Annotated in this window: 55 protein-coding genes and 1 tRNA gene (1 of these 56 cut by a window edge); 23 read left to right on the top strand and 33 right to left on the bottom strand. The window is 69.0% G+C overall.

The window, feature by feature from the left end; genetic code table 11:
• Together NO345_RS14845 and NO345_RS14840 are read right to left on the bottom strand one after the other, a co-directional pair.
• On the bottom strand, positions 1 to 447 hold the 5' portion of the coding sequence (locus NO345_RS14845; protein WP_256300446.1) for an METTL5 family protein. The gene continues 186 nt to the left of window position 1, outside the view; only the first 447 of its 633 coding nucleotides appear in the window; the start codon lies at positions 445 to 447; the stop codon falls past the left edge of the window.
• Positions 448 to 457: 10 nt separating this feature from the next.
• Positions 458 to 859, bottom strand: coding sequence for a DUF7961 family protein (locus NO345_RS14840; RefSeq protein ID WP_256300444.1), 402 nt, complete (start codon positions 857 to 859; stop codon positions 458 to 460).
• Between the two features lie 134 nt (positions 860 to 993).
• Between NO345_RS14840 and NO345_RS14835 the strand changes: the two genes are divergently transcribed.
• Positions 994 to 1,626 carry a TFIIB-type zinc ribbon-containing protein gene (locus NO345_RS14835; RefSeq protein ID WP_256300442.1) on the top strand — a complete coding sequence of 211 codons (633 nt, stop codon included), beginning with the start codon at positions 994 to 996 and terminating at the stop codon, positions 1,624 to 1,626.
• A gap of 93 nt (positions 1,627 to 1,719) precedes the next feature.
• Here NO345_RS14835 and NO345_RS14830 read toward each other — a convergent pair whose 3' ends face one another.
• The 12 genes from NO345_RS14830 to NO345_RS14775 all read right to left on the bottom strand — a co-directional run bounded on the left by NO345_RS14830 (position 1,720) and on the right by NO345_RS14775 (position 13,693).
• On the bottom strand, positions 1,720 to 2,751 hold the full coding sequence (locus NO345_RS14830) for a disk-shape morphogenesis protein volactin (protein ID WP_256300440.1): 1,032 nt from the start codon (positions 2,749 to 2,751) through the stop codon (positions 1,720 to 1,722).
• 101 nt (positions 2,752 to 2,852) lie between these two features.
• The gene (locus NO345_RS14825; RefSeq protein ID WP_256300438.1) at positions 2,853 to 3,821 is read right to left on the bottom strand and encodes a cell division protein CdpA domain-containing protein; all 969 of its coding nucleotides are present in this window, start codon (positions 3,819 to 3,821) and stop codon (positions 2,853 to 2,855) included.
• Positions 3,822 to 3,951: 130 nt separating this feature from the next.
• The gene (locus tag NO345_RS14820) at positions 3,952 to 4,488 is read right to left on the bottom strand and encodes a multiprotein bridging factor aMBF1 (protein WP_256300436.1); all 537 of its coding nucleotides are present in this window, start codon (positions 4,486 to 4,488) and stop codon (positions 3,952 to 3,954) included.
• A gap of 42 nt (positions 4,489 to 4,530) precedes the next feature.
• Positions 4,531 to 5,163, bottom strand: coding sequence for a CDP-alcohol phosphatidyltransferase family protein (locus NO345_RS14815; RefSeq protein WP_256300434.1), 633 nt, complete (start codon positions 5,161 to 5,163; stop codon positions 4,531 to 4,533).
• Positions 5,160 to 5,699, bottom strand: a complete 540-nt coding sequence (locus tag NO345_RS14810; RefSeq protein WP_256300432.1) for an adenylate kinase family protein — start codon at positions 5,697 to 5,699, stop codon at positions 5,160 to 5,162. Before NO345_RS14810 ends, NO345_RS14815 begins: the two co-directional genes overlap by 4 nt.
• Entirely contained in the window at positions 5,696 to 6,784 is a 1,089-nt protein-coding gene (gene hisC, locus NO345_RS14805) for a histidinol-phosphate transaminase (RefSeq protein ID WP_256300430.1), read from the bottom strand. Before hisC ends, NO345_RS14810 begins: the two co-directional genes overlap by 4 nt.
• Positions 6,785 to 6,819: 35 nt before the next feature.
• Positions 6,820 to 8,127, bottom strand: coding sequence for a GTPase HflX (hflX, locus tag NO345_RS14800; RefSeq protein ID WP_256300428.1), 1,308 nt, complete (start codon positions 8,125 to 8,127; stop codon positions 6,820 to 6,822).
• Positions 8,128 to 8,511: 384 nt separating this feature from the next.
• Positions 8,512 to 9,483 (bottom strand): halocyanin domain-containing protein, encoded by a 972-nt coding sequence (locus tag NO345_RS14795; protein ID WP_256300426.1) that lies wholly within the window; start codon positions 9,481 to 9,483, stop codon positions 8,512 to 8,514.
• A gap of 4 nt (positions 9,484 to 9,487) precedes the next feature.
• Positions 9,488 to 10,591, bottom strand: coding sequence for a multicopper oxidase domain-containing protein (locus tag NO345_RS14790; RefSeq protein WP_438266772.1), 1,104 nt, complete (start codon positions 10,589 to 10,591; stop codon positions 9,488 to 9,490).
• 183 nt (positions 10,592 to 10,774) lie between these two features.
• Positions 10,775 to 12,400, bottom strand: coding sequence for a GMC family oxidoreductase (locus NO345_RS14785; protein ID WP_256300422.1), 1,626 nt, complete (start codon positions 12,398 to 12,400; stop codon positions 10,775 to 10,777).
• A complete protein-coding gene (locus NO345_RS14780) occupies positions 12,397 to 12,927 on the bottom strand; it encodes a gluconate 2-dehydrogenase subunit 3 family protein (RefSeq protein WP_256300421.1) in 531 nt (176 codons plus the stop codon). Before NO345_RS14780 ends, NO345_RS14785 begins: the two co-directional genes overlap by 4 nt.
• 28 nt (positions 12,928 to 12,955) lie before the next feature.
• Positions 12,956 to 13,693, bottom strand: a complete 738-nt coding sequence (locus NO345_RS14775; RefSeq protein WP_256300420.1) for a fumarylacetoacetate hydrolase family protein — start codon at positions 13,691 to 13,693, stop codon at positions 12,956 to 12,958.
• A gap of 123 nt (positions 13,694 to 13,816) precedes the next feature.
• On the opposite strand from NO345_RS14775, the gene NO345_RS14770 reads away from it, so the two are divergent.
• A tRNA-Glu gene (locus tag NO345_RS14770) sits at positions 13,817 to 13,891 on the top strand.
• A 127-nt stretch (positions 13,892 to 14,018) separates the two neighbouring features.
• Here NO345_RS14770 and NO345_RS14765 read toward each other — a convergent pair.
• Positions 14,019 to 14,864, bottom strand: coding sequence for an alpha/beta fold hydrolase (locus tag NO345_RS14765; RefSeq protein WP_256300419.1), 846 nt, complete (start codon positions 14,862 to 14,864; stop codon positions 14,019 to 14,021).
• A 149-nt stretch (positions 14,865 to 15,013) separates the two neighbouring features.
• Between NO345_RS14765 and NO345_RS14760 the strand changes: the two genes are divergently transcribed.
• Positions 15,014 to 15,544 (top strand): 50S ribosomal protein L16, encoded by a 531-nt coding sequence (locus tag NO345_RS14760; RefSeq protein ID WP_256298369.1) that lies wholly within the window; start codon positions 15,014 to 15,016, stop codon positions 15,542 to 15,544.
• Positions 15,545 to 15,563: 19 nt separating this feature from the next.
• On the opposite strand, the gene NO345_RS14755 is transcribed toward NO345_RS14760, so the two are convergent.
• Positions 15,564 to 16,202, bottom strand: coding sequence for a DUF7344 domain-containing protein (locus tag NO345_RS14755; RefSeq protein ID WP_256300418.1), 639 nt, complete (start codon positions 16,200 to 16,202; stop codon positions 15,564 to 15,566).
• Positions 16,203 to 16,451: 249 nt separating this feature from the next.
• Here NO345_RS14755 and NO345_RS14750 point away from each other — a divergent pair, with 249 nt between their 5' ends.
• Together NO345_RS14750 and NO345_RS14745 are read left to right on the top strand one after the other, a co-directional pair.
• Positions 16,452 to 17,279 carry a DUF8054 domain-containing protein gene (locus tag NO345_RS14750; RefSeq protein ID WP_256300416.1) on the top strand — a complete coding sequence of 276 codons (828 nt, stop codon included), beginning with the start codon at positions 16,452 to 16,454 and terminating at the stop codon, positions 17,277 to 17,279.
• Between the two features lie 176 nt (positions 17,280 to 17,455).
• Positions 17,456 to 17,725, top strand: a complete 270-nt coding sequence (locus tag NO345_RS14745) for a HalOD1 output domain-containing protein (RefSeq protein WP_256300414.1) — start codon at positions 17,456 to 17,458, stop codon at positions 17,723 to 17,725.
• Positions 17,726 to 17,777: 52 nt separating this feature from the next.
• Here NO345_RS14745 and NO345_RS14740 read toward each other — a convergent pair whose 3' ends face one another.
• Positions 17,778 to 18,302: a DUF7344 domain-containing protein gene (locus NO345_RS14740; RefSeq protein WP_256300412.1), complete on the bottom strand. Its 525-nt coding sequence runs from the start codon at positions 18,300 to 18,302 to the stop codon at positions 17,778 to 17,780.
• Positions 18,303 to 18,848: 546 nt separating this feature from the next.
• Here NO345_RS14740 and NO345_RS14735 point away from each other — a divergent pair.
• The 7 genes from NO345_RS14735 to NO345_RS14705 all read left to right on the top strand — a co-directional run bounded on the left by NO345_RS14735 (position 18,849) and on the right by NO345_RS14705 (position 28,314).
• On the top strand, positions 18,849 to 20,180 hold the full coding sequence (locus NO345_RS14735; protein ID WP_256300410.1) for a choice-of-anchor W domain-containing protein: 1,332 nt from the start codon (positions 18,849 to 18,851) through the stop codon (positions 20,178 to 20,180).
• 95 nt (positions 20,181 to 20,275) lie between these two features.
• The gene (locus NO345_RS14730) at positions 20,276 to 21,754 is read left to right on the top strand and encodes a vWA domain-containing protein (RefSeq protein ID WP_256300408.1); all 1,479 of its coding nucleotides are present in this window, start codon (positions 20,276 to 20,278) and stop codon (positions 21,752 to 21,754) included.
• Between the two features lie 131 nt (positions 21,755 to 21,885).
• A complete protein-coding gene (locus NO345_RS14725; protein WP_256300406.1) occupies positions 21,886 to 23,409 on the top strand; it encodes a vWA domain-containing protein in 1,524 nt (507 codons plus the stop codon).
• 445 nt (positions 23,410 to 23,854) lie between these two features.
• Positions 23,855 to 24,595, top strand: coding sequence for a hypothetical protein (locus tag NO345_RS14720; protein ID WP_256300404.1), 741 nt, complete (start codon positions 23,855 to 23,857; stop codon positions 24,593 to 24,595).
• Positions 24,592 to 25,764, top strand: a complete 1,173-nt coding sequence (locus tag NO345_RS14715) for a hypothetical protein (RefSeq protein ID WP_256300402.1) — start codon at positions 24,592 to 24,594, stop codon at positions 25,762 to 25,764. The genes NO345_RS14720 and NO345_RS14715 overlap by 4 nt, the downstream gene beginning before the upstream one ends.
• Entirely contained in the window at positions 25,761 to 26,972 is a 1,212-nt protein-coding gene (locus NO345_RS14710; RefSeq protein WP_256300400.1) for a signal peptidase I, read from the top strand. Before NO345_RS14715 ends, NO345_RS14710 begins: the two co-directional genes overlap by 4 nt.
• Positions 26,962 to 28,314 carry a hypothetical protein gene (locus NO345_RS14705; RefSeq protein WP_256300398.1) on the top strand — a complete coding sequence of 451 codons (1,353 nt, stop codon included), beginning with the start codon at positions 26,962 to 26,964 and terminating at the stop codon, positions 28,312 to 28,314. The genes NO345_RS14710 and NO345_RS14705 overlap by 11 nt, the downstream gene beginning before the upstream one ends.
• A 14-nt stretch (positions 28,315 to 28,328) precedes the next feature.
• Here the strand turns inward: NO345_RS14705 and NO345_RS14700 are convergent, their stop codons facing one another.
• The gene (locus NO345_RS14700) at positions 28,329 to 30,449 is read right to left on the bottom strand and encodes a histidine kinase N-terminal 7TM domain-containing protein (protein WP_256300396.1); all 2,121 of its coding nucleotides are present in this window, start codon (positions 30,447 to 30,449) and stop codon (positions 28,329 to 28,331) included.
• 113 nt (positions 30,450 to 30,562) lie between these two features.
• On the opposite strand from NO345_RS14700, the gene NO345_RS14695 reads away from it, so the two are divergent.
• From NO345_RS14695 to sucD, 3 genes are all read left to right on the top strand, one after another.
• Positions 30,563 to 31,042 carry a cupin domain-containing protein gene (locus NO345_RS14695; protein WP_256300394.1) on the top strand — a complete coding sequence of 160 codons (480 nt, stop codon included), beginning with the start codon at positions 30,563 to 30,565 and terminating at the stop codon, positions 31,040 to 31,042.
• Positions 31,043 to 31,130: 88 nt separating this feature from the next.
• On the top strand, positions 31,131 to 32,282 hold the full coding sequence (sucC, locus tag NO345_RS14690; protein WP_256300392.1) for an ADP-forming succinate--CoA ligase subunit beta: 1,152 nt from the start codon (positions 31,131 to 31,133) through the stop codon (positions 32,280 to 32,282).
• Positions 32,279 to 33,148, top strand: a complete 870-nt coding sequence (gene sucD / locus NO345_RS14685; protein WP_256300390.1) for a succinate--CoA ligase subunit alpha — start codon at positions 32,279 to 32,281, stop codon at positions 33,146 to 33,148. The genes sucC and sucD overlap by 4 nt, the downstream gene beginning before the upstream one ends.
• A 19-nt stretch (positions 33,149 to 33,167) precedes the next feature.
• On the opposite strand, the gene NO345_RS14680 is transcribed toward sucD, so the two are convergent.
• The 4 genes from NO345_RS14680 to NO345_RS14665 form a co-directional block, all read right to left on the bottom strand.
• Positions 33,168 to 34,901, bottom strand: coding sequence for a hypothetical protein (locus NO345_RS14680; RefSeq protein WP_256300388.1), 1,734 nt, complete (start codon positions 34,899 to 34,901; stop codon positions 33,168 to 33,170).
• Positions 34,902 to 34,978: 77 nt separating this feature from the next.
• Positions 34,979 to 36,805 (bottom strand): hypothetical protein, encoded by a 1,827-nt coding sequence (locus tag NO345_RS14675; RefSeq protein WP_256300386.1) that lies wholly within the window; start codon positions 36,803 to 36,805, stop codon positions 34,979 to 34,981.
• A gap of 87 nt (positions 36,806 to 36,892) precedes the next feature.
• Complete coding sequence (locus NO345_RS14670; protein ID WP_256300384.1) at positions 36,893 to 37,942, bottom strand: hypothetical protein; 1,050 nt, start codon at positions 37,940 to 37,942, stop codon at positions 36,893 to 36,895.
• Between the two features lie 53 nt (positions 37,943 to 37,995).
• Positions 37,996 to 38,913 (bottom strand): hypothetical protein, encoded by a 918-nt coding sequence (locus NO345_RS14665; protein ID WP_256300382.1) that lies wholly within the window; start codon positions 38,911 to 38,913, stop codon positions 37,996 to 37,998.
• 144 nt (positions 38,914 to 39,057) lie between these two features.
• On the opposite strand from NO345_RS14665, the gene NO345_RS14660 reads away from it, so the two are divergent.
• From NO345_RS14660 to rbcL, 3 genes are all read left to right on the top strand, one after another.
• On the top strand, positions 39,058 to 40,044 hold the full coding sequence (locus NO345_RS14660; RefSeq protein WP_256300380.1) for a Gfo/Idh/MocA family protein: 987 nt from the start codon (positions 39,058 to 39,060) through the stop codon (positions 40,042 to 40,044).
• A gap of 23 nt (positions 40,045 to 40,067) precedes the next feature.
• Positions 40,068 to 40,850: an HAD-IIA family hydrolase gene (locus tag NO345_RS14655; protein ID WP_256300378.1), complete on the top strand. Its 783-nt coding sequence runs from the start codon at positions 40,068 to 40,070 to the stop codon at positions 40,848 to 40,850.
• A 96-nt stretch (positions 40,851 to 40,946) separates the two neighbouring features.
• Positions 40,947 to 42,215, top strand: a complete 1,269-nt coding sequence (gene rbcL / locus NO345_RS14650) for a type III ribulose-bisphosphate carboxylase (RefSeq protein WP_256300376.1) — start codon at positions 40,947 to 40,949, stop codon at positions 42,213 to 42,215.
• A gap of 15 nt (positions 42,216 to 42,230) precedes the next feature.
• Here rbcL and NO345_RS14645 read toward each other — a convergent pair whose 3' ends face one another.
• A complete protein-coding gene (locus tag NO345_RS14645; RefSeq protein WP_256300375.1) occupies positions 42,231 to 42,914 on the bottom strand; it encodes a class I SAM-dependent methyltransferase in 684 nt (227 codons plus the stop codon).
• A gap of 115 nt (positions 42,915 to 43,029) precedes the next feature.
• Between NO345_RS14645 and NO345_RS14640 the strand changes: the two genes are divergently transcribed.
• Positions 43,030 to 43,203, top strand: coding sequence for a hypothetical protein (locus NO345_RS14640; protein WP_256300373.1), 174 nt, complete (start codon positions 43,030 to 43,032; stop codon positions 43,201 to 43,203).
• 227 nt (positions 43,204 to 43,430) lie between these two features.
• Here NO345_RS14640 and NO345_RS14635 read toward each other — a convergent pair whose 3' ends face one another.
• The 3 genes from NO345_RS14635 to NO345_RS14625 form a co-directional block, all read right to left on the bottom strand.
• Positions 43,431 to 43,625 (bottom strand): cold-shock protein, encoded by a 195-nt coding sequence (locus NO345_RS14635; protein WP_089731634.1) that lies wholly within the window; start codon positions 43,623 to 43,625, stop codon positions 43,431 to 43,433.
• Between the two features lie 169 nt (positions 43,626 to 43,794).
• Entirely contained in the window at positions 43,795 to 45,567 is a 1,773-nt protein-coding gene (locus NO345_RS14630) for an acyl-CoA dehydrogenase family protein (protein WP_256300369.1), read from the bottom strand.
• Positions 45,568 to 45,639: 72 nt separating this feature from the next.
• Positions 45,640 to 46,128, bottom strand: a complete 489-nt coding sequence (locus NO345_RS14625) for a metal-dependent hydrolase (protein WP_256300368.1) — start codon at positions 46,126 to 46,128, stop codon at positions 45,640 to 45,642.
• A gap of 97 nt (positions 46,129 to 46,225) precedes the next feature.
• Between NO345_RS14625 and NO345_RS14620 the strand changes: the two genes are divergently transcribed.
• Complete coding sequence (locus NO345_RS14620; protein ID WP_256300366.1) at positions 46,226 to 47,335, top strand: mechanosensitive ion channel family protein; 1,110 nt, start codon at positions 46,226 to 46,228, stop codon at positions 47,333 to 47,335.
• A gap of 50 nt (positions 47,336 to 47,385) precedes the next feature.
• Positions 47,386 to 47,508 carry a hypothetical protein gene (locus NO345_RS14615; protein WP_256300364.1) on the top strand — a complete coding sequence of 41 codons (123 nt, stop codon included), beginning with the start codon at positions 47,386 to 47,388 and terminating at the stop codon, positions 47,506 to 47,508.
• Here the strand turns inward: NO345_RS14615 and NO345_RS14610 are convergent, their stop codons facing one another.
• Positions 47,509 to 47,913, bottom strand: coding sequence for a plastocyanin/azurin family copper-binding protein (locus NO345_RS14610; RefSeq protein ID WP_256300362.1), 405 nt, complete (start codon positions 47,911 to 47,913; stop codon positions 47,509 to 47,511). It lies immediately after the preceding gene.
• Positions 47,914 to 48,021: 108 nt separating this feature from the next.
• Between NO345_RS14610 and NO345_RS14605 the strand changes: the two genes are divergently transcribed.
• A complete protein-coding gene (locus tag NO345_RS14605) occupies positions 48,022 to 49,092 on the top strand; it encodes a succinylglutamate desuccinylase/aspartoacylase family protein (protein ID WP_256300360.1) in 1,071 nt (356 codons plus the stop codon).
• 118 nt (positions 49,093 to 49,210) lie between these two features.
• On the opposite strand, the gene NO345_RS14600 is transcribed toward NO345_RS14605, so the two are convergent.
• The 3 genes from NO345_RS14600 to NO345_RS14590 form a co-directional block, all read right to left on the bottom strand.
• A complete protein-coding gene (locus NO345_RS14600) occupies positions 49,211 to 49,411 on the bottom strand; it encodes a heavy-metal-associated domain-containing protein (protein WP_256300358.1) in 201 nt (66 codons plus the stop codon).
• 91 nt (positions 49,412 to 49,502) lie between these two features.
• Positions 49,503 to 49,988: an Lrp/AsnC family transcriptional regulator gene (locus tag NO345_RS14595; RefSeq protein ID WP_256300356.1), complete on the bottom strand. Its 486-nt coding sequence runs from the start codon at positions 49,986 to 49,988 to the stop codon at positions 49,503 to 49,505.
• A 174-nt stretch (positions 49,989 to 50,162) separates the two neighbouring features.
• The gene (locus NO345_RS14590) at positions 50,163 to 50,735 is read right to left on the bottom strand and encodes a peroxidase-related enzyme (RefSeq protein ID WP_256300354.1); all 573 of its coding nucleotides are present in this window, start codon (positions 50,733 to 50,735) and stop codon (positions 50,163 to 50,165) included.
• A gap of 93 nt (positions 50,736 to 50,828) precedes the next feature.
• Between NO345_RS14590 and NO345_RS14585 the strand changes: the two genes are divergently transcribed.
• Entirely contained in the window at positions 50,829 to 51,473 is a 645-nt protein-coding gene (locus NO345_RS14585; RefSeq protein ID WP_256300352.1) for a uracil-DNA glycosylase family protein, read from the top strand.
• A gap of 25 nt (positions 51,474 to 51,498) precedes the next feature.
• Here the strand turns inward: NO345_RS14585 and NO345_RS14580 are convergent, their stop codons facing one another.
• The 3 genes from NO345_RS14580 to NO345_RS14570 form a co-directional block, all read right to left on the bottom strand.
• Positions 51,499 to 52,827 carry a DnaJ domain-containing protein gene (locus NO345_RS14580; RefSeq protein ID WP_256300350.1) on the bottom strand — a complete coding sequence of 443 codons (1,329 nt, stop codon included), beginning with the start codon at positions 52,825 to 52,827 and terminating at the stop codon, positions 51,499 to 51,501.
• A gap of 68 nt (positions 52,828 to 52,895) precedes the next feature.
• Complete coding sequence (gene dinB / locus NO345_RS14575; protein ID WP_256300348.1) at positions 52,896 to 54,173, bottom strand: DNA polymerase IV; 1,278 nt, start codon at positions 54,171 to 54,173, stop codon at positions 52,896 to 52,898.
• Positions 54,174 to 54,321: 148 nt separating this feature from the next.
• Complete coding sequence (locus tag NO345_RS14570) at positions 54,322 to 55,140, bottom strand: aldo/keto reductase (RefSeq protein ID WP_256300346.1); 819 nt, start codon at positions 55,138 to 55,140, stop codon at positions 54,322 to 54,324.
• Positions 55,141 to 55,210 lie beyond the last annotated feature (70 nt).

Genomic DNA, 55,210 nt, shown 5'->3' with positions numbered 1-55,210 from the left:
GACCTCCGCGAGCGATGCTGCTGCGGTCAGGAACGCCCGGTCCGCGTGCTCGTTGCCGTCCTGTGCACCGAACGGGGGGTTCATCAGCACCGTCGTCGCCCCCGAGGGACACAGCGGCGGGTTCGTCGCGTCGCCACAGCACCACTCGACGGTTGTGCGTGCGCCCACGCGTCGTTCGTTCTCCAGGGCGGTCGCGAGTGCGTCCCGGTCGAGGTCGACGCCGACGACCCGCTCTGCGCCCCTGAGTGCGGTCCCGAGTGCGAGCATCCCCGTCCCGGTGCCGAGGTCCAGCACCGTCGCACCGGCGATGTCGCCCTGCGTGTCGGCGACGTGGACGATGGAGGCGGCTACCTCGGGCGGTGTCGGGTACTGTTCGAGGTCGGTCCGCGGCGAGTCGAAGCCGGCGACCACGCCGAGTTGCTGGGCCAGCGCGCGCCGTGTGCTCATCGGCGAAGAATCAGTCGTCGAGGCTGATAGGCCCGTCGAGTTCGAAGCCGACCCCCTCGCGACGTGCGCGTTCTGCACACGCCGAGAGCGCGGGCTCGACCTTGTCCGCGTCGGCCACGTCGCCGCATTCGACGGTGATCCGGGCCGCGCCGAGGAACGCCGCCGCGCGGACGAACCCGCGCACGCGGTCGACCTCGCGCTGGGTCTCGAGCGAGCAGTCCTCGTCGAAGCAGGCCCGCACCGTCAGGACGGACGGGACGTAGCCGGACTCGGTGAGCTCGTGCTTGAGGTCGCGCAGGTACTCCGGTGCCGTCGAGTCGAGCGCCTGAGCGTCCAGCGATACGGGCTGGAGGTCCTCCGGGCGACACTGTTCGATGGTTCGTTCGACGTTCGCGGACGGGGTCGCACTCATTGACGCCACATACATTATGGGAATACAAAAAGGTTTGTAAATGTCCAGTAGTAATACCCGGTTCGGTATGGTACACGTACCGGAACCGTGAGAGGATGGAACACGCTTATTATTCCGGTCGTTCACGTTCCTGTATGAAAGAGTGCCCGCGGTGTGGTTCCTCGCTCAGCGCGTACTCCCTGAGCGACGTGGAAGCCTACGGCTGTGACTCGTGTGGGTGGGTCGGCGTGCCGGTCGACCACCAGAGCGAACCGAAGCGACTCGAGTCCTGGCAGGACGCCATCCAGCGGTTCCAGCAGAAGTTCGCCGCCGACGGACTCGACGAACACGCCGAGCGGCTGGAGCGGATCGAGCAGGCCCGACGCGATGCGGTGAACGGCGACGTCGAGGAGGAGCCCGAGCCGGACGACGAGCGCGCCGACGTCGAGGGCGCTGACGACTCGGCTGCGGAGGCTGGCGAGTCCGAGAGCGCAGAGACCGCGTCTGGAGAGACCGACGAACCAGCGGACGCGAGCGACGATGCAGCGGAGGACGCGGACGACGAAGCGGTGGAGGAGACCGAGGTTGCGGACGACGAAGCGGTCGAGAGCGAGGCCGGCGACGGGGCCGAAGCCGACTCCAACACCGAGGGGGACGAGGCCCAGGGAGACGGCACCGAGGCCGAAGAGGACGTGGAGGACGACGCCGAAGACGCACCGGCCGGCGACGGCACCCACGAGGAGACCGACGAAGAGGTCGAGGTCGCTGCGGACGGCTCCGGCCAGTAGGGAGCCCACCGACGGTACTCTGTTCTGCTCACCGTTAGCGAGCGCTCCCACTGGTCGGTCGTGAGCGAGCGAAAGAAGTGGTGTGTGTGGACTCTACTCGTCGGCGGCGGGTGCTTCGGCCTCTGCCCCGGCCTCGCGCTCGTCGACGTCCTCGTCGGAGCGGGCGGCGACGAGCGAGCCACGTGCGACGGAGTACAGCGGCTCGTTGGCGTGCTGGACGCCACTGATGGAGAACGGAATGTTCGCGTCCTCGAGGTGGTCGCGGAACAGCGCCTCGAAGCCGTCCGGGCTGGAGGTGCCGCCGGTGACGACGACGGGCACGTCCAGCCCTTCCTCGACGTCCTCCTCGTCGACCTCGCGGACGACGTTCTCGATGACGTAGTCGAGCAGGTTCTCGTAGTAGATGCTGAGTGCACCCTCGACGCCACCGACGTCGGTGGTGAAGTCGAGCTCGAAGTCGTTCTCCTTGATGGAGGTGACCTTGTCGACGGGCGTGCCCGTGGCCTGTGCGGCCTGCTCGTCGATCCAGTCGCCACCGCGGGCGACGGAGAACTTCATGACCGGCACCGCGTAGTACGCGAGACAGACGTTCGTCATGCCCGCGCCGAAGCTGATGCCCAGCCCGGTGAAGTTGTTGTCCGCGAGCTCGCTGTAGATGACGGCCATCCCCTCGTTGATGGGTTCGGCGTCGTAGCCCATGTTGCCGAGGAAGCTCTCGATGGTCTTCTGGTGGTAGAGCGTCGACAGTTCGGAGTCGATCGGGTCGGCCGGCACCGAGAAGTAGAGCTTCTCGTCGGGGTGGTTCGGCTCGCCGACGACCTGCTCGATGATGAGCTTCATCATCGGGATCGCGGACTTCTCCGAGGAGGAGAGGATGCCGTGCTTCATCGGGCGGCGTGTCTCCTTGTTGAAGATGTTCGCGAAGTTCAGGGCGTCGTCACCGACGACGTACACCTTGTCGTCCTTCCGGATGTGGAGCACTTCCGAGCGAGAGAGCATCTGCTCGGCCATGTCCGAGTACTCGATCTCCACGAAGGAGTTCCGCTGCTGTACGAACACCGTGTCGTTCCCATCTTGTTGGGCCGACAGAATGTTCATCGTCCCAACGTCCAGGCCTTTAGCCATATTTGCCCATTCTAACCCACCGAATAATAAAACTATGTGAAATTATTTCATCACTATCGGACATGATATTAGCAAGGCGTTACCGAATCGTCCGACGCAGGTCAGCTGAGGCCGAGTGCCCGCTTGATGCGGGCGAATAACCCACCACTACCGCCGGTCGCCGCGGCGATGCTCGTGGACTCCTCGGTCTTGCGCTGCTCCTCGCGCTGTCGACGCTCGCGGAGTTCCTTGAGCTTCTGGGTCTGGTCGTCGACCGTGGTGTTCGAGGTGGCGGTCTTCTTCTCGCCGCCCTTCATCGCCTTGAGGTTCTGTATCTGCGAGTCGACGCCCTGCGAGCGCGTCACCTTCGCGCTCTGCTGGCTGAACGCCGAGGTGTCCATCTCCTCGTCGACGCTGAACTGGAGGCGACGGTTGTCGCTCTTCTCGACGCCGCCCCACGAGAGGTCGACGCCCGACATCGCCTGGTCGATGTCCGCCTGGATCTCGGCGTCGGAGTAGGACTCCTCGGGCTCGGCCTCCTCCTCCTCCATCGGCTCGATGTCGGCCGGCCCGGGCTTGCGGTAGCGTTCGAGCTGGTCCGCGACCAGCGCCGCGCCGGTCGAGCCGACGACGAGGACCAGCCCGAGCGCGTAGAGGCCGATGACGCCGAGGGTCGCCCCGACGCCGTACTCGTTCCACTGCCCGGGGTAGACGGAGACGAACCAGACGACGGCGGCCAGGTCGATGACGCCGCCCGCCGCGGACGCGTAGACCGCCCGGCGTTCGACCGGGAGCAGGACCACGATACCGGTGATGGTCGCGGGGAGCGAGAGCATTCCGAGGGCGTACGCGATGCGCGTCCAGTTCCAGAACGGGTCCGTCCCCGCCTCGAAGCTCGTGAAGCTGACCACGGTCAACAGCAGCGCGATGATACCGACGGCGATGCCCCCGAAGAACAGCCCGAAGCCCAGGTAGACGTCCGTCTCCTCCTCCGGTTCGCCGATGTACTCGCGGTACAGATTGTATAACGGGTTGTCCGGTGGCGACTCCTCCGGTCCTGTCGCCGCAGTCGGTGATTCCTCGTCGGCCATTGTCGCCCAATACAGCGTCATCTCTCATGACTGTTTGGTTAAGCGTATTCATCCTGAAAAAAGACGGTCGTACGCGCGCATGACGCCCGTCTGACGGACGGGGAGAACGGCGGTGACAGGTCCGCTCCCGTCAGTCCTTGCGCTTGACCACGTCGCCGAGCGTCGTGGTCGTCGAGGAACCGGAGTCCCAGTCGCTGTCCTCGTCGCTGCCGCCACCCATATCGAGGTTGATCTCGAGGAACCGCTCCAGCTTGGACTGCACCTTGTCGCTCGGCAGCGTGTCGCCGCGTTCGAGCTTGCGGATGAGGCTGGCCTTCTCGTTGAGTTCGTTCGCGAGGTCGGACTGGCTCAGCCCGCGGTCCTCGCGCGCCCGTCGGATGCGTTCGTCGTAGTCCTGGGCGAGCTCGTCCATGTCGTCGAACATGTCCGACCGACGCCGGGAGGAGCCGCCGCCGCCAGAACCGCCGGACGAGCTGGACGAGCTCGAGGAGGACGAGGAAGAACTCGAGCTGCTGGTCGAGTACTTCGTGGAAGTGCTCGAGGACTGCTGGGTCTTCACTTCGGTTCCGAAGTCGGCACAGTCGTCGCAGACGTCCAGCTCTGCGCCCTCGACCTTCACCGTCTTCGGCGACGCCGTCTCGGCACCACACATCTCACACTGAACCATACGCGGCCGTTCGTCGCGTGCAGTGATAAAAGATACGACGGCTCAGTCCAGCTGGCCCCAGACCTCGTGGAACCGCTGGAGCGCGGTGAGGTGCCCGACGACGGCGAAGACGACGAGCAGCCAGCCGACGACATCGAGCCCGTATACGGTCCGGGAGACGCCGGCCGCCGCAAAGCCGACGAGGCCGGAGAGCGCGAGCCGGTCCGCACGGCCGAGCACGCCCGCGTAGAGCCGGCCGACGCCGACCGCCTGTGCCTGCGTGCCGAGGTAGGAGGTCATCAGGACGCCCGTGACGGCCGCGAGCCCGAGGTCGTAGCGGCCGATACCGGCGGCGAAGCCGGCGATGATGACGAGGTCGGCGTACCGGTCGAGCACGTGGTCGAGCACGTCGCCCGCCTCGCTGGCCACGTCCTGCGCCCGGGCCAGCTCGCCGTCGATGACGTCCAGCCAGCCGTTGAGGCCGACACAGACCGCGCCGAGGGCGTACCAGACGGCACGGCTCCCGGCGGGGGCCTCGACGGCAGGGCCGCCGAGGGCGAACGCGACGGCGGCCGCGCCAGCGAGCCCGAACGCGATGACGCTGACGGCGTTGGGGGTCAGCCCGAGCCGGTCGGCGAGCCTGACGAACGGGTCGAGCAGCGCCTGGATGCGTGGTCTGAGCTGGTCGAGCGTCATAGGTAGTCGAGGTAGTCCACGTCGCCCGCACTCGGTTCTCGCGTTCCGTCGACGACAGCCGCGAGGGCGTCGGCGACCGCCTCGGGGCTCGACCGGGTCGTCTCGATCTCGTACACCGAGTCCAGCCCGTGGGTCTCGACAGCCTCCGAGAGCACGACGTCGAGCGCCTCGCTCTCGGCGTTCTCGGCGGCCTTCGCGTCGGACTCGCCCCGGTCGCGCAGCCGTGTCGCGAGTGCTTCGGGCGCACAGCGCAGGACGGCCACGCGGTCCGCGTCGAGGTGGTGCGCGAGGTGGGAGTCGAGCACCAGGATGGCCGCTCCGGCGTCGCCGGCTGCCTCGTACTCCTCCACCCACGCCGCGAGCGCGTCGAGGTCCGCGACGACGCTGTCGCGCTCCTCGTCGACCGTCTCGTACAGCTCCTCCCGCTCGATGATCTCGTTCAGGTGGACCACGTCCACGTCGTCCCGGGCCTCGGCGAGCAGCTCCGTGGCGGTCGTCTTACCCGTCCCGGGCGTGCCGGTCACGGCGACCCTCACTTCCCGAGCACCTCGTTCAGCGTCTCGACCGCCTCGCGGGTCCCGTCCTCGGTACCGCACGTGATCCGCACGCAGCCGGGCAGCCCGAAGCTCGTGCAGTCACGGACGATGACGCCCGCGCGTTGCATCTCGTCGGCGACGGCACCGGCACTCTCGGGACCGCGAGCCTCGCTCACGTCGACGAGGACGAAGTTGCCCTCCGAGGGCCACACCGGCGCGTCGATCTCCTCGCGCATGTACTCGCGCGCCCAGCGGGCCGTCTCGACCGATTTCTCGACGTGTGCGTCGTCTTCGAGGGCGGCGAGTCCGGCGCGGCAGGCCAGCTCGCTCGCCGCGAACGGCGTGTTCACGCGTGCGTAGGCGTCGGCCCAGTCCCGGGGGACCAGCGCGTAGCCCAGCCGCACGCCGGCCAGTCCGTAGGCCTTCGAGAACGTCCGGAGGATGGCCACGTCGTCGCGCTCCTCGAGCAGGCCCCGTGCGCTCTCGACGTCGGCGTACTCGCCGTAGGCCTCGTCGACGAGGACGAGCGTCTCCTCGGCGGTCTCGTCGGCGATGTGCTCGATGGCGTCGAGCGTGAACGTCCCACCGGTGGGGTTGTGCGGGCTGGTGAGGTAGACGATGCGCTCGCCGTCGTAGTCGGAGAGCACCGTCTCGGGCGTCAGTGCGAGCTCCGGGCACGCCAGCTCGTACGTCTCGACCTCGCCGTGGTGGTAGCGGGCGCTCATCCCGTAGTAGGCGAAGCCCGGATCCGGGACGAGGACGGTGTCGCCCGGGTCGAGCATCGCCCGGGCGAGGTAGTCGAGCGCGCCGTCGCCGCCGTTGGCGAGCCAGACCTGCGCTGCGTCGCAGTCCCAGCGGTCGGCCAGGGCGTCCCGCAGGTCGGCGTGGGCCGCCTTCGGATACGAGGAGACGCCCGGGGCGGTCCCCCGGATGGCCTCGACCGCCGCCGGCGAGGTGCCGTGGGGGTTCTCGTTCGACGCGAGCTTCGTGAGTGCCGCCGGGTCCACGCCGAGGTCCCTGGCGACCTCCTCGATGCCGCGCCCCGCCTCGTAGGCGACGTGAGCCGAGAGGTCGCGTGGTTTCATGCTCGAAAGCCCGGGCCGTGAGCCCTTAAGCGTAGTCAAGCACTGCTGTCGGAGGACGACCCGGCGGTGTCCGTGGTGCCCTCCGTGAGCGTCGCCGCCCGGGCGTGGGCCTGCTCGACGACCGTCGGTCGTGCCCTCAGTTGGAGCCGGACGTGCTCCCCGTACTCGACGGCCTCGACGGTACCGTGGTCGTGGCACCACGCGACGAAGCCCATCGTGTCGTCGCCCTGCGGAAGCTCGAACGTCTCGGTCGTCGCCGGGAGTTCCGCGAGGACGCGCGTTTGCAGGTCCTTCAGTCCGGTCCCCTCGGTCGCGCTGATGGGGACCGGCTCGCCGAGGTCGTCGGGGAGTACCGCGGACTTGCGGCGGAGTTCGTCCTCGTCGACGCAGTCGGCCTTGTTGAACGCCGGGACGACGGGTCCGTCACCGACCTCGTCGAGCACGGTCGTGACCCGCTCGCACAGCGCGTCCACGGGCTTGCTCGCGTCGACGACGAGGACGACCACGTCGGCCTCGCGTGCCTCGACCAGCGTGGAACGGAACGCCTCGACGAGGTCGTGGGGCAGGTCGCGGATGAACCCGACCGTGTCGGAGACGAGGAGCCGGCGGCCGTCGACTGTACACCGGCGCGTCGTCGTGTCGAGCGTCTCGAACAGCCGGTCCTCGACGGTGGCGGTCTCGGCGAGGTCGTTCGGCCCCGCCCCGAGATCTTCGAGCGACAGCTCGTCGGCCAGCCGGTGCAGCAGGGTCGACTTGCCGGCGTTCGTGTAGCCCGCGAGCGCGACGAAGTCGAAGCCGGCGTCGTGCCTGCGCTCGCGGTTCCCGTCGCCCTCCTCCGGGAGCTCCTTCAGCCGGTTCTGCACCCGGTCGATGCGCAGTTTGACCTCGCGGATCCACTCGCCCTCGGGGTCGTGCGTGGGGAACCAGTTGTACTCGTCATCGTGGCTCTGCACCTCGCGACGACGGTGGAGCTCGTGCTGGAGACGCGCGAGCTCGACTTGGAGCGTCGCCCGCCGGGTGCTCGCACGCGCCTCGAAGATGTCGAGGACGAGCCGGAAGCGGTCCCGGACCTCGACGCCGTCGGGCAGCCGGTCGGTCCACGCGAAGAACTGTGACGGCGTGAGCTCGTTGTCCACGACCACGTAGCCCGCGTCGTGGTCGCGGACGCTCTCGGCGACCTGCTCGACCTTTCCGCGGCCGAGGTTGAACGTGGCGTCCGCTGCGCGTGTCTGTGTGTGTTCTGCGACGACCTCGTGGCCCGCGGATTCTGCGAGGGCACGGATCTCGGTCGTGTCGGGTCGGTCGTCTGCGGTTCGTGCTGCGAGTACTGTCCGTCGTGACATGTGATGTGTATCTGGGGATGGCGGTTCTGCGGCGTCGCACGTCACGGGTGACAGCTGGTCGACGCAATCGCACGACGGAGACGCCGCTGGCGGTCCAGCAGCCTGCGGGCTCGTGACCCGGCTCTCACGGAACCGGCGTCCGAGGTCGCCTCAGAAAGTGGATAGGGTCTCCATCGTGGCCGTGACGGGATGTCGCTGTGCTGGCACTTCAAGCTTCGGTCGGGGAGAGACCGGTTGACACGCTCGGCGCGGTGGTCGAGCTGGGGACGAAAACTGGTGGCTCGGCGGGAAAAATGGTCGATAGACCGACAGTTGTGTGCCCGGGCGCTCGCCCGATGCGGGACAAATAAACCTTAATCCACTATACGAAATCGGTGGGGGCGCTCAGTCCTCTTTGGTGTCCCGCAGGTGCTCGCGCAGGCCGAACAGCATCGGTGCCGAGACGAGCGCGAGCAGGCCGCCACCGGCCGCCAGCGCGGACTTCGACATCACCTCCTGCGGGCCGTCACCGACGAGGACGACCCCGCGCATGCCGCGGTCCCGATAGTCCTCGCAGTAGTACTTGCTCAGGCCGGAGCCCGAGAACTCCATCGCGTACCTGTTCCCGACGTCGGTCGTGTGCTCGCTCGCGAAGCCGAGCGTATCGTCGACCACGCTGTAGGGGCCCTCCGTACCGGCCCACTCCCAGACGACGGTCGTCTCGGGGTCGACCCGCATGGCGGGCGGGTCGAAGGCGTACGGGCCGCCGTTACCGTCCGCACCGACGGTGACCGTCACGGTGTCCTGCCCGCGCTTGTCGACGACGCCCTCGTAGTTCTCGACGCCCTCGAGCCAGCCGTCGAACGTCGGGCCGGTCGACTCGGACTCCTCGGTCCCGGTGCTGGTCTCGGTCGCGGTGCCGTCGGTCAGCGTGACCGAGACGTCGCCGACGACGAGCGCGGCCCGCATCCCCATGCTCTTGTGCGGGTTGCAGGCGTACCGGACGACACCGGTCTCCTCGAACGTGCGCTCGAAGGTCGCGCCATCCTCGCTTTTCATCTCGGACGCGAAGCTACCGTCCTCGGCGGCGACGTCGTGGACGCCGCCGTTGCCGGACCACTCCCAGACGACGGTCGTCCCGGGATCGATGCGGACGGCCGGCGGATCGAAGGCGAACGCGCCGCCGTTGCCTTCGGAGCCGACCGTGATGGTCACCTCCGACTCGCCGGTGCGGTCGACCAGGCCGTCGAGGTTACCGACGCCGTCGAACCAGTCGGCGAGCGATACCTCCTCGTCCTGCTGGCCGGCGGCCAGCCCCGATGCCGCCGTCCCGAGGGCGACGGTGCCGGCCGCGGTCATGAACTGTCGTCTACGCATGGTCTCAGCCCTCGTAGCCCGCGTAGTCCATCAGGTTCGCGAAGATCTCCGTGTCCATCGCCTCCGTGTAGACGATGCCCGAGAGCATCCCGCCCGGGTAGCTGTTCCCGTTGCGGACGTGGTCGACCTTGTGGCAGTGCATCAGGTAGATGCCGGGGTCGGCGTCCGCCTCGAACTCGATGGTGTAGCGTTCGGCGGGTGCGACGTTCAGCACGTCCTGCTTGAACTGCATCCCCTCGGGGTACTCCGCGCCATCTTTCTCGACCACCTTGAACCGGTGGTTGTGGATGTGCAGCGGGTGGCTCATGAACCCGCCGTTGACCCAGTGGACACGGACGGTGTCGCCCCGGTCGACGATCATCGGCGACCCCTCCTCGGGGTGGAGCGTCCGGGGCGCGCACTTCCCGTTGACCGTGAACGCGTCGGGGCGGCGGTTCGTCAGGTCGAACTGGACGTCCTCGCCGGCGTGCTGTCGGGCGAGGCGGGTGTCCCACTCCTTGACGGTCATGAAGTACTCCTTGTCCGCTTCCTCGTAGCCCTCGGGGTCGACCCGGAGGATGCCGAACATCCCCATCTCCATGTGCATGGGGGTCTGGTAGTGGCAGTGGTAGAGGTGCGTGCCGGCCACGTTCGCGGGGATGGTGTACGTGTGCGTCTCGCCGGGCATCACCGTGATGCCGGTCGTCGTCGGCACGCCGTCGTCCTCCCAGGCCTTCGTCACGCCGTGGAAGTGCAGCGTGTGCGGGGCGTCGGCGTCGGTGTTGTCGAGCGTGACCTCGAGCTCCGCACCCTCCGTACAGCGGAGGATGGGTGCCGGGACGCTCGGGTCGCCGTCGTCGGCGGCGAACGCCCACGTCGTCGGGAGCCCGACGGGGCCGCCCATCGTCTCAAGCGGGTGCATGTCGTGGCGTGCCTGCACGGGCTTCAGCGTGACCTCGTGGCCCCGCTCGTCCAGGTCGACGACCTCCGGCTTGCTCGTCGTCGGGAGGTCCTGCATCGCCCGGTTCTGCGTCGCCGCGCCGGGGTTCACCTGCCGGGTGGAGGGGGAGGTCGTCGTCGTCAAACAGCCTGCAGCAGCCGCGAGTCCCGTGGTTCCCGTCGCTGCCATGAACCGCCGCCTCGAGATTCCGGTACCGGGAGCGCCTATCTGATTTTCGCTCATACTCCGACGTGCGGCCGGGTAGTACGTATAAAGGGCAGGCGATTCCAGTCCGGTGGGAAAGGAACCTCCCAGAATATAATCGGATTTTATGGACTTATATTGGCGTGAGTTCGCACAGCACGCGGAGGGCTAGAGCGTCTCCGACACCGCGTCGGCCGCCCGGAGCGCCAGCGCGGCGATGGTGAGCGTGGGGTTCAGCGCGCCGCCGGTGACGAACGTCGAGGAGGAGGCGATCCAGCAGTTGTCGAGGTCGTGGGTCCGCAGGTCGGGCCGGACGACGCTCTCGGCGGGATCGGTCCCCATCCGCGTCGTTCCCATGTGGTGGAACGCCGGCCCGGTCGCGTCGGGGCCGGTCACCCAGTCCACGTCGACGCCGAGCTCGTCCATGATGGCCGCCTGTCGCTCGTTCGCCGCCTCGATCGTCCGCCGCTCGCGCGCGCCGAGCGACCAGTGTATCTCCGGGACGGGATTGCCGTGGTCGTCTGTCACGTCCGGGTTCAGCGTCACGCGGTTCTCCGCGCGTGGCGGCTGCCCGCAGAGCCCGCCCATCGCGAGTCGGTTGCCGTACGCCCCGCGTATCTCGTCGGCGAGCGCGTCGCCCCAGGCCGCCTCGCTCTCGGTCGAGAGCGCGATATCCACCGGGGACGGGCCCGCGTAGTTGAGGAACTCCAGCTTGTACGGCCCGACCGAGTCGTCCACGTCGTCGTAGAACTGGTGGCACTCGCTGGTGATGAAGCCGACGTGCTTCTGTCTGGTCGGCTCGTCCAGCTCGCCGCCCATCCCGGCGAACAGGTGGTCCATGAAGTACCGGCCGACCGCGCCGGAGGAGTTCGCGAGCCCGTCGGGGTGCTGCTCGGAGCGCGAGAGCAGGAGCAGCCGCGGGGTCTCGATGCCGCCCGCGGCGAGCACGAACTGGCGGGCCTCCTGTCGGTGCTCCTCGCCGTCGGGCGTCGCGTAGACGACGGCGTCGACCGTCTCGCCGGACCGGTCGTGCTCGATGCGCTGGACCGGCACGCGGTCGACGATGCGGGCCCCCTCGTCCTCGGCCTTCGCGACGTGGACCGTCGCGTCGTACTTCGCGCCCGAGGGACAGACGGGCTTGCAGGTGCCGTAGCCCTGGCAGGGGCTCCGGCCGTCGAACGCCTCGGAGTTCCGCGCGTTGGGGGCCGAGTGCATCGCGATTCCCAGCTCCTCGCAGGCTCCGGCGAACAGCGAGTCCGAGTACGACGGGCGGAAGCCCGGCATCGGGAACGGCTCCTCGCGCGGCGGGGCGAACGGGTTGTCGTCGGCTCCGGCGACCCCGAGTTCGGCCTCGGCCTCGGCGTAGTACGGCTGGAGGTCGTCGTAGCCGATGGGCCAGTCGCGCTCGACGCCGTGTCTGCTCCGGCGCTCGAAGTCGTCCTCGTGCAGCCGGAACACCATCCCCTGCCAGTGCAGCGTCGTCCCGCCGACGCCCTTCACCCGCGCCGCGTTGAGGGGGTAGAACCGTCCCCCTGCGTTCGTGTACGCGTCGCGCGGGCCGCCCATGTCCCACACCTCCTCCGGACCGTGGCTGGGTCGGATGTGGCGCTCCATCCGTTCGAGTCGGTCGGCGGGATCGAACCGCGGTCCGGCCTCCAGCACGACCACGTCGTGTCCCTGGCTGGCGAGTCGGTGCGCGACGAGCGCCCCGGCGGGCCCGGCTCCGACGATGCAGACGTCGGCCCGTGGCGACGGGGTGCGGTCGACGTCGTCGCCGGCACTGCTCCGGCTCATTCGTCCGCCCCCCGACGATAGCTCGCCGTTCCACCGGGGTGGCCGATGGGGTTCTCGGTGCCGACCAGCGACCCGCCCGTCGGCGACGTGTAGAAGGCGTACAGCAGTTCGTTGACGACGTAGTAGCGGACCCGCGCCGGCGGCCGTCCTTCGGGGTCGGGCTCGATGGCGTCGGCCCCGAGCTGGCGGAGCGTCGCGTCCCGGTCTGCCCGGTCGAGCGCCGCGTAGGGGGCGTCGAACCAGCTCTCGGCCCGCTCGTCGACGACGGTGAGCACGTCTGCCATCCCGTCGCGGTAGTCCGGCCTGTCCGCGGTCCGGCCGGCGACGTACGTCTCGACGAACTCTCGGACGCCCCCGACCTCGCTCGGATACAGGACCTCGGCGACGGCGACCAGCGTCTCGACGTCCACGTCGGGGTCCGCACGCTGGTCGTCGAGTCGCTCCTGCGAGAGCGCGGCCGCGCCGGCCCCGACGACGATGCCGGTCGAGGTCAGCACGGCCATCGCGTCCCGCCGCGTCAGCTCCATCTCTGGGCCGATTAGGCCGACCTAAAACTTAAGCGCTGGGAATCTCCACGGTGTGTTCGAGGCGGCCGACGCCCTCGACCTCGATGACCACCTCGTCGCCGTCCTCGAGCTTGCCGACGCCCTCCGGCGTCCCGGTCGCGACGACGTCGCCCGGCTCGAGGGTCATGTAGCTCGTGATCTCCGCGATGAGTTCGGGCACGGAGAAGATCATCAGCTCGCGGGTCGAGTCCTGGCGGAGCTCGCCGTTGCAGTACGACCGCACGGCGGCGTCCTCGGGGACCTCGTCGGGCGACGCGAGCACCGGGCCGATGGGTGCGGCCCCGTCGAACGCCTTCCCGCGCACCCAGTTCGTCTCCCGGTTCTGGTCGTCGCGGTTCGAGAGGTCGTTCACGCAGGTAAAGCCCGCGACCACGTCCATCGCGTCCGCCTCGTCGACGTCCTTCGCCTGCTCGCCGATGACGACGCCCAGCTCCGCCTCGAAGTCGAGCCGGTCCTTGCCCGCCGGGAGCGTCACCTCGCTCCCGTGGCTGGCCACGGTGTTGGGCCCCTTCAGGAACAGCAGCGGTCGGTCCGGCACCTCGTTGCCGAACTCGTCGGCGTGTGCGACGTAGTTCCGTCCGACGCAGACGACCTTCGAGGGCTCACACGGCGCGAGCACGTCCACCTCGTCCTCGTCGAACGTCCGGTCGCCGAACTCGATCGTTCCGTCGTCCCACTCGCCGTACCGGACCGCACCGGCCGGGTCGCGGAAGCGTACGCGTCTCATAGTCGGTCCGTCGGTCGGAGCCCGGTTAAGGGTTGAGAACCCGGTGAGTTCCGCGTGTGTCGCCCCGCCGGAATCCGGTGGGAACGGAAGGTTTAAAATTGCCGACCGGGAACGAACTGATGCGCTCGGTTGGTGTAGTCCGGCCAATCATCTTGGCCTTTCGAGCCGAGGACAGGGGTTCAAATCCCCTACCGAGCACTTCTCGAACGTGCTACAGTGAGAGAGGAGCGCAGCGTAGGGATTTGAACCAGCGAGCAAATCTCCGATTTGCGAGTGAGGTTCAAATCCCCTACCGAGCATTTTCACGACCGTCAGACCGACCAGCCTAGCCGCCAGAACTGATGGTCTCGGGGTAGGCTCGCTGGGTCAGGAGTTCGCGGAGCCGCACCGTGAAGAACGGGGGGTTGTCGAGGTTCGAGGCGTGCCCGCTGTTCGGGACGACGTGAACCGCCGTCTCGCTGTGCTCGAGCTGGGCCAGCAGTCGCTCGGTCGTCTCCTCGTTGGCCGTGGGAAGGTGTTCCCCGTGGAGCACGAGCGTCGGTGCGGTGACCGCTGAGAGGTCGACGGGTTCCCTGGAGAAGCCCGCGGTCGCGTCGGCGACCTTGACGAACTCCTCGTGGGCGATGTGTGGGGCCTCCTCCAGTAGCCGCTGGACGGTCTCCTCGTCGCCCGAGATGCCGGGGAGGAGCAGGTTGCCGACGCGGAGCTGCCACCGGTTCAGCGTGCGGTAGTCGACGAACCGGCCGAGTCGGGCGAGGAACCGGACGTTCGCCATGGCGAGTCTGCCGGCGAGCGGGAGCGGGCCTGCGGGGAACGTGTCCGCGAGGACGAGCCCGGCGACCCGCTCGGGGTGGGCCGCGGCGAACGCCTGCGCGATGGCCCCGCCCATCGAGAGGCCACAGACGACCGCCCGGTCGACGGCGAGCGCGTCCAGCAGTGCGGCGAGGTCGTCCGCGAACAGCCCGATCGAGTACGTCGACCGCGCCGAACCGCCGGTGTGGCCGTGCCCACGCACGTCGTGGGCGATGACGGTGAACTCGTCGCCGAGGGCCGCCAGCTGGTGCTCCCACATGGTCGAGCTCATGAGCATCCCGTGGACGAACACGACCGGCGGTCCGTCGCCCTGCTGGACGTAGTACGTCTCGATGTCGTCGGTCCGGACGGTGGGCATCCCGTACGGAGAGGGGGCGGACCGGTATCAGGGTATCGTGGCCTGCGACCGCGAGCCGAGCCTTCGTCCGTCTCGAGCGGGTGGCCGAGGAGTAGCGAGACGGCCTCGAAAGTACTTTACCGGCGTAGGCGCGAGGCTACGGCAAGACCATGTCCGACAAACCGGCGTCGATGTACCGGGAGATCTCCAAACCCGCGTACACCCGACGCGAGTACATCACCGGCATCCCCGGCTCGAAGATCGCACAGCACAAGATGGGCGACACCGCCAGCGACCCCGACGACTGGCCCGTCCAGATCAGCCTCGTCCTCGAAGAGGAGTGCCAGCTCCGTCACGGCTCGCTTGAGGCCTCCCGGCTGTCGGCCAACCGCCACCTCATCAAGACCCTCGGCGAGGGCAACTACTACATGATCCTCCGGAAGTTCCCGCACCACGTCATCCGCGAGAACAAGCAGGCCACCGGCGCGGGTGCCGACCGTGTCTCCGACGGCATGCGCCAGTCCTTCGGGAAGATCGTCGGCACCGCCGCCCGCGTCCCGAACGGTGAGCGACTGTTCACCTGCTGGTGCACCGTCGAACAGGCCCCCGAGGTCAAGGACGCCTTCCGCCGCGCCTACAACAAGATCTCCCCGCCCTGTCGCGTCGTCGTCGAGCGCGGCGAGGAGAAACTCATCGCGTAACCCCGCCGCCCGCTTTCTGCTATCCGTCGCGACGCCAGAACGCCCAGTCCCGCGGCCGTTCCATCTCCGGGTCCGTCTCGCCGGTCCGTCGCTCGGTACGGAGGTGGACGCCCGCGGTGACCGCGAGCGTCCCGGCGAACAGCCCGCCGTAGACGAACCCCGGCATCGACCCGAGCGGCGGCACGCCCAGCCAGCCAAGAGCGACGACGACCGCGAAGGCCCCGGCGAGCGCGAGGTACCGCTTGCTCCAGTCAGTGCCGGGCGCGTCGGACTCGACCGGTCTGTCGCCCAGGTACGGTGCGAACGTCGCGGTCGCGTCGGTCCGCGCGACGGTGCCGCGTGACTTGTCGTAGTCGACGACGCCGTTCTTCGACAGCGCCGGCAGGTGCGTCTGGACGAGCGAGGTGTAGACGCGCTTTCGCTGCTTGTACTCCAGCGACGGCACCGGGACGTCACACTCCCGCGCAGCGACGTAGGCCGTCAGCTCGCGGACCGTCAACTGCTCCGTCACCAGCAGCGCCCGCAGGACGGACCGGCGGCGCTGGTTGCTCAGGGTCTGGTACACCACGTCGGTGGTCGGCTCGCGTCCGGTCGTCGATGTGTCTGGTGATTCGAGCGTCGCGCTGCTCCCCCCATCACCTTCGGCTACAGTATCCATTTTCCCCCTGAATATTAAAGGGCGTCTGTGAGTAATAACCGTGCCGGTGGTTTACAAGGTCGTTGCCACCGGGCGGGAATCGAGCGACGAGGAGGCGAAAACGTGGCGTTCGAGCCGTTCAAGTGCGTAATTTTCCGGAATCCGGTCACGCGACCGTACCACCGGTACTGGTGTCATACCTATGCCGGCCAGAGGTGTAATCATACCGAGGAATCGGCGCATCGAGCGACCGTTCCGGGAGAACCGACGATGGAAGGGACGACAGCACGCAGGGGAGGGGAATCGTTCGTCGAACAGCTACGCCGCCCGGAGTACACGGGCGAGAACCGCTGCATACCGTGTACCGTGACGAACCTCGGTATCGCGGTGGTGCTCTCGGCGGGGGCGTTCCTGCTCTCGTCGTGGCTCGCCGCCGGGGTCGCGCTGGTCTCGGTAACGGCGATCTACCTGCGGGGCTACCTCGTGCCGGGCACGCCCGAGCTGACCAAGCGGTACTTCCCGGACTGGCTGCTGTCGTGGTTCGACAGGGGGCCGGTCCCGTTCGACGCGGAGTCGTTCGCGGTCGAGGGGCTGCTCCTCGAGGCCGGCGCGGTGGTGCCGGGCGAGGCGGACGTAGAGCTCGACGCGACGTTCGCCACGGAGTGGTACGGCGAGATGGAGCGGGTCCACGACGAGCCGAGCCAGCGTGCGGCGCTGGCCGAGCTCGCGGACCTCGACGTCGACGAGATCCGGCTGGACGCCAGACCGGGTCGCTTCGTCGCGTGGTACGACGGCGAGTGGCTCGGGCAGTGGGAGTCCCGTGCCGCGTTCGTCGCGGACATGGCGGCCGCGCCGGTGCTCGCGACCCGGCTCGAGGACTGGGAGTCCATGCCGGTCGCGTACCGGAGCGAACTGCTGGCCGGACTCCGGCTGTTCCTGGACCGGTGTCCGACCTGCGACGGCGACGTGACCTTCGGGACCGACGTGGTGGAGTCCTGCTGCCGGTCGTACGACGTGGTGGCCGCGAACTGTTCGGGCTGTGACGCCCGCCTGTTCGAGCTGCCCTTCGACGAGTCGATGGCCGCGACGCCGGTCTGAACCGAGAGTTTTCCGGGGGAGGGAACCGAACCAGGGGTGGGGCCGTCTACGAGTTCGACTGGCGGACCTGGTCGATGGAGGGACTGCAGTGTTCAGCGTGGAACGGGGGTCGCGATGAACTACTCGGACGTATAACGGTAATAACTGGTTTGCAAACCCCGGTCCAACTGTCTTGGGTGGGAGATTCAAAGGAGTTCTACTACGAGCCAGCCGAAGGCGAATCGCTAAGTACAGAGGTCGTAACGGCGGTTGCGAAGGCTCACGACGAGGATGTGATCGAGCAGGAGTGGCTCATCAGTAAAGACATCAACACGGACGCACTCGACGGACTCTTCCAGGAACGCAATCTCAATATGACCCTCCAGTTCGAGGCCGACGGGACGACGGTGACGATCATCGCCGACCGCCGTGGCGACCCGCGCATCAAGATCGAATCGCACCGATAACGACGCAGCGACACCGAACGGTCGTTTCAGATGCGTTCGACAGAAAACTGAGTCAGAACAGCGCACGCAGCAGGCCGCGACGCTGTCCCCAGAGCTGGTAGGCCGAGGAGACGGCGAACGTCGCGAGGAAGGCGGAGGCCAAGGCCAGCGGCGGGACCGCGGAGATGACCGGGAGGTTCGCGAGGGCGGCGACGACGAGGAACAGTCCGACGACGCCGAGGGCCCGGTAGTACTCGGCCCAGCTGACGCCGAAGGCGGTCGTCATGGTCATGTAGCGCTCCACGTCGCGGGCGGAGTCGAGGAGTTCGACGAGCTTGCGGTCCGCGTCGTAGGCCAGCACGCCGGCCGCGTCGAGCATCGGGAGGTGCGTCTGGTGGAGCGAGACGTACACCGTGTGCCGCACGTCCCGCGGTGCAGGCGACTCGCCCGATTCGACCGTCGCGATGGCCTCCGCGAGGTCCCGGAGCGCGACGCCGTCGTCGTGGCGACGCAGGTACTCCAGCGTGTGACGGCGGCGTTGGTTGCTGAGAATGGCGAACACGTCCGAATCCGGTACTGTGTGTGTCTTGGTTAGCATTGTCCCCCCACGACGCGGCGATTCGCGTCTCCGGAAGTACGTATCGCGCGCAGGGGGGATAGGTATGGAGAGCGGACACCGGTGGGTCGGAGTACGCAAGGCCGGATTGAAGCTATCGGGTCTCGGATAGTTCGGGGCGTTCGAACCGGCAGGCGTCGCATTCCGGTACTCATACTGCCAGTACGGTCGCCGTGTCGTTCTGGAGCTGTTCTCGCGGCGAAACCGAGAGACTGCGGCCTGCTAACGGGTCCGACGACCCGGGCCGGGTCACCATACCGGTCGCGGCAATTTCGGTGGTAGCAGGACCGGACCGGAACGCAACGGCACACTGAGAGGACGAAAGCAGGACATAAGTAATACGATACGTGGCGGAGGGAAGGATAGCCCGTCGAAGGGGGAGCAGACACACCGGGGGCTTCGGGGCGCGACACGCCGTCGCACCCCCGACCCGTGTGCGCTGCATACGAAGACGGGCACTCCGACCTGGAGTGGGACAGACGGTTCGACTCCGTCACCAGGTCCTCCCCAAGGGGGGGAAACACATCAATGACAGACGAAAGACAACACCTCACTCGGCGTACCGTACTCGCGGGACTCGGCACCGTCGGCGTCGCAGCCGCGGGGGCTGGCCTCGGCACCACCGCACTGTTCAACGACCGCGAGGGGTTCAGCGAGAACCTCCTCACCGCGGGTTCGCTGGACCTCCTGCTCGACTACAAGGCGACCTACGACGGCCCGAACGGCGTCGAGATCCTCGGACAGCGCCCCACCCCGGACGAGGAACAGGCGTGGGAGGACCAGTTCGGCGAGGGCAGCGAGATCGACTACTGTTCGGACGACGGCAAGGCGATGCTCATCAACGGCGACGAGATCCCCGTCTTCGACCTCGACGACGTCAAGCCAGGCGACTCCGGCGAAGTCACCGTCAGCCTCCACATCTGCGACAACCCCGCGTGGGTGACGATGTCCGGTGAGCTGGTCGAGAACGCAGAGAACGGCCAGACGGAGCCCGAACTCGCCGACGAGGGCGAGGACACCGACGGCGTGGGCGAGCTCGCCGACGCCATCCAGGTCACCATGTGGTACGACCCGGACTGCAACAACGTCCTCGACGAGGACGAGGTCGTCATCTTCGAGGGGAGCATGACCGACGCGTTCGCCGCGCTCGAGGCCGGCATCGGCCTCGACGGCGACGCCAGCACCCCGGAGTTCGACCCGGTCCCCGGCGCGAGCACCTACTGCATCGGCTTCTACTGGGAGCTGCCCATCGACGTGGGCAACGAGGTCCAGACCGACTCCGTGAAGTTCGACCTGACCTTCGACGCCGAGCAGTCGCGGCACAACCCCGTCGTGACGACCAGCCAGGGCGAGGGCTTCGAACCGTTCCAGAAGTCCTCGTTCGCACGGGCCCGCTACGGCGGCGTGAACACCTGGGAACTCGCGGTCGGTACCGCACCCGGTAACGCCGACGAGGCGGACTACACCTGGACCTCCGGTGCGACGGTCCCGTTCACCTACGAGTACGATGGTGCGGGCTCCGCAGCCTTCTCGGTCGACGGCGTGACCGTTAGCGACTCGATTCCGGCACCCGCTGGACGCTTCGCGTTCGTCGGCAAGGCCGACGAGGCAACCGTGACGGTCGACAACCTCGCACTCAACGTCGGCGGCGACTCGATCGGCCTGGTCGGTCCCAACACGATGACCGCGTCGAACGACGACGACGGCACTGACCGCGACATCCAGCACCTCGTCGTCAACACGAGCGCAGCACAGGTCTCCGGGCCGTTCACCGTGACGGGCGACCTGACTGGAACGGTGCAGGGCGACTACGACAGCTCCGCCGAGGAGGGCGTCGCGCTCGACCTCGCCTTCGAGTAAACCCGGGCTCCGGCCCGAAACAACTGACCCGGAGTGGTTCGGCCGACGGTTCGACTCCGTCGCCGGGTCGTCCCCTCAGGGGGGAGTAAACAGCAATGACCAACGACAGACAACACACCATCTCCCGACGGACAGTCCTCGCCGGACTGGGGACCGTCGGCGTGGCGGCCGCGGGCGCGGGCCTCGGCACCACCGCACTGTTCAACGACCGCGAGGGGTTCATCGGCAACAGCCTCACGGCTGGTTCGCTCGACCTGAAGCTCGACTACAAGGCGACCTACCTCGGCGGTGCGGGCCGCCTCGACGATGTCGTCGCCATGGGCTACCCGGACGCCGAGGACCTCGGCGACGGGCGGTACCTGCTCGACCAGGCACCCAGCCCGGCCGACATGCAGGCGTGGGAGGACCTCGTCATGGGCGAGCAGTTCCAGTTCTGTTCGGACGAGGCCGACGAGTTCCTCGTCAACGGCGACGAGCTGCCCGTCTTCAACCTCTCGGACGTCAAGCCCGGTGACTGCGGCGAGGTCACCATCAGCTTCCACATCTGTGACAACCCGGCGTGGCTCGACCTCTCCGGGAGTGTCTACGCCAACAACGAGAACGGCCAGACCGAGCCCGAGCTCGCCGACGAGGGCGAGGACACGGACGGCATGGGCGAGCTCGCCGACCTCATCGAGGTATGCGTCTGGTACGACGAGGACTGCGACAACGTCTACGAGCCCGGCGGCGAGGGCGAGGGCCAGGAGCTCGAGGTCGCACTCGTCAGCGACACCTCCGGCTCGATGAGCGGTTCGAAGATCGCCGCACTCCGGAACGCGGCCACCGACTTCGTCGACAACCTCGCACAGCCCGACGAAGTTGCCGCGGTCTCGTTCAACGGCAGTGGGAGCCTCGACCAGGAGCTCACGACCAACTACCAGGCCGTCAAGGACGCCATCAACAACTACACCGCGGGTGGCGCAACGAACATGACCGCCGGCATCTCGATCGCCGACGACGAGCTCATGGGTGGCACGAACGCGACGCCCTCGGCGTCGAAGGTCATGATCGTCCTGACCGACGGCGTCGTCAACGACCCGTCGGCCGCGGCGCAGGCCGCGACCGACGCGAAGAACAACGGTATCCGCATCTTCACCATCGCGCTCGGTGCCGGTGCCGACCAGACGTACCTCGCGAACAACATCGCGAGCAACCCCGGGGACGCGTTCATCGCCCCGGACGCCGCCGACCTCGACACCATCTACGAGGAGATCGCACAGATCGTCCTCGAGGGCGAGGTGAAGATCCTCGAGGGCACGATGGCCGAGGTGTTCGCTGCACTCGCCGAGGGCGTCCCGCTCGACGGCGACCGCACCTCCGAGGAGCGCGACCCGTACGCGGCCGTGACCACGCAGTGCATCGGCTTCGAATGGTGCCTGCCCGCGGAGGTCGGCAACGAGGTCCAGACCGACTCCATCATGTTCGACCTCGTGGTCGACGCCGAACAGTCGCGCCACAACGACAACCCCGGTGGTGAGAACAACAGCACCGACAGTGGCAACAGCACGCCGCCCACGACCACGGCTGCGAACTGAACCGACCGAAGACTGACTGCCTCGTCCGTCGTGCCTGGGGGCGCGACGGTGGCCCATCGGTCGCAGGGACCGACGACGACGGTTCGACTCCGTCGGTGGGTCGTTCCCCGAAAGGGGGGAGTACACATACAATGAGCGACAAACAGACATACGACATCACCCGGCGGACGGTCCTCGCCGGTCTCGGAACGGCCGGCATCGCTGCCGCGGGCGCGGGCCTCGGCACGACCGCACTGTTCAACGACCGCGAGGGCTTCGTCGGCAACAGCCTCGCCGCCGGCCGGCTCGATCTCCAGCTCGACTACAAGGCCACCTACGACGGCCCGAACGGCGTCGAGATGATCGGCCAGGCACCGACCGAGCAGCAGCTCATCGACCAGGGGCTCATCGACATGGCCGAGGGTCCGATGACCTGGGAGGAGCGCGCGGACCTCGGCTTCGCCTGCGACACCGAGGGCTTCATCGACGGCGAGGCGATCCCCGTCTTCGAGCTCGACGACGTCAAGCCCGGCGACTGCGGTGAGGTCACCGTCAGCCTCCACATCTGTGACAACCCCGCCTACCTCTGGATGCGCGGGAGCGTCTACGACGACCTCGACAACGGACTCACCGAGCCCGAGGGCGAGGTCGACGACACGCCCGACGTGGGCGAACTCGCGGAGAACATCGACGTGACCCTCTGGTACGACGAGGACTGTTCGAACACCATCACGGAGGGCGTCGGCACGAGCGACATCCTCGTCGTGCAGGACATCTCCGGCTCGATGGAGTACGACCAGTACGGCGGCGATATCTCCGACGGCCAGGGTGGCACGACCACCAAGCTCGCCGTCGCGAAGGACGCGATGGGTGACTTCGCCACCATCGTCTTCGACGAGACCGCCGACACCGAGATCGGCGTGTTCACGTTCGGCAACGAGGACTACATCGGCGACGACCAGGCTCCCGGTATCGCGTTCGGCCCGTCCGACGACGAGACCGACGTACAGAACGCCATCTCCAGCGTCGACGCGGTCCCGGAGGGCGTGACCGGCACGGCCCTCGGGCTCGCGGTGCAGGAGGGCGACAACTACCTGAGCGCGAACGCTCGCTCGGGCGCACAGAAGATCATGATCCTGCTCACCGACGGCGAGCAGTTCGAGAGCAACGTCGACGAGCTGCAGGCCGCCAACGACGCGAAGGCCGGCGGCACCCGCATCATCGTCATCGACATCAACGACCCCGGCGACGGCGATCCCCAGCTGCTCCGGGACATGGCCGGGACGGCCGTCAACAACCCCGGCGACGGCGACGGGACCGACTACTACAACACCTCGGCCGACGACCTCGCGGTCGTCCTTCCGGTCATCTACGAGTCCATCATCGAGTCCGTCGTGGTGGGCGAGGTGGTGTTCTTCGAGGGCACCCTGGCGGAGTTCAACGACGCCGCGTCGAGCGGCCTCAAGCTGGAGGCGCTCCCGCTGCTGGCCCAGTCCAGCGACGACGACGAGTACTGCTTCCTGCCGGGCACCCACTGCGTCGCGATGGAGTGGTGCATCCCGCGCGAGGTGGGCAACGAGATCCAGACCGACTCCGTGAAGTTCGACCTGGACTTCGCCGCCGTGCAGTGCCGGCACAACGACGAGAACGCGAACCCGTTCGGTTCCGCCGCCTGAGCTGAACCGGCCACGTCCGGCTCGACCGAGCCGGCCATCCCGCTACCATGACCCCGTAGCCCGATGACGGGGGCGGCCGCCGTCATCGAACACATCGACCCGGAGCGGTCACACGACGGTTCGACTCCGTCGCCGGGTCCTCCCCGCGGACGGGGACAACTCTCGACCGACGACCGACGACGCGGACCCACCGAGGTCGCCGACGTCGCTTCGGGCGAACGGTTCCAGGGTCGCCGTACCGGACCGGCAGGGTCAGCCGACCGCTCCACGAGCGGTCGGAAGTGGTCCGTATCCCGGTGGCGGGCGACCCATACCTAAGCCCGTCGCTGTCCTCCCGACAGGCGAGAAACGACGACGAACGGACCCGGTGGACCGACAGTGGTCGGTCGCCCGGTCACGTCGTCGAGTCCGACACGCCGCCTGGGGGGCGGCAGGGGGGAGACACGTGACATCTACACAGAAACAACTGAATCGACGCGACCTGCTCGCCGGCATCGGTGCCGGTGCCGTCGGGATCGCCACACTCTCGGGAGTGACGGGCGATCTCGGCGATGCCCCGGCGTACACGCACTACACGTACGCCGCGCCGAACTCGCTGGTCCGGATCGCCTGGTTCGAGACGTACAACGGTGGCGTCCTCGCGGGACAGAACGGCTCGACGGTGACCAACGGGACCGCCGTCCTCGACCCGGCCGAATCGCCGGCGTACGTCGACGGCGTCTCCGGACCCGTCGTGACGCTCGACAACCTGATGCCGGGTGACGAGGGAACCCTCGTCGTCGGCTTCCAGGCGGTGGACACGCCGGCACAGGTCCGCCTTCTCCCGCAGCTCTCCGCGACCGACGAGAACGGAATCGTCGAGCCGGAGGCCGTCGCGGGAGACACGACGACCGACGTCGGCGAGCTACAGGACGCCCTGCTCGTCGAGATCTGGCGCGACTCCAGCCTGTTCGGCGGCTGCGACGGCCGTCGCGGGCTCGGCGACACGACCCTCACGACGGGCTCGCTCCAGAGTGTGAGCGACGAGTACGGCCCCGAGGGGATCGACCTCGGCTGTCTCGACGGCGGCGAGAACCGCTGTCTCGGGCTGGCCTGGCGGTTCGACCCGGACAGCGCCGACACCCAGACCGACAGCGTCACGTTCGACCTGGTCTGCGAGGCCGTCGGCTGTGGAGGTGCGGAATGAGCGGCCTCACCCGCCGGGAGATCCTCGTCGGGGCCTCCGTCATCGGCGGCGCAGGTGCCATCTCGACGGCGAGCACCTACGGCGCGCTGGCCGACCTGGAGCGGTTCACCGGGAACTCGCTGCGGGCCGGCCTGCTCGACCTGCTGGTCGGGTGGGAGCACGACGGCGACACGGGCGCGAGCGACGGACAGGTGTCCATCGACCTCGGGACGCTCTCGCCCGGCAGACGGGGGTTCGTCCTGTTCACCGTGGACCTGCCCGAGTCCGACGACGGCGTCAACAACCCTGCCTACACCTGGCTGCGGACGTTCTGTCCGTCGACGACCGGACGACTCGCGAGCGCGCTCACCGTCAGCCTCCGGTACGTCGACGGGACCGGCGCGTACACGAGCGACCCCCTGTTCGAGGGGACGCTCTGTGACGTGGCGCGTACGTACCAGACCGGCCTGCCGCTGGACCCGTCCCAGGACCCGAACGCGACCGTTCCCGGCTGCCTGAACGCCGGCGAGGACGGGCCGCTCCACCTGCGGCTCGACTACGAGCTCGCCGACGACTACGTCGGGGAGGAGACCGTCGGCCTCGGCTTCGAGTTCGCGGCCGTCGCGTGCCGGCACGCGGACCCGACCGACGACGGCCCGTTCGTGGCTGTCGTCCCGGTCGACTGCTACTGCGGCCCGGACAGACACGGCGTCAGCTACGTCGAGGTGTACGTCTGCGACGACGGTGCGCCCGGCTGTGACTGCGTCCTCCTCGGGAAGCTCGAACTCGACGACACGCTCCCCGAGGACTGCGGCATCGGCACGCCCGCGACGCTCGGGGAGAACCACGTCGTCCCCGGACGCTACACCCTCCCGGTCGACGACGACTGCGAGGACACCGGCTACGACATCGTCGTGACCGAGACGGCGACGAAGCCCGGCGAGGACGGGGGCCGCGACGAGGTCGTCGCGCTCGCCTTCCACGTCGAGGGAGACGGCGACACGCCGGACCCGACGCTCTGTCAGGTCGCCATCAAGGGCGGCCGTGGCGTCGCCTACTACGGCCCCGGTGACCTCGACGGCAACGGGACCCTGGGAGTGCTCGGTGCACCCGAGAAGGACGGTGACGACGAGGGTCCGGGTGGGCCGCCGGCTACCGGTGGCCCCGGCAACGGAGGTGGCAACCGATGACGCCCGAGCTGACCCGCGGGGGTGTGCTCCGGGCCGTCGCGCTGCTCCTCGTGGTGGCGCTGGTCGTCCCGTTCGTCGTCTTCGCCGTCCCGCAGGTCGCGGGCGGTGACGCGAGCTTCGTGGTGGTCTCCGGCAGCATGGAGCCCGCGATCTCCGTCGGCGACGCGGTCGTGGTCGCGGAGGTGGACGGCGACGACGTGCGCGTCGGCGACGTCATCACGTACGTCACGGCGGACCGCTCCGTCCCGACGACCCACCGGGTCATCGACATCCAGCAGACCGCCGCCGGACCCGAGTTCGTCACACAGGGCGACAACAACGAGGACCCCGACGCGAGCACCGTCACGCCCGACCGGCTGGTCGGCCGCGTGATGCTCACCATCCCGCTCATCGGGTACGTGGTCGAGTTCGTCGGGACGACGACCGGCTTCGCGCTGCTCGTCGCGGCACCCATCGCGCTGCTCGTCCTCACCGAACTGTGGGCCCTCGTCAAGCGCGCCCGCGAAGAGAACGAGGACGAGTCCGACGGGACCGGGGACGGGTCGGCGACCGACGGCGTGGGAACCGTGGCGGCCGTCGTCGACGACGACGAAACCGACGGCTGGAGCATCGGCGTCCAGGACCTGACCGCGACGATGGCGGTCGCCGGCGTCGCAGCCGTCTACTCCGGCGTGGTGGCCTACCTCGTCTACGACGGGTCCGTCACCTACTTCCGGTTGCTCCAGCTGAGCGTCTCCGCGTTCGCGGCGTTCGCCGTCGCCTTCGCGGTGCTCCTCGGTATGCGGCTGTTCGTCAGCCCGACAGCCGACACGCCCGCCACCGGGGGCGGCGTGCTCCGGGGCTCGCTCGACGAGGCGACCCGCTCGCTGCCGTCGGTCACCGTCGCCAGCGTGGACGAGCTCCGCGCCATGGCCGCCGCGGCCGGGCGCTGGATCGTCCACGACGAAGCGGCTGACCGGCTCAGCTACTCGGACGGCACGATGCTGTACGTCTGCGACGCGCCGACCGACGGCGACGTCGAGACCGCGGTCATCGCTGCCGACGAGGAGCCCACGACGGACGGAGCCGCCGACACCGACGACGCCGTCGACACGGAGGAGGCTGCGTGGGCCGCGCTCTTCGGCGACGCGTTCGACGCCGAGGGGCTGGAGTACACGTTCCCGGCTCGCGACGCGCGGCCCGACGGAGGTGAGTCCGATGAGCAGTAGACACAGCTCGGCGCTGGCCGTGCTCGCCACGGTGCTCGTCGTGCTCGCCGCCGTCGCCGGCGGCAGCGTCACCACGGGGCTGTTCGCGGACCGCGAGAACCTCGCCGTCTCCGTCGGTGGCTCCGGAGCCCCGGCCCCCGATACCGGAACCGTCCAGGTCACCGGCTCGGACGACCCCGCCTGGGAGGACTCGATCCGGGTCCTCCACGACGGCGACGACGTGGCCGTCGTCTCCATCGTCACCGACACCGGCGGCGTGGTCGAGTTCACCGTCTCCCGGGTCGAGGACTCGCCCGCGACCGTGATGGTCCGGCTCGACGCGCTCGCAGCCGTCGGGATGGACATCACGGCGTTCCAGCTGCTCGTCGACGGACAGTCGTCCCCGTACGACCGTCTCGACGTCGACGGCTACTCGTGGGCGACGTTCCACATGGCGTCGTTCTCGACCCACTCTGTCGGGTTCGAGTCGGTCGCGCCCGCCGTCGACAACTCGACGGTGGACGATTCGGGCGACGGGAACGTCAGCGTCGACGATGGCAACAACACCGTCGACAACTCGACCGTCGGTGATTCGGGTGACTGGAACGTCAGCGTCGATGACGACAACAGTACCGTCGACAACTCGACCGTCGGCGACTCGGGTGACGGGAACGTCAGCGTCGACGACGGCAACAGTACCGTCGACGACGGCAACAGCACCGTCGACGATTCCGGTGATGGGAACGTCAGCGTCGACGACGGCAACAGTACCGTCGACAATTCCGGCGACGGGAACGTCAGTGTCGGTGATGACAACAGCACCGCCGACAACCCGGGCGTCGGCGGCTCGGGTGACGGCAACGTCAGCGTCGAGGACGGGACCACTACCGTCGACAATTCGAGCGTCGGTGATTCGGGTGACGAGAACGTCGGTGTCGACGACAGCGCCGACGGGAATGGCAGTGTCGACGAGGGTGACACCCCGGTCAGCGAGGGCAGCGACAACAGCACCGTCCAGGAGCCCGACGACCCCGACAGCGGCTCCGGCGACAACGTCTCCGTCGGTGACGGCGACGGTACCGAGGATGAGGGTGCTGACGACGGGACTGACGCGGGAACTGACGACGGGACCGACACCGCGACTGACAACGGCTCCGATACTGGAACCGACGACAGCAGCGACGACGGCTCCGACGACAGCAGCGATGACACCTCCGACACCGGAACCGACGACAGCAGCGATGACACCTCCGACACCGGAACCGACGACAGCAGCGATGACACCTCCGACACCGGAACCGACGACAGCAGCGATGACACCTCCGGCGACGGAACCGACGATTCGGGCCAGCCGTCGGCCTGACCCGGTCCAGTCACTCAGTTTTTGGTGACGAATTCGAAGCGAGCACCGCCGTCCGTGTCGCCGAGTTCGACGGTCCAGCCGTGTGCCTCCGCGATATCGGCGACGATGGCCAGCCCGAGGCCGGTTCCGCCCTCGCGTGAGGTGACGCCCGGTTCGAACACGCGCTCCCTGAGCTCCGGCGGGAGGCCGGGACCGTCGTCCGCGACGTAGAAGCCGTCCCGCTCGGGGAGCGTGCCGACGGTCACGGTGACCTCACCGCCGTGTACACCACCATCTGTCGTCTCCCGTGGGACGTTCTCGGACGCGGATGGGCCGGCGGTGGCTCCGTGCTCGATAGCGTTGCGGAAGAGGTTCTCGAGCAGTCGTGCGAGCTGGTCCCGGTCGGCGTCGACCGTCGTGGACTCGACCACGTCGAGGGTCCCACCGTCGGTGTCGACACCCGACCAGGCGGCGCGGGCGGCCGACTCGAGTTCGATCGGCATCGTCTCGGTTATCTCGCCACCCTGCCGTGCGAGTGCGAGCACGTCGTCGACGATGCGGTCCATGCGGTCGTGGCTCGTCGAGACCTCCTTGAGGTACTGGAGGGCCGTCTCGTCCTCGACGTGGTCCTCCAGGAGCTCGACGTAGCCCTCGGCGACGTTCAGCGGGTTGCGGAGGTCGTGGCTGACGACGCTCGCGAACCGGTCGAGCCGCTCGTTCGTCGCCGCCAGCTCCTGCTCGCGCGCCCGGTGCTCGGTCACGTCGCGGGTGTTGATGACGATCCCCTCGACGGCCGGGTCGTCGAGGAGGTTCCGGGCGACGGACTCGTGGACGCGCCAGGAGCCGTCGGCGTGCTGGACGCGGTACTCCACGCGCTCGATGGGACGATCCTCCTCGATGCCCTTCGCGAACTCCGTGGCGAGGTCGGCCTGATCCGCCGGGTGGATGTAGTCGAAGGCGTTCCCGCCGACCATCTCCTCGGGGTCGTAGCCGAGCACCTGCTTCGTCGACGGGCTCTGGTACTGGACGGTACCGTCGTCGTCGAGGACGGCGACGATGTCGGAGGCGTTCTCGATGAGCGCCTGGAACCGCTGTTCGGTCTCCCGCGTCTCGGTCACGTCGCGCAGGACGAGCAGCCGACTCGCGTCGTCCCGGCCGACGGGGGAGATGGTGGCGTCGACGAACCGTCGGTCGGCCCCCTCACCCACGACGAACTCGGTGCGCTCGTCGGCATCGTCGTCGTCGAGCACGTCGGCATCGGCCGGGAGCACGTCGGCGACGGGCTGGCCGACGGACAGCGACGTCGAGAGGAGCTGTTCCGCGGCGGGGTTGGCGTCGACGACCCGGTCCGACTCGTCGAGGACGACGTAGCCGTCGCGCATCTCCTCGATGACGGACTCGCGAGCGACCGGGACCACGTCGAGCAGCCGGTAGCGGGTGATGGCCAGCCAGAAGGCGACTCCGGAGACGGTGAACGCGGCTCCGGTGAGGTTGAGAGCAGTACCGGCCCCGGAGAGGTGTCCCACGTTCGAGAGCATCGGGACGAGCGCGCCGACGGTCAGGAGGGTGGCCTGCCCGCGGAACGTCGTGTCCTGCGTGCGCGCCCGGAACAGCAGCACGTACGCCCCGAAGATGACGAGAGCGTACGAGTAGAGCGCGTGAGCGATGTACGCCGGTCCGAGCTCGCGCTGGAGCAGGGGAAGGCTCCCCGACTGCGTCTCTGTCAGGGCCGCGGCGCTCCAGAGGAGGTCGTGGGACGAATGCGTCGCGAGCAGGACGGCGAACAGGACGGGCTCCACGGCGAGCAGGACGTACGTTCGTCGGGAGAGCCACTGCTCCCGTCCGCCGTAGCTCATCGCGAACAGCAGCCACGCGAGGGGTGGCACGACCGTGACGAGGTTGATCGCCGTCTCGATGGCGATCTGGCTCTCCTCGTCGACGACGAGCAGCTGGGTACCGTCGCCCGCCGACCAGAGCGCGGCACCGAACATCAGCATGGCGAACAGCGAGAGCAGTCGGCGATGGGTCGGCTGGCTTCGGGCCACGTACAGCGCGTACACGCCGAGTCCGGCCGACAGCATCGCTGCACCGAACAGCAGCACGACGAACGCGACGTGGGTGGCCGTCATGCTCTCGACGGCGACGAATGTCGGCACTAGTATCATCAGGAACTTCGTGTGAGTGAACTTATGTGCCATGGCTAGCGGTGGTCGGGACGGGCCGGTCGCGCGCAGCCAACGGTTATGGTGGAACCGGGCGAAATCGAGCCATGGACCGGCTCTCGGTCGACGATGGTCCCGCTACCGAGACGGAGGGTGGTGCGCGGCGTCGGTCGCTCTCCGACGCCCTCGGCACCGACCGGCTCTCACTGAACCGGTATCGCGCCAGGCCCGGTGAGCGCCTGAGCCTGTCCCGGCACGCACACACCGCACAGGAGGAGGTGTTCGTCGTCCTCACGGGCGAGGCGACGTTCGAGACGCGCGACGGCGAGGTGAGCGTCGGGGAGCGCGAGGCGATACGGTTCGGCCCGGGCGAGTTCCAGCGTGGTCGCAACGACGCCGCGACGGACCTCGTGGTGCTCGCACTGGGTGCGCCGAGGGAGGCCGGCGAGACGCTCATCTCGTGGACGCCGGACCTCGGGGATGTGGCCTGTCCGGAGTGTGACCACGACGTGATGCGGGTGGAAACGAGGGACGACGGTGCGGTGCTCGTCTGCCCCGACTGCGGCGCTGTGTGGGACCCGGACTGACGCTCCCGCACCGGTCAGTCTCCCGCAAGCGACCGATGGTTTCGACACTACTAACTCCGGGTCCGCGAAACTACCGACCGAGCCAACAATGAAACTGCACGAGTACCAGGCGAAGCAGGTCTTCGCCGACGCCGGTATCCCGACGCCGTCGTCGACACTCGCGGACAACGTCGACGACGCCGTCGCGGCGGCCGAGGAGATCGGCTACCCGGTCGCGATCAAGGCGCAGGTACAGGTGGGCGGACGTGGGAAGGCGGGCGGCATCAAGCTCGTCGACGACGCCGACGAGGCCCGCGAGGCCGCGGACGCAATCCTCGGGATGGACCTCAAGGGCATCCACGTGGACCGCGTCCTCGTCGAGGCGGCCGTCGACTTCGTCAACGAGCTGTACGTCGGCGTCACGATGGACCGCGGCGAGGGCAAGCCCGTCGCGATGGTCTCGACCCGCGGCGGCGTCAACATCGAGGAGGTCGCCGAGGAGGACCCCGACGCCATCGTGCGCGAGCACGTCGACCCCTCGTTCGGGATGCACCCGTACCAGGCCCGGAAGGCCGTCTACGACGCCGGCGTCGAGCGCGACGTCGCCCGCGACGTCGCCAGCGTCCTCCAGACGCTGTACACGCTCTGGGACGACCGGGACGGTGCGGACGCCGAGATCAATCCCCTGATGGTCACGAGCGACCGCGAGGTCGTCGCGGCCGACGCGGTCATGAACATCGACGAGGACGCGTTGTTCCGTCAGCCCGAACTCGCCGAGATGGAGGCGGAGGCCACGGCGGGCGGCGACGACCTCGAGGCCAAGGCCGACGAGTACGGCTTCGACTACGTCCGTCTCGACGGCAACGTCGGCATCATCGGCAACGGTGCCGGCCTCGTGATGACGACGCTGGACCTCGTCGACCACTACGGCGGCAAGCCGGCCAACTTCCTCGACATCGGTGGCGGCGCGAAGGCCGAACGCGTCACCAACGCGCTGGACATGGTGTTCTCCGACGAGAACGTCGACTCGGTCGTCTTCAACATCTTCGGCGGCATCACCCGCGGCGACGAGGTCGCCCGCGGCATCAACGAGGCCCTCGAGGGCTTCGACGAGATCCCCAAGCCGGTCGTCGTCCGCCTCGCGGGCACGAACTGGGAGGAGGGGATGGAGATTCTGAACGAGGACCTCGTCACGGTCGAGAAGACACTCGAGGACGCGGTCCAGCGTGCGGTCGCGAACGCGGAGGAGGTGGACCAATGAGCGTACTAGTCGACGACGACACCCGAGTGGTTGTACAGGGCATCACCGGCGGCGAGGGCAAGTTCCACGCCGGCCAGATGATCGAGTACGGGACCAACGTGGTCGCCGGTGCGGTGCCGGGCAAGGGCGGCCAGGAGGTCCACGGCGTCCCGGTCTACGACACCGTCGACCAGGCGGCGCGCGAGGAGGACGCCGACGCCTCCGTCGTGTTCGTCCCGCCGGCGTTCGCGGCCGACGCCATCTTCGAGGCGCTCGACTCGCCGGTCGACCTCGCCGTGGCCATTACGGAGGGCATCCCGACGCAGGACATGGCCCGCGTGAACAAGCGGCTCTCCGAGGTCGACACGCGCCTCATCGGTCCGAACTGCCCGGGCATCATCACCCCGGGCGAGGCGAAGCTGGGCATCCTGCCGGGCAACATCTTCGAGGCCGGCAACGTCGGCCTCGTCTCCCGTTCGGGCACGCTCACGTACCAGGTCGTCTCCAACCTCACCGAGCGCGGCATCGGTCAGACGACCGCCATCGGTATCGGCGGCGACCCCATCATCGGGACGGACTTCGTCGACTCGCTGCGCCTGTTCGAGGACGACCCCGACACCGACGCCATCGTCATGTGCGGTGAGATCGGTGGCGAGGACGAGGAGGAGGCCGCCGCGTTCATCGACGACTACGTCGACACGCCCGTCGCCGGCTTCATCGCGGGCCGCACCGCCCCGCCGGGCAAGCGCATGGGCCACGCGGGGGCCATCGTCTCCGGCTCCGGCACCGGCACCGCGCAGTCGAAGATCGACGCGCTGAACGACGCGGGCGTCCCCGTCGGTGACACCCCGGAGGAGGTCGCCGACCACATCGAGAGCTTCCTGTAAGCTCCCGCGCAGTTCTCCTTCAGAACAGGTTCCGCAGCCACGCCGCCAGCCTGCCGAACGGTCCCCGCGACCCGTTCTCGTCGTCCAGTCGGCCGACGATGACGTCGTCGTACCCGTCGTCGGCTTCGGCGTCGGCGAGCGCGCTCTCGTCGGGGTCCGCGAGCAGGTCGGCGTCGATGGGGTCCGCGGGCGAGATGTCGGGGGACTCGGCCGTCCCGTCCGACTGCTCGTCCGTCTCTGGCCCCGCATCGGACGGCGGAGCGGCCGCGCTCGGCCCGACGCCACCGGCCAGCGGGCCGGCCGTGTCCGTCTCCGCGTCCGCGTCGAACTCGGGGACGTCGTCCTCGTCGACGTCGAGGTCCAGCTCGTCGATGCTCGGGGTCGCCGCCGGCTCGTCGGCGTCGCGGGAGTCCTCCATCTCGCCGGGGCCTTCGGTCGCCGGCCCTGTCGGTGCTTCGGTGCCCGGCGTCTCACTCGGGCTGCTCGATTCGACGGGCGTCGTCAGTTCGTCAGGGTCGCGAACCGGTTCCGGACCGTCCGACGTCTCGGCGAGCTCCGTTCCGGGCGAGTCGCCGACCTCGGCGTCCTCGGTCCGGTCCTGCGCCACCCCGGCGTCGGCGGGCCCCGCGTCGACGGAGTCGAGCACGTCGTCCGTCGTCATGCGCTCGGGGTCGTCCTCGCGGACCCGCGGGTTGGTCTCCGCCATGTCGGCGAACACGTCGTCCAGCCCGTCCTCGACGACGGTCGTCTTCGGCCCTCCACCGACCAGTCCGGCGGAGTCGGTCGGCGGTACGTCGTCGTCGGCCGCGTCCGCGCTGCTCCGGGTGACGGTCGGACCACCGGGGTCCTCGTCGGTCGCGTGCGTCGGCTCGTCGAGGTCCGACAGGAGCGACGCCACGTCCTCGTCGACGCCTGCGTTCGCCCCCGCTGCTGCGGGTTCGGTCGGCCCGTCGTCCGCGCCGGCCTCGATGGTCTCGAACACCTCGTCGATGCCCTCACCCACGACCGTCTCCGGACCCGCGTCCACGTCCATCCCGGTGTCCAGGGACCGCGATGACCGGTGGACACGCGGGCCGGTCCCCACGGACTCCGCGAAGGCGTCGCCGGCGACGCTGGCCAGCTCGGAGCCGCGGTCGCGCTCGCTGTCGTCGTCGGCAGCGAAATCCTGGGGCTGTTCAGCCCGGAGGAGCGGGCGACGGAACACCCGGACGCGCTCGCCGTACCGGTCGCGGAGCCCGGCCAGCAGGTCGGTCTCGACGCAGACGAACCGCCAGCGGCCGTCGCGGTCGGTCAGCAGCGCGAACGTCAGACCGTCGAGATGCTCGGCGACCGCGGCGACGAGCGCGGGGTAGTTGTGCTGTCCGAGCTCCGAGTCGGGGTAGCTGAACGTCGATTCCCGGCGCTCGCCATCGGGTGTCTCGACGACGATGTCGATTGGGTCGTCACCGGACAGGGCGACGCGCCAGCCGTGTGCGCGACAGGCCTCGTCGAGCTGGCGGGCGGGGGCGTGGGCCCAGTACTCGCGGTCGGCGTCGATACCCCCGGCACCGGTCGCGAGCGTGTCGTGGAGTCGCCCGTACAGCGTCGATTCGTCGGCGTCGTCGAACCGGTGGTCGAAGAACTCGGGGAGGGAGAGCCCGTCCGGCAGCGTCTCCTCGCCGTGGGCCGCCAGGATCTCCGCGTCCGAGCGGCCGAACCCGCGCAGGACGGCCACGTACTCGGCCAGCCGCTCGCGTCGGTCGCGGTCGGTCATCGGTTAGATTACGGTTTCACGGCTCACGAATATTAACGTTCGGTACGACCGCCCGGCGGGAGCCGGAATGGGACCGGTCAGAAGACGCCCTTGATGGCGGCGACGATGCGCCCGACGAATCCCGGCGAGTCGTCGCTGGTCTCCGCGGCTGCAGCGTCCTCCGTGGACTGGTCCGTGGTCTCCTCGGCAGCGGTCGTCTCGGCAGTGTGTGTCTCGGCAGCCGTCTCCGCGGTGGACGCGGCGGGCTCGTTCGTCGCTGCGGTCGGGTCGGCGCTCGCCGTCGGCTCGTCCGCCACGGGCGACTCCTCGTCCGCCGTCGCGGACGCTTCCGTCCCCGCAGAGCCGGACGCGGGCTCCTGCGGTGTCTCCGCCTCGACCGAAGTGGGGCCCGCCGGCTCCGGCTCGACCTCCGCGGGTTCGGAGGGTGTCGGTTCGGGCGTCGACTCCGTGGTCGTCGCCTCGGGCGGCTCCGTCTCCGCCTGTGCCGGCTCCGGTTCCGTCGCCGGCTCCGCGTCGCCCGGCTCCGCGTCGCCCGGCTCTGCACTCGTCTCGGGGTCGGCGGCCGGTTCGTCCGCCGTGTCGACCGCACTGCCCGCCGTCGCGGGCTCCTCGGGCTCCGCTCGTGCTGGCTCCGGGTCCGCCATGACGAAGCCGCCGTCGTCGTCCTCGCCCGCATCGAGCGGGTCGCTCTCCGTCGCTGTCGCCCCCGGTTCCGTCGCCGGCTCCGCGGCTGCCGGTTCCGCCTCGGCCGGCTCCGGCGTGTCGGCGTCGGCTGTGCCACCGGGGGCGGGCTCCGTTGTCGCCGGCTCCGGCTCTGTGTCCGCCTCGTCGGCGGTGGGTCCTGGCTCGGTGGCTGGTTCGGGGTCCGCCTCGGCCGGCTCCGCGGCCGTCGGTTCCGTCTCCGTCGCTGCGGGTGACTCGTCGGCGTCCGCCGTCGTGGCCCCGACCAGGTCCTCGACGGTCTTCCCCGTGGACTCGATCTCGACGCCGCTGTCGCCGCCGGCGGTCGCGTCCTCCTCGATGGTCGAGAAGATATCCTCGAGACCGGTCTCGACCGCCACGTCGTCCGCGTCGTCGGTCTCCCCGGTGTCGTCGCCGGTGGAGCCATCGAGGTCGACGTCGCTGAGGTCCGACCCACCGCTGCCGAGCCAGCCCTCGGTGGACTCGTCGACGCCGATGTCGCCGTCGCCGTCGTCGCCCGCGTCGCTCGTCCCGCTCCCGGCGGCGGCCTCGTCGGCCGGCTGCGCGACGGCCTGCCCCGAGGCGAACTCAGCGGGCGTGTGCTCGTGGAGGAGCGGCTCGCCGAAGCACTCGATACCGTCGCCGTAGTGCTGTTCGAGCGCGTCGAGCCGGTCGGCCTCGAGCAGGACGAAGCGCCAGCGCTCGTCGGCCCAGTCCGACAGCATCGCGAAGGTGAGCGGGACGCCGTCGAGCAGGTCCGACTGGATGGCCGCCACGAGCGCGGGGTAGTTGTGCTCGCCGAGGCCGGTGTCCGGGTACTCGAAGGTGGTCGTCCGGACGTTGCCGTTCGGGTCCTCGAGCGCGATGCGGAACGGCTGGGAGGGTTCCGCGCCCGAATCCAGTGGCTCGCCGTTCCCGTCGAGGAAGTGCATGGAGAAGCCGAACGCGCCCATCACCGTGTTCAACTGCTGTGGGACGACGCGGTTCGGGTAGTCACGCGGGGCGTCGATCCCCCGCGGTGCCGTCGCCAGCACGCGATGTGTCTGGTCGTAGAGGTTCCGCGGTGTCGGCTCCCCGTCGAGCGACGCCATCACGATTCGACCGACCGACACGTCGTCTGGAGGGTCGGAGACACCGTACACCTCGCAGATAGCCTCGTCGGAGAGGCCGCACCGCCGGAGTACGGTGACGTGGTGTGAAACGAGATCCTCGGGACTGCCCATGTCCCAAGTCACCAGTCAACCGTTCTTAGGCGTGTCGGCCAACCGACCGGCCAGCACCCCGACAGATAGTTACTGTGAAACTACAGGTTACGTACCTCGGCTGTCCCCAGATTCGTCCCGCTCGTCGTCCACCCTGCCCGGTGCGGCGATGGGCTCCTCGTCCACCTCGCCGCGAGCGACGATGGGCTCGTCCGCGACGTTCCCACTGGCCACGATGGGTGGCTCGTCGAGGGCCGGGCCGGCGGGCTCGGTGGGCGGGGCAGCCAACGCGGGGCGCTCCGCCGGCGCATCGAGCGCGCTCGGGCGGTCCGTCTCGGGGTCGACTTCCACGTGGCCGGGTGCGACGATGGGTTCCTCCAGCACCTCGCCGCTGGCGACGATGGGCTCCTCGTCCACCTCGCCGGGTGCGACGACGGCCGGCTCGTCGAGCGGTGGCCCCGCCGGCTCGGACGGTGCCGCGTCGAGTGCGTGCTGCTCCGTGACGCCGTCGAGCGGCATCGGCTCGTCGTCTTCGGTGGCCTCCCGAGCGATGGCGTCGAGCACGTCGTCGACGCTCCGGTCCGAGACGACGCGCTTCGGCCCGCCGCCCGGTGTCGAGAGCTCGGCACCGGCGTCGCGGTACACCGGCGGCAGGTGGTCGGCCGGATCGAGCGAGCGGTCCGCCGGCTGGTCCGCGTGGAACGTCGCCAGGCCGTCGAGCTCGACGTGCTGGCCGAACTGCTCCCTGACGCCCGCGAGCCGGCGTGCTTCGACGACGACGAACCGCCACCGTCCGTCGTCCGCGAGCCTCACGACGCGGTGGCTTCCGTCGAGCACCGCCCGTTCGACCGCGGCGAGCCGCTCGAACAGGCTCCCCTCCGCGTCCGCGATGGCAGCCGCGGCGTCGCTCCGCCCGAGCTCGCGGAGCACCGTCTGGATCGCCGCCGCCACCGCCGTCCCGTCGGCGGTCCCGGGAAGATCGACACCGCGGTCGGCGGCGGCGAGCGTCGCCACCAGTCGCTCGTGCCGGGCCTGCGGCGAGGAACGCTCGAACAGCGCCACGACGGGTCCGTCGTCGTCCACGCCCCGACGTATCTCGCGCTCGCCCAGCCCGAGTCCCCGGCAGACCGCCACGTACCTGGATGCGTCACTGTTCATGCGATGGTGTCACAGACGAACCTCGGAGAGAAAAAGGTAGTCCCGCCGCCGCCTCAGCTCGAGAGTATCGAGCGGATCTTGCTCGCGATGCCGCCGCTGCCCTCGTCCTCGTCGTCGTCACCGTCGTCGGCCTCAGCCGCTGCATCGGAGTCATCCTCCGCCTCAGCATCGGTGTCGTCCGCCGCGCCCGTGCTCGCATCCGACGCCTCCGTCCCCTCCTCGGTCGGGACGTCGTCGTCGAACGTCGCGGAGAGCGTCGAGCCGTCGTCGAGTTCCGGCGTCTCGCCGTCGTCCGTCTCGGCCCCGGCGGGCTCCGCGGCCGACTCGCCGGCCTCCTCTGCCGCCGCCTGACTCTCGGTACCCCACGCGGGTGCAGCCGAGGACGCGGTGTCGTCGTCCACGTCGAAGGAGAAGCCGTCCTCGTCGAGGTCGCCCTCCGTCGAGCCGGCCGCGGGCGAAGCCGACTCCGTGTCGTCCGTCGCGGCGGGCGGCTCATCCGCGGCCGTCGTCTCATCTGCCACGTCGGGGTCGTCCCGGGTGGTCGCCTCGTCGTCGTCCTCGGTCTGGACCCAGAGGAAGCCGTCCTCCTCCTCGCGCTCGGGGAGCAGGAGCGTGTCGAACAGCTCGTCGTCGGCGGCGATGGCGTCGTCCACCTCGTCGACGTGCTCGACCTCCTCGTCCGCGCTCGCGATGATCTCCTCGGGGGACTCGTCGCTCAGCTCGTCGAACGGGTCCGCCTCGGTCTCATCGTCCTCCGCCTCGACCTCCGCGCTGAGCTGCTGGAACAGCTCGCCGGCGGTCGTGTCCTCTATCTCGTCGCGGCCGTCAGTGCCCTCCGGTGTCGTGCTCTCGTCCGTCGGTTCGTCTTCGCGGCCGCCGTCGCTCGAGGAGGCGAAGAGGTCGTCGATGTCGAGGTTCGCCTCGTCACCACCCATGCGAGACGACCCCGAGTCCATCGTCCTGTTGGTCATCGGGGGATGTGGAAACCTCGGACTCCACACAATTAAATTTTTGCTATGCCCCAGGACCAATTTGCAAAGTTAAATCCGATGCCTGATCCTCCAACGGTTCCCGTACCGGCAGGTGTAAAACCCGCGGAGACTGAAGCGCGAGGTATGCGATTCGGTGTACTCTCGACGGCGAACATCGGACAGAAGGCGGTGATTCCGGGTATCAGGACGGCGGGCCACGAGGTCGTCGCCATCGGCTCGCGCTCGGGCGACCGGGCCGAGGCGGTCGCCGCCGACCTCGACATCGACCGCGCCTACGGCTCGTACGAGGCCCTGCTCGCGGACGGGGACCTCGACGCTGTGTACGTCCCGCTCCCGAACGCCCACCACGACGAGTGGACCCGGAAGGCGGCCGACGCCGGCCTCGACGTGCTCTGCGAGAAGCCGCTCGCGGTCGACGCTGAGGAGGCGCGTGTCCTCGGCGACTACTGCGACGACGCGGGCGTCACCCTGATGGAGGCGTTCATGTACCGCTACCACCCGAAGACCGAGCGTGCCGCCGAGATCGTCGCCGAGGAACTCGAGAACGTCCGTGGGGCGTTCGCCACCTTCCAGTTCCCGCTCCGGGGCCGCCCGGACGACATCAGACTCGACCCCGACCTCGCGGGCGGCTCGCTGATGGACGTCGGCTGCTACGCCGTCAGCGTGCTCCGGACACTCCTCGGCGAACCCGACCGGATCAGCGCCCGGACGCTCGACACCCGCGACTGCGGCGTCGACACCCACCTCGCCGGCACGTTCGAGTACGACGGCGCGACCGCACAGCTCTCCTGCAGCTTCGACACGCAGGCCGAACAGCGCTACCGAGTCGAGGCGGAGAACGGCTGGCTCGAGGTGGACGGCGCGTTCAACCCCGGCGACGCCGGCGAGCCGCAGTCCATCACCTACCAGGTCGACGGCCGGCAGGTCACCGAGACGTTCGACCCGGTCGACCAGTACGCAGCGCAGGTCCGGCACTTCGTCGACTGCGTCGAGCGGGACCGCCGCCCCCGGACCGACGCCGACGAGGCCGTCGCCAACATGGTCGCCATCGACGCCCTGTACGAGAGCGCCGAGGCCGGCGAGCCCGTCGACCTGGCGACCACTCAATAGCCTGCGGTCCCGACTCCCGGGCGATGACCCGCTTCGACGGCGTCGTCCTCGACGTCGATGGGACTGTCCTCCGTGGCGAGCGGCCGGTTCCGGGCGCGCCAGCGGCGATCCGGTCGCTCCGGGACGCCGGGCTCGCCACGCTGTTCGTCACGAACAACCCGACCCGGTCGCCGGCGAGCTACGCCGACAGACTCGTCGCCGCTGGCGTCGACGCGACCGCCGGACAGGTGCTCACGTCGGGCGAGGTGACCGCGGGCTACCTCTCCGAACGGCACGGCGACGCGGCCCTGTTCGTCGTCGGCGAGGACGGCCTCAGGGAGCAGTTGCGAGCGCGGGACCTCCGGCTGACAGACGACCCCGACGCGGCCGACGTGGTCGTCGCCTCGGTGGACCGCGAGTTCCACTACGACGACCTGCGGGACGCGTTCTGGGCGCTCGAAGACCGCGACGTCCCACTCGTCGGCACCGACCCGGACCGGGTCGTGCCCGCCGCCGAGCGCGACGTCCCGGGGTCGGGGGCCATCGTCAACGCGGTGGCGGACGTCGGCGAGCGCGAGCCCGAGGCCGTGCTCGGAAAGCCCCATCCGGCGACCCGCCGTGCCGCCCTCGACCGGCTCGGCGTCCCAGCCGAACGGTGTCTGGTCGTCGGCGACCGCCCCGACACGGACATCGCCTTCGGCGCGGACGCCGGGATGACCACCGTGCTCGTGCTCTCGGGCGTCACCGACCGGGCTGCACTCGCCCGCAGCGACGTGGAGCCGGACCACGTCGTCGACTCGCTGGCGGCCGTGCCGGACCTGCTCTGACCCCCGGTGGGAGACGGTCGCTCGCCCGCCCTCGTGTGACAGTAGTTCGCACATAGCAACTACCAAATAGCTGGCCGGCGAACATCTCGAATTCCAATGACCGGAATCGAGTACGACGACTTCCTCGACCTCGACTACGAACCGACCGCGACGGACCTCGTCTGCGAGTTCAGCATCGCTCCCGCTACCGACATGTCGATGGAGGCGGCCGCCTCGCGGGTCGCCTCCGAGTCCTCCAACGGCACGTGGGCCGCGCTCCACGTCGACGAGGCCGAACTCACCGACCTCTCGGCGGTCGCCTGCGACATCCGCGAGAACGCCGGCCCCGGCGGCAACGTCACCGTCGCCTACCCCGCCGACCTGTTCGAGGACGGCTCGATGGCCCAGATCCTCTCCTGCATCGCCGGCAACATCATGGGCATGAAGGCGGTCGACAGCATCCGGCTTGAGGACTGCAAGTGGCCGGAGACGCTCGTCGACGGCTTCCCCGGGCCGCAGTTCGGGACCGCGGTCGCCCACGAGAAGCTGGACGCCGGCGACCGACCCGTCCTCGCGACGGTTCCGAAGCCCAAGGTCGGACTCTCGACGGACGCCCACGTCGACATCGCCGAGCAGGCCTGGCGCGGCGGCGTCGACCTCCTGAAGGACGACGAGAACCTCACCGACCAGTACTTCAACCCGTTCGAGGACCGCGTCGAGCGCTCGCTCTCGGTCGCCCGCGAGCTCACCGAGGAGACCGGCGAGCGGAAGGACTACCTCGTCAACATCACCGCCGAGACCGACGAGATGGTCCGCCGCGCCGAGTTCGTCGCCGACCAGGGCGGCGGCTTCATCATGGTCGACGTCGTCACCGCGGGCTGGTCGGCCGTCCAGACCGTCCGCGAGGTCGCCGCAAAGCACGACCTCGCCATCCACGCCCACCGCGCGATGCACGCCGCCTTCGACCGGATGGACCACCACGGCGTCTCGATGCGCACCCTCGCACAGGTCGCCCGGCTCTGCGGCGTCGACCACATCCACACCGGCACCGCCGGCCTCGGCAAACTCGAGAACGAGGACACGCCGGGCATCAACGCCTGGCTGAAGTCCGACCTCTACGGGATGACCGACGTGCTGCCCGTCGCCTCCGGCGGCCTGCACCCCGGTGTCGTCGACGCGCTCATCGACGCGCTGGGCACCGACATCGCCATCCAGGCCGGCGGCGGCATCCACGGCCACCCCGACGGCACCGAGGCCGGTGCCCGCGCGCTCCGGCAGTCCGTCGAGGCGTCGATGCAGGGGGTCTCGCTCTCGGAGTACGCCGCCGACGGCAACCCCGAGCTCGCGACGGCGCTCGACAAGTGGGGCGCGGAGACCCCGCGGTGAGGTCGTGGCAGGTCGTCAGCTCGTGAGCCGGGCGAACAGGAACAGCTTCTCCGCGTCGTCGGAATCCGCGTCGACGAGCCTGGTCTCCCGCTCGTCGTCGCCCAGACCGTCGACGACCCCGACGGTCTCGTACACCTCGAAGCCCGCGGCCTCGAGGAGTTCGGTGCTCCGTTCGAGACCGAGGATGTCCCACTCCATCGGTGCGCCACCCGCCAGCCAATCGTCGTTCCGGCCGGCCCAGTCCTCCGTCCCGGTGGTGACGAGCGCGACACCGCCCGGGCGCAGTACCCGCGCGAACTCCTCGTACACGTCGGGGGTCTCCGCGGCAGGCACGTGGATGATGGAGTAGAACGCCGTGACGGCCGCGACGGTGTCGTCCGCGAACGGGAGCGCGGTCATGTCGCCCTGGACGACCGTCCCCGGTGGGACCGCGTTCGCGCGGGTCGCCTGCTCGCGAGAGACGTCGAGCCCGACGACCGGCCGGTCGTCGACCAGGGTGGCGAGGACGCTCTCGCCGTCGCCACAGCCCGCGTCGAACACACGGCCTGGCGGGGCGTCGGCCCGGAGTCGGTCCAGCAGCACGTCGTTCTCGTTCGACCCGCGCTCGGCGGCGTAGGTGTCGGCGAGTTCGTCGTAGCCGCGGCGGACGAGGTCCCGCTGGGCGAGGTCCTCGTCGACGGCCGGGTCGTCTGCGTTCACGTTCGTTCGAACGCGTGAGCCCCTGAAGGGCGTTTCCCAGCCCTGTCACACGTTCTCGTGTGGGGTCGACGCACGTCCGAGGTAGCTTCTTCTCCGCCGCCCCCAACGTGCCGGTATGCGAATCGAGACGGACCCACTGACCTGCGAGAACTGCGGCGACCTCGACCACCGCGACGTGCAGACGGTCGACGGCGTCCCGAAGCTCGACCCGGAGAGCTACGCCATCGAGGGGGAGGGCACCGACGTGTACGTCTGTGGCGGCTGTGGCTCGGTCATCGGCGTACGCTGACCAGTGGACCGGCGACCCCCGCCGCGAGGAGTGCGACCGTCACGGGCCCACCGAGCCCGTCGGTGACGGTGCGCTCCCACACGACGTCGAACCCGGTGTCGCCGAGCCGCGAGAGTCCACTCGTACCCCGGCGCACTCCAGTACATCCGGCCGCCGTCGCGGAGCCACGGCTGTTCGGTGTAGCGTCGAAAGAAGTGTCGCAGAATCAACTGCGGTAGTTTACGAAATTACGAGCGGACGACGTTCTTGGCCCGGGGGCCCTTCGGCGCGTCTTCGATGTCGAATTCGATCTCCTGTCCCTCCTCGAGGTCCGGTCCGCCAACGTCCTCCATGTGGAAGAAAACGTCCTCGTCCGCGTCCTCAGTCTCGATGAAACCGTAGCCGCCTGTGTCGTTGAAGAAGTCAACCTTGCCGTTTGCCATTGCGAATAGAGAGAGTCCGGGTAGACGTATAAGGGTTCCGTGTTGTCTGCGCCGTGACAACGTGGTATCGTGGTCGAAACGTGCGAAATCGTGATTTTCGGGGAGTCCCGTGGATCTCTCGACGACGTGAGAAGTGCCCGCTGGTCCGCTGTCGCCGGTTCAGGTCGTCTCAGTCGTCGGCCGGTGCGGCGTCGATCAGGGACTGGGGGTCGACCGTGCCGTACCGGACGACCGAGTCGAAGTGCTCCAGGGCGAATCGGTCGCCGGCCGCGATACCGCGGTCGCCGCCCGACTCGCGGAGGTGACGGTCGACGAAGCGTTCGGCGACGAGCGCGGTGCGGGCGTCGTCCGCGTCGTCGATCTCGGTCTGGGCCTCCCGACAGAGGAGCGCGGCGGTGTAGACGTCGAAGACGAGGTCCGCCAGCTCCTTCGCCTGGAGCTGTGCGTACTCGCCGTCCTCGGTCGCGAGTGCGGCCATCGCAGCGCCGAGGTCCGCGTTGGCCGCCTCGACGGCGGTCTTGGCCTCCGCGAGCGCGGGGTGCTCGACGGCGTCGAGGTTCGCCTGTATCTCGGCGAGCAGCGGCTCGTGGGCGTCCTCGCTCTCGAGTGCCCGGAGCAGGTCCAGCGAGAGGATGTTGGACGTGCCCTCCCAGATGGGGAGGACCTGTGCGTCCCGGAGCATCCGGTGGGTGACGAAGTCGTTCACGTAGCCGTTCCCGCCGAGGATCTCCATCGCGTAGGAGGCGGTGTCGACCGCCATCCGGGCGGTGCGGTACTTCGCGACCGGGACCAGCGCGCGCATCAGCCGGTACGCCTCGTCGTCGCCGGCCTCGCGTTCCGCGAGGACGCGGCCCGCGTCGAACGTGTACGCCGTCGCGGCCTCGTGGTCGACGGCCATGTCGACGAGGTCCCGTTTCATCAACGGGTACTCCTGGATGGGCGAGCCGAACGCCTCGCGGTTCGCCGCCTGCACCTTCGCCTCCAGCAGACAGCGGCCCATGATCGCGATGGAGGCCGTCGCGTTCGAGAGCCGTTCGAGGTTCAGCATGTCGGTCATGTACGCAAAGCCGCGCTCCTCCTCGCCGACGAGGTAGCCCGTCGCACCCCGTAGCTCGACCTCGCCGGTCGGCACGGAGATGGTGCCCAGCTTGTCCTTCAGCCGTCGGTAGAGCTGGTCGTTCAGCTCGTCGGTCTCGTAGGCGTCACCCCTCGTGTGGGGGACCAGAAAGAGCGAGAGCCCCTTCGTGCCGTCCGGTGCGTCGGGCGTCCGGGCGAGCGCGAGTGTCCCCTCGGCGTCGATGTTCGAACAGAACCACTTCTCGCCGGTCAGTTCGTACTCCCGTCCCTCGACGTGCTCGGCGACTGTCTCGTTCGCGCCCACGTCGCTGCCGCCCTGCTCCTCGGTGAGGAACATCGCGCCCTCGACGTTCTCCTCGCCGTCGCGGGCGACGAGGCGCTCGTAGTACGACTCCAGCAGCTCGCCCTCACCGTACTTGTCCAGCACGAGCGCGACGCCGCCGGTCATCGAGACGGGGCAGGTGAAGCCCGGGTCGGCGTACGAGAGCAGGTACTCCATCGCGAGGTGGTGTGTCAGCGGCATCGGCTCGTCGCGGCCCGGCGGGCCCTCGAACGCGTCGGCGACGATACCCGCGCCGTAGGCGATGCGCTCGTTCTCGTACTGCTTCGGGTGGTACTCGACCTCGTTCTGCACGTCCCCGTGGGCGTCGTAGGTGTGGAGCTCCGGCCCGTGGTCGTCGACGGTGTCGGCGTTGTCCGCGACGGTGTGGCCCACCACCTCCCCGAACTCGCGGAGGTGTGGCTCCGCCCAGTCGTGCTCGTCGTCGTCGAACACGCGGGCGACCTCCCGCCTGAGGGTGTGGTCGAGTTCGAAGTAGTTCACGTGTCGACCGGCCTCGAGCCGACCGTAGTCGATGGGGTCCATGCCCCTAGTTCCCACGGCGGAGGGCAAAAAACCGGGCAGAATAAACGACGGGAAACCCGACCGGAGTTCGACTCAGCCGATCCGGCCGCCGACGACCGCCGCGACGACCGTGACGAGGACGCCGAGGGCGAGCAGGCCGGTGTTCGCGACCGTGCTGTCGGCGCGGGTCACGGAGAGCGAGTAGTTCCGCGGGGAGACCGGCCAGAACGGCGCGATGCCGGCCGGCGTGAGTACGTCGCCGACGAGGTGGGCGACGATCCCGTAGGTGCCGACGACGGCACCCACCACGCCGGCGACCCGCGGGTCGAGGCCGAGCTCGGGAGCCGTCACGTAGCCCGCACCACCGAGGACGGCACCGACGAGCAGGGCGAACACGAGCGTGTGTGTCGGCCCGCGGTGTTCGACGAACGGGACCCGGAGGTCCACGTCCGGAAGCCGGGCGAGCGAGAGCATCGCCGCCCCGCCGAGCAGCGCGACCGCCGGGTAGCCCGCGAGCAACAGCGCGAACCCGACGGGTGCGTACAGCAGCAACGAGACGCCGTAGTGTCCGGACCGGTACATCTGTCACCTGCTTCGGCGGCGGGCCATTCCAACGTTTCGTTGCGTGCTCGCGTCTCCCGGGCGGAATCTAGAAGCTCCATCCCACCGTAGCAGGGTCATGTTCGAAGGTTTTACCGACTTTCTGTCCGGTTTCCCGCTGGCGGAGCGGACGGCGCTCGTCCTGAGCATCTCGCTCGTCTCGGCGGTACTGCTGGAGGTGGTCGTGCTCCGGCTGGCCCGGCGGTTCGTCAGGGGGACCGACAGCGAGCTGGACAACATCGTCGTCGAGGAGCTGCGGCTCCCGATGGTCGTGACGGCGGCACTCGTCGGTGTCTGGGTGCTGACCCAGCCGGACCTCGGCGCGGCCGACGTCATCTACCAGGACCAGCTCACGAACTTCTTCGGCCGGCCCTCGGCGTCGCTCATCGTCGTCGTCTGGGCACGGGCGCTGAACAACATCGTGAACCGCATCGTCGAGAACGTCCAGCAGTCCGGACGGTTCGACTTCGCGCCCGTCTTCTCGAACGTCTGGACGCTCGTCGTGCTCGTCGGCGCGGCGTTCTTCCTGCTCACCATCTGGAACATCGAGATAACCCCGCTGCTGGGCGCGGCCGGCGTCGCCGGCATCGCCATCGGCTTCGCCGCGAAGGACACCGTCGCGAACTTCTTCGGCGGCCTCGCGCTCTACTTCGACGACACGTACAAGATCGGCGACTACGTCGTGCTCGACACCGGCGACGCCGGCACCGTCGTCCGCGTCGGCATCCGGTCGACCACGCTGCTCACCCGCGACGAGGTGATGGTGACGGTGCCGAACTCCGTACTGAACTCGGCGCGCATCATCAACGAGTCCGCGCCACAGCGCCGGAAGCGCATCCGCATCCCGCTCAGCGTCGGCTACGGCACGGACCTCGACGTGTTCGAGGACCTGGTCGTCGGGGTGACCGAGGACGAGTCGCTCGTGAAGGACTCCCCGAAGCCCCGGATGCGCTTCCGGCAGTTCGGAGACAGCGGACTGGAGTACGAGCTGCTCTGCTGGGTGTCGAGCCCGAGCCGCGAGCAGAAGGCCCGCCACCGGCTCAACCGGACCATCTACCGGCGGCTGCTGGACGAGGGGATCGAGATGCCGTTCCCGAAGCGCGACGTGACGCTCTCGTTCGCCGACGCGGACCGCAGCGTCATCGCCGACGCGGACGGCCTCGCGGCCGCCGAATCCGGCGGCGACTGAACAACCAGGAAGGGACAGCGTAGAAGTAGGTCCGGGCCGTCGTCTCCGACATGGCGAGCATCGTCGGCGTCCTCTACGACACGTTCGGCGCGTTCCTCATCCCGGCGACCGTCTTCGCGGTCGGTATCCTGTTCTACGGCGTGCTCGTCTGGCTGAACCGGGTCGAGCTCTGATCACTCCTCGACGATGATCTCGCCGACCATGCCCTGCTGGCGGTGGGGTGCACAGTCGTACTCGTAGGTGCCAGGGGTCTCGAACGTGTAGCTGTAGACGTAGCCCGTGTTGAAGGTGTTTGTCTCGCCACCTTCGGTCCCCTCCCAGCTGGCACCGTCGGGCTGGCTCTGGACGACGATGTTGTGGGTGTCGCTCTCCCACTCCCAGGTGACCTCCGTCCCGGGGGAGACGGTGAGGCTGTCCGGTTCGAAGACGAAGCGGTTGTCGGGACCGACGATGACCGTGTTCTCGGGGATGTCGTCGTCTCCGTCGCCGCCACCGCCCATGCAGCCAGCGAAGGAGACAGTGAGGGCCGATGCACCGACACCGAGCAGTTTCCGTCGGGACAGTCCGGTAGCGTCCATACCGTTCGATGGTTGCAACGTCACGACGAAAAAGGCTGGTATCCGTCGCTGGCGTTTCCGCCACCCACAACCTGAACCTTCATGCCCGGTCCCGCTGAAGCGCGGCCCATGTCAGACGGTCGGCCACGCCCCTTCCGGTTCGACGCGGAGGTCTCCCCCGGCGAGAAACGCCACTTCAAACACGAGGTCGGCGAGACGTACCTCGGCGACCCGGTCGAGATACCCGTCACCATCGTCAACGGCACCCACGACGGTCCGCGGGTGTTCTTCTCCGCAGCCATCCACGGTGACGAGCTCAACGGGGTGAAGGTCGTCCAGGAGATCGCGGACCGCTACGACCCCAGTGACGTCCACGGGACGCTGGTCTGTCTGCACGTGCTCAACGTCCCCGGGTTCCTCGCCCAGCAGCGCTACATCCCCATCTACGACCAGGACCTCAACCGGTCGTTCCCGGGGAGGAGCCACTCGAACACGGCCGAACGGATGGCGAGCGCCATCTACCGGACGTTCGTCTCGCAGTGCGACCTCGGCGTCGACTTCCACACCTCCACCCGCAACCGGACGACGATGTACCACGTCCGCGCCGACATGGGGAACGAGTCGGTCTCGCGGCTCGCCCACGCCTTCGGCGCGAACGTCGTCCTCTCCGGCGAGTCCGAGTCCGGGATGCTCCGCTCCGTCGCGACCGCGGACGGAACCCCGACCATCACCGTCGAGATGGGGAAGGCCCACCGGTTCCAGCGCCCGCTCATCGACCGCGCGCTGGAGGGCGTCGAGAGCGTCCTCGCGGAGTACGGCGTCCGGCCCGACCAGCCCGTCACCTGGCCGGGGTGGCGGAAGGTCATCGACTCCGCGAAGGAGAAGACGTGGCTCCGGGCGGACTCCGGCGGCCTCGTCGACATGGAGTGGGGACCGTACCCGCTCGTCCACGAGGGCGACACCATCTGCACCGTGTCTGACCACTTCCAGACCGAGGAGCGCGTCGTCACCGCGCCGTTCACCGGCCTCATCGTCGGTATCCTCGAGAACCCGCTCGCCCAGCCGGGCCACCCGCTCTGCCACCTCGTGCGTATCGACGAGGAGACGAGGCGTGCCGTCGAGAACGAGATCGAGCAGGGCGACGCCGGCGGCTACCGGGCGGACGGGCTGCGGTGGGCGGGGAACGGCGAGGCCGAATGAGCGCTATCGAACTCGGCCTCGTAGTCGAGCGGGGAGCGCAGCGACCTGCAGCGCGTTCTGGTACTGGACCATCGGACCCCCGGCGCAGCCGCTCGTCACCGAGAGGGAACGCGCCGTTTCAGAGCGGTTCCGCGTCGTAGCCGGCCATCTCCACCTTCTCGAGGATGTCGTCGACGGCGGCGTCGCCCTCGACCGTCGCCGTGGACTCGTCGACGTCCGTCTCGACTGCGTCGACGCCGTCGGCCATCCGGATCGCCTTTTCGACGACTGCTGCGTGTGTCTCGTAGGTCATCCCGTTGACGCGGATGCGCGTCGCCATAGCACCTCGTGCGTAACCCGGGCATAGAACAGTTTTGGTCGACCCCCCGCCTTCCCATCGGGAGGGTTGGTTGCGCGAACGGACCGCCCGGTTACTGGCGAACGGTCTGTTCGAGTCCGCCCTCGGTGCCCGCGTCGCGGTCCTTGACCTTCGGTCGCCACTCCGACTGCACGAGCAGGCTCACGTCGAACCGCTCGACGAGGTCGAGGTCGACCCCGCCCGCGAGCAGTTGGCGAACGTCGCCCTCCGGGACGTTCGCGTTGAGGAACACACGCGAGTCGGCGGTGAGGAACGCGTGCTCGACGTCCTCGAGTGCGGCGAAGCGCTCGAGGACGCCGTCGTCGACGGTCGGCGAGAGCTCGGCCTCGACGAGGACGGAGACGCCGTCGTTGAGCTTCGAGCTGTCCAGGTCGATGGTGAACCGGCGGATGACGCCCATCTCGCGCAGGCGGTCGATTCTGTCGGAGACCGTCGGCGGGGACACGTCGACGATCTCCGCGATGTCGCTGTACGTCCTGCTCGCGTCCTCGAGGAGCAGGCGGAGGATCTCCAGGTCGGTGTCGTCCAGCTGGCGCATGTCAGACTGTGGTCCATTATGCACCATACACTTTTCGACATAGTTTGAGATTTTCCCGTTGGTAAATTTAACCGAGTTCGATAGGTGCGTCGCTCGAGCCCGAACACCGGCTCACGATGGCCTCTCGGCTTCAGTCGTTTGTCCCGGCTCGTGGGGATTTCGGTGTGAGAGTGGTTACCGCCCCATCGTGTGGAACTCGGCGTTCGGGCGCATATCGGCCAGATGTGCCATCCTGTTCGAGAGGTTGAAGAAGGCCGCGACGCTCCCGATGTCCCAGATGGCCTCCTCGGAGAAGCCGTGCTCGCGGAGGGTCTCGAAGTCGGCCTCGTCGACCGTGGCGGGCTCCTCGGTGAGCTTCACCGCGAGGTCGAGCATGGCGCGGTGGCCGTCGCCGACGTCCGCGATCCGGTGGTTTGAGACGAGCTGGTCGGCGAGGTGCGGGTCGTCCGCGTAGATGCGGACAAGCGCCCCGTGGGCGACGTTGCAGTAGTAGCAGTCGTTCGCGCCGCTGACCGCGACGACGATCATCTCGACCTCCTCGCGTTCGAGCGCGGTGTCCTCGACGAGCGCGTCGTAGTAGTCGAAGAACGCGCGGAAGTGCGAGGGCTTGTAGCCGTAGGCGAGGAAGACGTTCGGGACGAAGCCGGCGCGCTCCTCCTCCTCGTCGATGCGCTCGCGCAGGTCGTCGGGAAGTTCGTCGACGTCCGGGACCGGGAACCGCGTCATCGCGGGGGTGTCGTCGCTCATACGCCGGACGACGGCGACCGGGACAATCAAAGCATCGTCGCCCGGGAGACCGGAGCCGAGAACTTGATACGGCCCCCTTGACTACCGGATTGCGTGGAGAACGTAACGGACCGGGTGTCGAACCCGTTCGACATACGCCCGCCGTCGGAGTACCCCCCGGTCGACGACGGGCCCGCCGCCGTCCCCGGCTACGGCGACGCCAACGCCGACTTCCACGTCGTCGGCGCGTCGCCCGCCCACCACGGCGGCGAGACGACGGGTGTCCCGTTCACCGAGACCGGAGGTGCGCGCCGACTGCAGCGCGTGCTGCACGACGTCGGCTTCCTCGCGGAACCGTACAGTGACGGCCCCGAACCGACGAACCTCTTCCTGAGCTACCTGTTCATGCCCCGGTTGTCCGACGGACAGCTGCCCACCGACGAGGACTACGAGCTGATGGAGCGGTTCTTCGACGCGGAGTTCCGGGCCATCAACGCCCACATCATCCTCCCGGTCGGCCCGACGGCCATCGACCGGGTACTGCGGGAGTACACCACGCTCCGCCGACGGTTCCCGAACCCCATCGACGGCCGGGCGATCCACGCGACCGAGGTCCGCGGGCGCGGCTTCCTCGTGGTGCCGGTTGCCGACCCCGAGACGTGGGACGACGAGGAGGAGACGGCGCTACGCGAGCGACTCCGGGCCATCCTCGACTCGGACTACCGGCAGACGAAGGGCGTCGCGACGCTGGTCGGCTGAGACGGGCGAAGGAAGACGAGGGGGGTCAGAGACGGGCCGCGATCTTCGGGCGCACGAAGGCACTCAGGAGGAGTACCACGACGGAGAGCAGCGGCAGCACCATCGCGACGAGGTCGACCGCGAGCATGGGTGCGGCCTCGGCCGCGTCGAGCACGAGCCCGACCAGCGGCGCGGAGACCCCGACGACGTAGAGGTACGTCGGCTTGAACTGGAACGCCATCCGGGTGTGACGGACGATGACCAGGTAGACCAGCGGCATGACGAGCGCGCCGGCCAGCAGGGGGCCGCCGTACGCGCCGGCCGCGATGGCGACGGCGAGCGAGACGCCGACGGTCTCGTTGATGGTCACCCACTTGTACGGCCGGCGGGCGCGGAACGCCCGGTTGAGACCGAACGCGAGGACGGTGACGCCGACGAGCCCGGCGAGTGCACCGTACCACTGCTGTGTCGGCAGCGGTGGCTCGGCGACCAGTGCCCCGTCCTCCACGATGAACGTCGCAGGCTGGGTGAGGCCGTACCGGGACTCGACGAGGGCGGCCTGCAGCGCGGCGGTGTCGGTGCCGGCGGCGCGCAGACGGTCCGCGAGCGTCGAGAGGCCGCTCTCGTGGGCCAGCCCGTACTGGACGAGTCCACCGACGTAGAGGAGGACCGCCGAGAGCATGAGCGGCCAGCCGAGGCTCAGGTCGTTCCACCAGTTGAACAGCGCGTTGTCGGTCCAGCCGCCGGCGCTGGTGCCCGCTGCAGGCGAGGACCGGGTACCGGTGGTCGACCCGCCCCCGCCGGTCGTGGTTCCCGTGGCGGTCCCCCCGGTGCCCCGTGACGACGACGCGCTCCCGGTCGCGCTGGCGGTCGTTTTCGTCCGTTGAGACGAGCCCGTGGTCCTCGCGCTCGACTGTGCGGACGAGCTCGCCGTCGAACGGCTACCGCTCCCCGAACGGCTGCCGCTCCCCGAACGGTTACCGCTGGACCGACTCCGTCCGGCGCGTGTCGAGCCGGTGGAACTGCCCGTCGAGGTGGACCGGGTCGACGAGCTGCTCGACCGACTCGTCGGTCCACCGGCGTCGTCGTCGCCGCTGGAGCGGTTCCCCCAGATGTCGCCGGAGGGGAACCCGCCGATGCGCTTTGCGACGTAGTCCCTGTGTCCGAGGCGGTCGTAGGCGTTCCGCTCCGAGGAGTCGTTGAGGGTCTCGTAGGCCTTCTTCAGGGCGTTGAACTGGGCGGGGGCGTCGGGGTCGTCGTTGAGGTCCGGGTGGTACTCCCGTACCTTCGAGCGGAACGCCTCCTTCACCTCGTCCTGGGAGGCGTCCTCGTCTATCTCCAGAAGTTCGTAGAAGTCCATATCGTCGTCAGCCATGCTGATGAGAGTGCGTCTACCCCATCTCGGGTGCCGGGCCATATAAGTTCCATTGGCCGCGCCCGGCGCTACTGGAAATCGGTCAGCGTTGACTGGCCGTCCGAGTCGTCCGGTCGCCACGCACGCGAGCGGTTCCGAGAGGTGCCGTCGGTGGCCGCCCGGCCCTCGTCGGACTCCCAGGAGTCGAGGCTCGCCTGGTTGCGCTCGGTGAACGAGAGGTTCGAGACGCGCACGCCGACCTTCCGTACGGGCACGTCGTCGAACTCGGCGACGAGCTCCAGCGCCGTGTCGACGACCAGCTCCTCGTCGGCGACGGGACCCGGCAGCGACCGCTCGCGGGTGTTCACGTCGAACGGTGGTTCGACGGCCTTGATGCCGATGGTCCGGTAGAGCGCACCCCGCCGGTCGGCACGGTCGGCCACGGCTTCCGCCAGCGTGCGCACCTGCTCGACCTTCGGCTCCGGTGCCGTGACGGGCTCGCCGAACGCCGACTCCCGCGAGAAGCTCTTCGGCAGTCCACGGGGCGTCACCGGCCGGTCGTCGTGTCCCCGTGCCCGGTCCCTGAGCTCCGGGCCGCGCTCGCCGAACCGGTCCGCCAGTGCCCGGCGGTCCGACGCGGCGAGGTCGCCAGCGGTCTCGACGCCGAACTCGTCGCGGAGCTCCCGTGCGGTCACCGGGCCGACGCCGTGGATCTCCTCGACGGGAAGGGGGTCGAGGAACCGCCGAAGCTCGTCGGGCGGCACCACTACGAGGCCGTCGGGCTTGTCGTGGTCGCTGGCGACCTTCGCGGCGCTCATGTTCGGTGCGACGCCGACGCTGGCGACGACGCCGACCTCGCGCTCGATGCGCTGTTTGACGTGGCGGGCGAACCCCTCGGCGACCGACCAGTCCGTCCGGTCGGTCACGTCGAGATACGCCTCGTCGATGCTCACCTCGCGGACAGTGTCGGCGCAGTCGTGGAGGATGTCCTTCACGTCGCTCGCGACCGAGTCGTAGTAGTCCAGGTCGACGGGGCGGTAGAGCCCGGTTCCCTCGGGGTCGTCGGCGTCGGCGTCGGCACGGCGGGGCAGGCGCTCCAGCGCGGTCGTGATGGCCTGTGCGCTCTCGACGCCGTACTCGCGGGCCTCGTAGCTCGCCGTCGCCACCGCACCGGCGTCGTCGCCCGGCTCGTAGCCCATCCCGACCACGACCGGCTCGCCCTCGAGTTCGGGCTCCCGCAACCGTTCGCAGGCCGCGTAGAAGCAGTCCATGTCGACGTGCAGGACGATGCGGTCGGGGCCCTCTTCGGGCTCGACGCCCGGGAGCCTCGCCGCCTGTTCGCGCTGTCCGTCTCCGGAGTCCGCCATCGCTTGGGCGTGGATTGGGGCGTGGGTCGGTTGAACGTTCCGGGCACGGCCGGTGGGTGCCGGGCGAGACGATGGCGTCGGGACGATCCGGCCGGTACTGGTCCGACCAGCAACAGGAGCGACAGCGGCCGATTCGGGGGTGTCGACCTCAGATACCGATGGTGCCCTTCGCGAACGCCAGCCCGTTCTTGACGGGGTCGGGGCGGGCGATGCGGTCGAGCTCGTCCCTGTCCAGCGAGAAATCGAAGACGTCGACGTTCTGCTCGATGTGGTCCTTGCTCGTGGACTTCGGGATGGCGACGACGTTCTGGTGCTGGGTTGCCCAGCGGAGCGCGACCTGCGCGGGGGTCTTGTCGTAGTAGTCGCCGATGCGTCGGAGGAGGTCGTCGCCGAGGACGCCGCCGGTCCCGAGCGGCGAGTACGCCGTCAGCAGCACGTCCGAGTCCTGGCAGTAGCGCAGCAGCTCGCGCTGGGGCTTGAACGGGTGGAACTTCACCTGGTTGGTGAAGATGGGTTCGGGGGAGACGCGCTGGGCCTTCATCAGCCGTCTCTTCGAGAAGTTCGAGACGCCGACGTGGCGGACGTCGCCGCGTTCGACGAGGTCGGCCATCGCCTCCATCGTCTCGCGGAGGTCGGCGAGCGGGTTGGGCCAGTGCAGCAGCAGCAGGTCGACGTAGTCGGTGTCGAGCTCGCGGAGGCTGTTGGCGACCGAGCGCTTGAGGCGGCCGGGGCGGAACCGGTCGGGACGGACCTTCGTGGTGAGGAAGACCTCCTCGCGGTCGACGTCCGAGTCGTGGATGGCGTTGCCGACGTAGCGTTCGTTGTCGTACGCCTGGGCGGTGTCGATGTGTCGGTAGCCGGCGGCGAGCGCGGTCCGGACCGCGCCGTAGGTCTCCTGGCCGGCGGTCTGCCAGGTGCCGAGGCCGATCTTCGGGACGGAGGTGCCCTGGACCGTTTCGTACTCCATGCGCGAGGGTTCGACCGCGGTCGGCATAGGCCTTGACACTTCGGCGTGGCCGTCGCCATCCGTGGGTAGG

Origin of the sequence: Haloarchaeobius salinus, from assembly GCF_024464185.1 — an archaeon.
Taxonomy (GTDB): domain Archaea; phylum Halobacteriota; class Halobacteria; order Halobacteriales; family Natrialbaceae; genus Haloarchaeobius; species Haloarchaeobius salinus.
The sequence above is the reverse complement of the archived record's forward strand: the minus strand, read 5'-3'. Positions and strand labels throughout refer to the sequence as shown.

Excerpts from the sequence above, each read along its gene's own strand:
- NO345_RS14750 (WP_256300416.1), top strand. The coding sequence starts at position 16,452 with ATGGAAGGGACGACAGCACGCAGGGGAGGGGAATCGTTCGTCGAACAG.
- NO345_RS14665 (WP_256300382.1), bottom strand. The coding sequence starts at position 38,913 with ATGACCAACAGGACGATGGACTCGGGGTCGTCTCGCATGGGTGGTGAC.
- NO345_RS14790 (WP_438266772.1), bottom strand. The coding sequence starts at position 10,591 with ATGGCAGCGACGGGAACCACGGGACTCGCGGCTGCTGCAGGCTGTTTG.
- NO345_RS14795 (WP_256300426.1), bottom strand. The coding sequence starts at position 9,483 with ATGCGTAGACGACAGTTCATGACCGCGGCCGGCACCGTCGCCCTCGGG.
- NO345_RS14655 (WP_256300378.1), top strand. The coding sequence starts at position 40,068 with ATGACCCGCTTCGACGGCGTCGTCCTCGACGTCGATGGGACTGTCCTC.
- NO345_RS14580 (WP_256300350.1), bottom strand. The coding sequence starts at position 52,827 with ATGGCTGACGACGATATGGACTTCTACGAACTTCTGGAGATAGACGAG.
- NO345_RS14620 (WP_256300366.1), top strand. The coding sequence starts at position 46,226 with ATGTTCGAAGGTTTTACCGACTTTCTGTCCGGTTTCCCGCTGGCGGAG.
- NO345_RS14735 (WP_256300410.1), top strand. The coding sequence starts at position 18,849 with ATGACAGACGAAAGACAACACCTCACTCGGCGTACCGTACTCGCGGGA.
- NO345_RS14695 (WP_256300394.1), top strand. The coding sequence starts at position 30,563 with ATGGACCGGCTCTCGGTCGACGATGGTCCCGCTACCGAGACGGAGGGT.
- NO345_RS14680 (WP_256300388.1), bottom strand. The coding sequence starts at position 34,901 with ATGACCGACCGCGACCGACGCGAGCGGCTGGCCGAGTACGTGGCCGTC.
- hflX (WP_256300428.1), bottom strand. The coding sequence starts at position 8,127 with ATGTCACGACGGACAGTACTCGCAGCACGAACCGCAGACGACCGACCC.
- NO345_RS14835 (WP_256300442.1), top strand. The coding sequence starts at position 994 with ATGAAAGAGTGCCCGCGGTGTGGTTCCTCGCTCAGCGCGTACTCCCTG.
- dinB (WP_256300348.1), bottom strand. The coding sequence starts at position 54,173 with ATGGCGGACTCCGGAGACGGACAGCGCGAACAGGCGGCGAGGCTCCCG.
- NO345_RS14830 (WP_256300440.1), bottom strand. The coding sequence starts at position 2,751 with ATGGCTAAAGGCCTGGACGTTGGGACGATGAACATTCTGTCGGCCCAA.
- NO345_RS14610 (WP_256300362.1), bottom strand. The coding sequence starts at position 47,913 with ATGGACGCTACCGGACTGTCCCGACGGAAACTGCTCGGTGTCGGTGCA.
- NO345_RS14590 (WP_256300354.1), bottom strand. The coding sequence starts at position 50,735 with ATGAGCGACGACACCCCCGCGATGACGCGGTTCCCGGTCCCGGACGTC.
- NO345_RS14820 (WP_256300436.1), bottom strand. The coding sequence starts at position 4,488 with ATGGTTCAGTGTGAGATGTGTGGTGCCGAGACGGCGTCGCCGAAGACG.
- NO345_RS14780 (WP_256300421.1), bottom strand. The coding sequence starts at position 12,927 with ATGGAGCTGACGCGGCGGGACGCGATGGCCGTGCTGACCTCGACCGGC.
- NO345_RS14630 (WP_256300369.1), bottom strand. The coding sequence starts at position 45,567 with ATGGACCCCATCGACTACGGTCGGCTCGAGGCCGGTCGACACGTGAAC.
- NO345_RS14765 (WP_256300419.1), bottom strand. The coding sequence starts at position 14,864 with ATGCCCACCGTCCGGACCGACGACATCGAGACGTACTACGTCCAGCAG.
- NO345_RS14615 (WP_256300364.1), top strand. The coding sequence starts at position 47,386 with ATGGCGAGCATCGTCGGCGTCCTCTACGACACGTTCGGCGCGTTCCTC.
- NO345_RS14755 (WP_256300418.1), bottom strand. The coding sequence starts at position 16,202 with ATGGATACTGTAGCCGAAGGTGATGGGGGGAGCAGCGCGACGCTCGAA.
- NO345_RS14675 (WP_256300386.1), bottom strand. The coding sequence starts at position 36,805 with ATGGGCAGTCCCGAGGATCTCGTTTCACACCACGTCACCGTACTCCGG.
- NO345_RS14625 (WP_256300368.1), bottom strand. The coding sequence starts at position 46,128 with ATGTACCGGTCCGGACACTACGGCGTCTCGTTGCTGCTGTACGCACCC.
- NO345_RS14570 (WP_256300346.1), bottom strand. The coding sequence starts at position 55,140 with ATGGAGTACGAAACGGTCCAGGGCACCTCCGTCCCGAAGATCGGCCTC.
- NO345_RS14785 (WP_256300422.1), bottom strand. The coding sequence starts at position 12,400 with ATGAGCCGGAGCAGTGCCGGCGACGACGTCGACCGCACCCCGTCGCCA.
- NO345_RS14635 (WP_089731634.1), bottom strand. The coding sequence starts at position 43,625 with ATGGCAAACGGCAAGGTTGACTTCTTCAACGACACAGGCGGCTACGGT.
- NO345_RS14815 (WP_256300434.1), bottom strand. The coding sequence starts at position 5,163 with ATGACGCTCGACCAGCTCAGACCACGCATCCAGGCGCTGCTCGACCCG.
- NO345_RS14775 (WP_256300420.1), bottom strand. The coding sequence starts at position 13,693 with ATGAGACGCGTACGCTTCCGCGACCCGGCCGGTGCGGTCCGGTACGGC.
- NO345_RS14605 (WP_256300360.1), top strand. The coding sequence starts at position 48,022 with ATGTCAGACGGTCGGCCACGCCCCTTCCGGTTCGACGCGGAGGTCTCC.
- NO345_RS14715 (WP_256300402.1), top strand. The coding sequence starts at position 24,592 with ATGAGCGGCCTCACCCGCCGGGAGATCCTCGTCGGGGCCTCCGTCATC.
- NO345_RS14725 (WP_256300406.1), top strand. The coding sequence starts at position 21,886 with ATGAGCGACAAACAGACATACGACATCACCCGGCGGACGGTCCTCGCC.
- NO345_RS14660 (WP_256300380.1), top strand. The coding sequence starts at position 39,058 with ATGCGATTCGGTGTACTCTCGACGGCGAACATCGGACAGAAGGCGGTG.
- NO345_RS14840 (WP_256300444.1), bottom strand. The coding sequence starts at position 859 with ATGAGTGCGACCCCGTCCGCGAACGTCGAACGAACCATCGAACAGTGT.
- NO345_RS14640 (WP_256300373.1), top strand. The coding sequence starts at position 43,030 with ATGCGAATCGAGACGGACCCACTGACCTGCGAGAACTGCGGCGACCTC.
- NO345_RS14740 (WP_256300412.1), bottom strand. The coding sequence starts at position 18,302 with ATGCTAACCAAGACACACACAGTACCGGATTCGGACGTGTTCGCCATT.
- rbcL (WP_256300376.1), top strand. The coding sequence starts at position 40,947 with ATGACCGGAATCGAGTACGACGACTTCCTCGACCTCGACTACGAACCG.
- sucC (WP_256300392.1), top strand. The coding sequence starts at position 31,131 with ATGAAACTGCACGAGTACCAGGCGAAGCAGGTCTTCGCCGACGCCGGT.
- NO345_RS14705 (WP_256300398.1), top strand. The coding sequence starts at position 26,962 with ATGAGCAGTAGACACAGCTCGGCGCTGGCCGTGCTCGCCACGGTGCTC.
- sucD (WP_256300390.1), top strand. The coding sequence starts at position 32,279 with ATGAGCGTACTAGTCGACGACGACACCCGAGTGGTTGTACAGGGCATC.
- NO345_RS14730 (WP_256300408.1), top strand. The coding sequence starts at position 20,276 with ATGACCAACGACAGACAACACACCATCTCCCGACGGACAGTCCTCGCC.
- NO345_RS14595 (WP_256300356.1), bottom strand. The coding sequence starts at position 49,988 with ATGCGCCAGCTGGACGACACCGACCTGGAGATCCTCCGCCTGCTCCTC.
- hisC (WP_256300430.1), bottom strand. The coding sequence starts at position 6,784 with ATGAAACCACGCGACCTCTCGGCTCACGTCGCCTACGAGGCGGGGCGC.
- NO345_RS14760 (WP_256298369.1), top strand. The coding sequence starts at position 15,014 with ATGTCCGACAAACCGGCGTCGATGTACCGGGAGATCTCCAAACCCGCG.
- NO345_RS14600 (WP_256300358.1), bottom strand. The coding sequence starts at position 49,411 with ATGGCGACGCGCATCCGCGTCAACGGGATGACCTACGAGACACACGCA.
- NO345_RS14670 (WP_256300384.1), bottom strand. The coding sequence starts at position 37,942 with ATGAACAGTGACGCATCCAGGTACGTGGCGGTCTGCCGGGGACTCGGG.
- NO345_RS14710 (WP_256300400.1), top strand. The coding sequence starts at position 25,761 with ATGACGCCCGAGCTGACCCGCGGGGGTGTGCTCCGGGCCGTCGCGCTG.
- NO345_RS14825 (WP_256300438.1), bottom strand. The coding sequence starts at position 3,821 with ATGGCCGACGAGGAATCACCGACTGCGGCGACAGGACCGGAGGAGTCG.